Consider the following 57268-nt stretch of genomic DNA (forward strand, 5'->3'; position numbering starts at 1 on the left):
AACCGCCCGGCGTACGGGGGTGTGGCCGCGAGCATCGGCGGCTGGTAGTCCGCCGCCTGGGCTGGCGAGTCGGTGACCAGCAGGTCGGCGGCGTCCAGCAGGTCGGTGCCGAACTCGCTGCGGTCCCGCTGCTTGAAGCCGACCGCGTTGAGGTGCGTGCCGGGGCTGAGATCGGCGGCGCGGAGCACCGGGGTCGGGCTGGTGGTCGCGAGCACCACGATGTCCCGCCCGGTGACGGCCGAGCCCGGGTCGGCCACCGTGCGGGCCGGCACACCCAGCTCGGCGCGGATCCGGGCGGCGAGGGCGTCCCGCCGCGCCGCGGAGCGGCTGTGCACCACCACCTCACGGAGGGAGCGCACGGCGGCGGTCGCCCAGACCTGGGTCCAGGCCTGCCGGCCGGAGCCGATCACGCCGAGGGTGGCCGCGTCCGGACGGGCCAGGGCGTCGACCGCCAGGGCACCCAACCCTCCGGTACGACGGGAGCCCAGCTCCTCGCCCACCGCCACCGCCCGGATCGCCCCGGTGCCCGCGTCGTGCAGCACCACCACCTGCTCGCCCTGCGGGTGGCCGAAGGTGTCGTAGGAGCGAAAGCCGTACCACTCGCCGACCAGGTGCCCCGCGGTGAGCACCAGCCGCCCACCGCCCAGCGGGGCGGCGGCCCGGGGCGGGGCCACGAGGCGTCCCTCGTACGCGGCCAGGAGGGCGGCACGCATGGCGTCGACCGTGGTGGCGGCGTCCAGTGCGGCGGCGACCTTACGGTCGGCATAGATCAGCGTCATGGCGGTCATTCTGCAAGTTAGAGTCAACTTCAGGTCAATCCGGGGTGGCCGGAGTCACTGGGCCGTCGACACCCGACCCGTCCACCCCGGCGGTCGGCCGGTGCTAGCGTCGGCCTCGGTGGCCCGTGGCCACCCCGGACGAGTGGTGGGCGTACCCGGTGAGGCCAAGACGCCCCGCGACGTGCAGACCCCGACTCGTCCCGGCGCCGGCGGCCCGGGCACTCCCGTGTGAGGTGGACGATGGCCTGGCTGGTGCTGGTGATCTCTGGACTGCTGGAGACGGCCTGGGCGGTGGCCCTGGACCGCAGCGCCGGCTTCAGCCGGCTGGGCCCGTCCGTGGTGTTCGCGGTGACGTTGGCCCTGAGCATGGCCGGGCTGGCGTACGCGCTGCGCGAGATCCCGGTCGGCACCGGTTACGCGGTCTGGGTCGGCATCGGCGCGGTCGGCACCGCGCTGATCGGGATGCTGGCCCTCGGCGAGTCGGCGAGCCTGCCCCGGATCCTGTGCCTACTGCTGGTGGTCGCCGGCGTGATCGGCCTGAAAATCTTCCACTGAGGAGTCACCTCGGCAGGCGTGGTCACCACCCACAGTGGGTAGTGATCGATTCGTCACGACAGGCTCTCACCCGGAGGACGACATGGCCGACCTGCCCAGCACCGCCCGCCCCCGCGCCAACGCCGCCCGCATCCTCACCATCGTGGGCTTCGTCTTCGCGGTTCTCGCCCTGCTCATCTCCCCGATCATCTTCGGCGTGCTCGGCATCGTCGCGGGCATCGTCGGCGCGGTGCTGGGTGACAAGCCCCTGGGCTGGTACGCCGCGGCGGCCAGCGTCGTCGGCGCGATCATCGGCACCATCATCGCCGCCGCGTTGCTCAACTGAACGCTTCCCGAGTCACGGGCCCGCCGGATTCCGGCGGGCCCGCCGCGTTTCACTGGGCCCGCCGCGTTTCACTGGGCCCGCCGCGTTTCACTGGGCCCGCCGCGATTCCCCGGGTCGCGTCGTCCCGCCGGTCAGTCCACGTCGCCGCGCAGGCCGACCAGGACCTCCTCCAGCTCGTCCGGCTTGACCAGCACGTCGCGCGCCTTCGACCCCTCGGACGGCCCGACCACCCCGCGGGTCTCCATCAGGTCCATCAGGCGGCCCGCCTTCGCGAAACCGACACGCAGCTTGCGCTGGAGCATCGACGTCGAGCCGAACTGCGAGGTCACCACCAACTCCACCGCCTGCACCAACAGGTCGAGATCGTCGCCGATGTCCTCGTCGGTCTTCTTCTTGGTCTCCTGCGCGGGGGCCAGCACGTCCTTGCGGAACTCCGGCTCGCGCTGGTCCTTGCAGAACTTCACGACGTCGGCGATCTCCCGCTCGGTGACCCAGGCACCCTGGATGCGGACCGGCTTGGAGGCCCCCATCGGCAGGAAGAGCCCGTCACCGCGGCCGAGCAGCTTCTCCGCGCCCGGCTGGTCGAGGATGACCCGGGAGTCGGCGAGGGAGGAGGTGGCGAACGCCAACCGGGACGGCACGTTCGCCTTGATCAGACCGGTCACCACGTCGACCGAGGGGCGCTGGGTGGCCAGGACCAGGTGGATGCCGGCCGCGCGGGCCAACTGGGTGATCCGGACGACGGAGTCCTCCACGTCGCGGGGCGCGACCATCATGAGGTCGGCCAGCTCGTCCACGATCACCAACAGGTACGGGTACGGGCGCATCTCCCGTTCACTGCCCGGCGGTGCCTTGATCTCACCGTTGCGGACCTTGCGGTTGAAGTCGTCGATGTGCCGGACCCCGTTGGCGGCGAGGTCGTCGTAGCGCATGTCCATCTCGCGGACCACCCAGTCCAGCGACTCGGCCGCCTTCTTCGCGTTCGTCACGATCGGGGTGACCAGGTGCGGGATGCCCTCGTAGCCGGTCATCTCGACCCGCTTCGGGTCGATCAGCAGCAGGCGTACCTCGTCCGGGGTGGCCCGGGTGAGGACGGAGACCAGCAGGGTGTTGAGGCAGCTCGATTTTCCGGCGCCGGTGGCCCCGGCAATCAAAATGTGAGGCATCTTCGCGAGGTTGGCCACCACGTAGCCGCCCTCGATGTCCTTGCCGAGCGCCACCACCATCGGGTGGTGGTCACTCGTCGCCGCGCGTGAGCGCAGCACGTCGCCGAGGGCGACGTTCTCCGGGTCGGTGTTCGGGATCTCCACGCCGACCGCGCTCTTGCCCGGGATCGGGCTGAGGATCCGTACGTCCGGCGACTTCACCGCGTACGCGATGTTGCGGGAGAGCTGGGTGATCCGCTCGACCTTGACGCCGTGGCCCAGCTCGACCTCGTACCGGGTGACCGTCGGGCCACGGGTGAAGCCGGTTACCGCGGCGTCCACGTCGAACTGGTCGAACACGCCGGTCAGCGCGGCGATCACCTCGTCGTTGGCCTTGCTGCGGGTCTTCGCGGCGGCACCGGCGCTGAGCATGTTGGCCGGCGGCAGCGTGTAGTCCCCGGCCAGCCCGGTCAACGCGAGCTGCTCGGCCCGGGTCGGCGCGGGCGAGTGCTCCGGCGGCTCGACCGGCGGCCGGCGGCTCGCCGGCACCTTCGCCGGGGCCTTGCGCGGCAACACCATGGTCTCCTGGAGGTCCGCGCCGTCCAGATCCTCGAAGTCGTCCGGGTCGAGCGGCGGCGGCGTCCGCTTCGCCGGTCGCCGCCGCGCCGGCTTCGCGGCCGGAACGTCTTCTTCCTCGTCGGTCTCCGGTGCGGCGACCAGCCCACCGGCGAGCAGGCCCAGCCGCTCCGGGATCTTGTTGATCGGTGTCGCGGTCACCACCAGCAGACCGAAGAGCAGCAGCAGGACCAGCAGCGGCACCGCCACCCAGGCGGTGACCGCGCGCTCCAGCAGCCCGCCGATGCCCGCGCCGACCAGGCCACCCGCGAAGTCCCGCTGGAGCGGGTTGGCCGGGGCCTGCCCGATGTGCAGCAGCGCGGCGGTCGAGACGAGCAGTGAACTCCAGCCGATCAGGCCGCGGCCCCGGTGCTCCGGATCGGCGGGCTGACGCATCAACCGCCACGCCCCGATCATCAACAGCACCGGTACGACCACCGAGATCGCACCCAGGAACAGCCGGATCGTGTCGGCCAGTCGCGCGCCCACCGGGCCCGCTCCGGAAAGCCAGAGTGCCACGGCGGTGAGCAGGGCGAAGCCGAACATCAGCAGCCCGGCGCCGTCGCGGCGGTGCTCCGGGTCGAGGTCGCGGGCGGAGGCGGCCTGCCGACCGGCGGCCCGCACCGCCCAACCCATCCCGTGGGCCACGCCCATCCACAGTGCGCCCACCGCACGACCCACGTAGACGGCCGCGCCGGGCCGCGCCGGCGCGGTGCGACGCCGGACCGGCGCCCGGGTCTTCTTCGCCGGTTGACGGGCACGACTGTTGGTGCCACCGCGCGGCGACGCGCCGCGCCGCCGGCTCGCCTGAGAGGTACGGCCCGCCATAGAGTCACGGTAACGGTGGGGCCGGGCAGATCCCCGCTTTTCCGGGCCGTGTCCGCGCGTCGAAACACGGACCCGCCGCCGGTCGTGATATCCGCCTCAGAAGGGATGCCCCATGGCGTCGCCGGAAACCGAGGGCGATCCAGACGATCCGCTGGCCGGGCACCCGGGCGCGCTGCGCCCACTGACCGGTGAACTGGTCGCCGCGGTGCTCGCCGCCCGCGGCCGGTCCGTCGGCCTGACCGCGGCCGGCGAGTTGGTGGGCCACTTCGACGACAACACGATCTGGTTCCTCCGCCTCGGCGGGGACGGCGAGCTGCTCCAGGTCCGCACGATGGTGACTCCCACCTTCGGCATCGAGCAGGTGCCCGCCCTGTACGCGTTCTGCAACTCGTGGAACCACGACCGGCTCTGGCCCAAGGCGTTCGTGCACGTCGACGACGACGGTCGGGCCCGGGTCTACGGCGAGGTGGTCACCGACCTGGGACGCGGGGTCACCCCGCACCAACTCGACCAACTGCTCGACTGTGGCATCTCCACCGGCTGCCAGCTCGCCGTGGCCGTCCGTCGGCTGCCCGGCGCGGTGCCGTCGTGACCGGCCGGGACGAGTTCACCGGCAGTCACACCGACCGGGCCGGCGAGGCCGGCAGTCCGGCCCCCCTCCGACGGCCGCCCGTGCAGCGCGACCCGACGCTGGTGAGCGCGCTCGCCGACGCACGGGACCTGCCCGACGGGCCGGCCCGGCTGCTGGCCCTCGAACGGCTCGCCGAGCGGGCCGACGCGTCCGGGGACCTGCGGTCCGCCCTGGACGCCCGGTTCGCGCTGATCGAGGCGTACCTGTTGCACGGCGAGCGGTGGCGGCTGGTCGAGCCGGTACGCCGGTGTCGAGCCGCCGCCGACTACCGGCCCGAGCTGCTCACCGAGGACGAGGCTGCCCTGCTGCTGCGCCTACAGCGGTACGCCGTGGAGGCGCTGCTCGGCACCCCTCGGGTGGGGCTGGACCAGACCCGGTCCCTGCTGGACGACCTGGCCCACCGGATCGGGGCGGACGGCCCCGAGGCGGCGACCGTCGCGGAGCTGCGCTGCCGGATCGCCGACCACCTCGGCGACGAGCCCACCGCCCGGCACTGGTACCAGCGGTGGGCGGGCACGGTCGGCGGACCGTCCGGCGGCTGCCCCGGTTGCGCCCCGGCCCGCCGCGCCGAGCTGCTCGCCGGCTGGGGGGAATGGCGCGCCGCGCTGACCGAGCTGCGGGAGCCCACCGACGACGCGCTGGGTTGCACCGACCAGCCCGAGCGGGCGCTGGTGGCCGGGCTGCTCCCCGCACTGCGCGTCGGCGAGGCCGACCGGGCCGCGGTGGCGCACGTGCGGGCGTACCGGCGGCACCGACGCGAGCGCGGGGCCTTTCCCCACCTCGCCGCACACCTGCGGTTCTGCGCCCTCGGCGGGCACCTGGAACGCGGGCTGAGCATTCTGGCCGAGCAGCTACCCCGGTTGGACCGGCCCACCGACGACCTCGCCGCGATGGAGTTCGCCGCCGCCGGTGCGCTGGTCTGCGCGGTGGCCGTCGAGGCCGGGCTCGGCCTGCGCACGGTGCCCCGCCCGGCGTACGGTGGCCGGCCGGCCACCCACCTGGACGTGGCCACCCTCGGCGCACTGCTGCTCGCGATGGTCAACGAGCTGGCCGGCAGCTTCGACGCCCGCAACGGCACCGGCCACCACTCCGGCCGGATGGCCGCCTGGCTCGCCGAGCGCCCGCTGGCGGCTCCGGTGCCCCTGCCCGCCGACGACGAGCCCGCCGACGGCGGTATCGGGGACGTCGGATCCGGCGGTGCGGCGCGCGACTCCGAGACCGCCACCGACGAGCGAGAGCTGGTGACGCTCACCGTCGACCTCATCACGGCCGCCCTGGACCGCCGCGGGGACCGGTACGTCGTGGAGGAGGGCGACCGGGTGGTCGGCCGGTGGGACGGGGTGGTGATCCAGTTCCGCCGGGCCGGCGAACGCGGCGAGGTGCTGCACGCCCGGGCCATGGCCACCCGGCGGCTGCCGGCGACCCGCCGCGCCGAGGCGTACGCCTTCTGCAACGCCTGGAACCACGACCGGCTGCTGCCCAAGGCGTACGCGCACGATCTCGGCGGCGAGTTGGTGCTGGCCGGCGACGTGGCCACCGACCTGACCCACGGGGTGGCCCCCGCGCAGCTCACGGTGCTGGTGGACGCCGCCATCACCACCGGCGTCGCCTACGCCGAGGCGGTCACCGCGCTGCCCTGACACCCCGGGCGCGGCGACGCCGGCCCACCCCGAACGGAGTGGACCGGCGTCAGCGGGACAAACTCAGACCTCGACGACGGTGGGCACGATCATCGGGCGACGACGGTACTTGTCGTTGACCCACCGCCCCACGGTCCGGCGGACGATCTGCTGGAGCTGGTGCGGGTCGGTGATGCCGTCCGCCGCGGCCCGGTTGAGCGCCTCGGTGACAAGCGGGACCACCGGGTTGAACGCCTCCGGGTCCTCCGAGAAGCCCTTCGCGGACAACGTGGGGCCGGCGACCACCTTGCCGGTGACCGAGTCGACGACCACGGTGGTGGCGATGAAGCCGCCGTCACCGAGGATCCGCCGCTCGGTGAGCAGCGACTCGCTGACGTCACCGACGGCGAGGCCGTCCACGTAGACGTACCGGCTCTTCACGTGCCCGACCAGGCTGGCGCGGCCCTCGACCAGGTCGACGACGTCGCCGTCCTCGCAGATCACCACCCGGTCGGCGGCGACCCCGGACTCGATGCCGAGTCGGGCGTGGGCGCGCAGGTGGCGCCACTCGCCGTGCACCGGCATCAGGTTGCTGGGCCGGACCACGTTGAGCAGGTAGAGCAGCTCCCCGGCGGGGGCGTGCCCGGAGACGTGCACCTTGGCCACGTCCTTGTGCACGACGACCGCGCCCGCCCGCGCCAGGCGGTTGATCACCCGGTAGACCGAGGTCTCGTTGCCCGGCACGAGGGAGGACGCCAGCACGACTGTGTCGCCGGGCGCGATGGTGATGTGCCGGTGGTCGCCGCTGGCCATCCGGCCCAGCGCGCTCATCGGCTCACCCTGTGAGCCGGTGGACATCAGCACGATCTCGTCCGGCGGCAACGTGGTCGCCTCGTCGATGCTGACGACCAGGCCATTCGGGATGTTGAGCAGGCCGAGGTCCCGGGCGATGCCCATGTTGCGGACCATGGACCGGCCGATCAGCGCGACCTTGCGGCCGTGCTCCGCGGCGGAGTCGAACACCTGCTGTACGCGGTGCACGTGCGAGGCGAACGAGGCCACGATGATCCGGCCCTTCGCCTTCGCGAAGATCGAGTCGAGCACCGGCCCGATCTCCCGTTCCGGGGTGACGAAGCCGGGGATCTCCGCGTTCGTCGAGTCGGAGAGCAGCAGGTCGACGCCCTCGGCACCGAGCCGGGCGAAACCGGCCAGGTCGGTGATCCGGCCGTCCAGCGGGAGCTGGTCCATCTTGAAGTCGCCGGTGTGCAGCACCAGGCCGGCGGGGGTGCGGATGGCCACCGCGAGGGCGTCCGGGATCGAGTGGTTGACCGCGAAGAACTCACACTCGAACGGGCCGAGCCGCTCCCGGCCGCCCTCCCGCACGGTCAGCGTGTACGGCTGGATCCGCCGCTCGGCCAACTTCGCCTCGACGAGGGCGAGGGTGAACTGTGATCCGACCAGCGGGATGTCGGGTTTGTGGGCGAGCAGGTACGGCACCGCGCCGATGTGGTCCTCGTGGCCGTGGGTCAGCACGATCGCCTGGACGTCGGCGAGCCGGTCCAGGATCGGGCCGAAGTCGGGCAGGATCAGGTCCACGCCCGGTTGCTCGACGTCGGGGAAGAGCACCCCGCAGTCGACGATCAGCAACTTGCCGTCGTATTCGAAGACGGTCATGTTCCGACCGATGGCGCCGAGCCCGCCGAGCGGGATGATCCGCAGGCCACCTTCGGGCAGCGGCGGGGGTAGTTCCGCCTCGATGTGCGCCTCGGTCACTCGTCCACCTCATTCTGCGACGCCGTCACTCGGCGCCCATCGTGTCGTTCGATCATTCGGGCAGCTCCAGGCCCGCTGCCGCGAAGTCCGCGCGCAGCTGGGCGATCTCGTCGTTGGTGGCGTCCACCAGCGGGGGTCGCACCGGGCCGGCCGGCAGACCCAGCGACGCCAGGCCCGCCTTCACCAGGATGGTGCCCTGGGTACGGAAGATGCCGGTGAACAGCGGCAGCAGCCGCCGGTGCAGGGCAAGCGCGGCCGGCATGTCCCCCGCGTCGTACGCCTCGATCATCTGTGCGGTCAGTGCCCCGGTGAAGTGCGTCGAGGTCCCGACCACGCCCACCGAGCCGACGGCCAGCGCCGGCAGGGTGAGGGCGTCCTCGCCGCAGTAGAAGGCGAGGGCGGTCCGGCTGGTCACCCAACTGGTGGCGGTCAGGTCACCCTTGGCGTCCTTGACCGCGACGATCCGGCCGTGCTCGGCGAGCCGGACCAGCGTCTCGGTTTCGATCGGCACACCGGAGCGGTGTGGGATGTCATACACCATCACCGGCAGGCCGGTGGCGTCGGCGACGGCGGTGAAGTGCCGCAGCAGACCGCTCTGCGGTGGCTTGTTGTAGTACGGGGTGACCACCAGCAGACCCTGCGCACCCGCCTTCTCGGCGGCCGAGGACAGCTCGATGGTGTGCCGGGTGTCGTTGGTGCCCACCCCGGCGATGACCTTCGCGCGGTCTCCGACGGCCTCCACCACGGCCCGGATCAGGCGTTCCTTCTCCGCGTCGGTGGTGGTCGGCGACTCGCCGGTGGTGCCGTTGACCACCAGCGCGTCGTTGCCCTGCTCGTCGACCAGGTGGCTCGCCAGCCGGGCGGCGCCGTCGAGGTCGAGCGAGCCGTCGGGGGTGAACGGGCTCACCATGGCCGTGAGAACCCGGCCGAAGGGGCGGGACACCGGTCGGGCCGCGGCGTCGGGGTGGTCGTGCGTCATACCCTCCAACCTAGCGGACGACCAGCCGGGGCCCGCCAGGGAAGGGCTCAGGACGCCTCGTGCGGGCTGGCCGCCACCTCGGTGCCGTCCGGCAGCGTGGAGATCACGAAGTCGGCGAACACGTTCGGGGCGACACCCTGGAGCTGGCGCAGGCACTCCACGGCCAGCTCACGGATCTCCACGTCGGCGTGCTCGGTGGCCCGCATGGCGACGAAGTGCCGCCAGGCCCGGTAGTTGCCGGTGACCACGATCCGGGTCTCGGTGGCGTTGGGCAGCACCGCGCGGGCCGCCTGCCGGGCCTGCTTGCGGCGCAGCGTCGGGTTCGGCTCGTCGGAGAAGCGCTGCTCCAGGCCCTCCAGCAACTCCGTGTACGCCTGAACGCTCGCCTCGGCCGCCGCCACGAACCTCTTGTGCAGCTCCGGGTCGTCGGCGATGACCGCCGGCTCGACCATGGCCGCGTCCCGTTCCGGGACGTAGCGCTGGGACAACTGGGAGTACGAGAAGTGCCGGTGCCGGATCAACTCGTGGGTGAAGGAGCGCGACACCCCGGTGAAGTAGAACGTGACCGAGCCGTGCTCCAGCACCGACAGGTGCCCGACCTCGAGGATGTGCGCCAGGTAGCCGGCGTTGGTGGCGGTCGCCGGGTTCGGCTTCTTCCACGACTGGTAGCAGGCCCGGCCGGCGAACTCGGCGAGCGCCTGGCCACCCTCCGCGTCGGTCGACCACGGCACGTCGTCCGGGGCCGCGAACTGGGTCCACGCGATCAACTTGACCTGGGGCTGCACCATCTCCGGCATTCCAGGGACTGTAGTGGCGCGGCCCCTCCCGGCCCAACTCAGGCACGCCCCCTGCAATGTCGATCACTCCGTCAGCGACGCGGGTGTCCACCCATCCACCGGGTTGATCGACTCGACTTCCTGAAACTCGGGGTGTCCAGGTGGGGCTGTTTCCTGAAAGGCGAGTCGATCATGAGATGGTCGGGCGTGGGCGGCGGCGCGCTCAGACGTAGAGCGAGGTGAACGGTGCCCAGGGCAGGTTGCGCAGCACCGAGAAGGCCAGCCACACACCGAGGAAACCGACGATGACCTTCGAGCTGATCTGCAGCTCCGGCAGTCGCCAACCGAATGCCTGGTTGCCCGCCCAGGCCACGAAGAGGTACGCGAGGAACGGCAACGCGAAGACGAACAGGAAGTGGTGTCGGGCAGCGGCCGGCAGGTCGGCGTGCAGCACGTACCAGAGTGCGCGGGTGCCGCCGCAGCCTGGGCAGTCCAGCCCGGTGGTCAGCTTGAGCAGACAGGTGGGTGCGGCATCCGGGGCGGCGTGGGCCGGATTGCTGAGCAGCGCGTAGCCCATGCCCGCGGCGACGCAGCCGACTGCGGCCAGCGGCACCGCCCAGCGCGGTGAACGCTCGTAGAGGCGCAGCACGAACCGGGTGAGCCGATCCGGCTCCGGCGCTCGGTAACCACCGGGCGGGGTCGTCGGCCAACCAGCCGGACCCACGCTGGCCGCATCGGCCGGCACGGTGTGCACCGCCCCGGGGGCGGGCTGCGGCTGGTCGAACGGACCGGGGACGCTCGTCACGCGCTCACGGTACACCGGGCATGCCGGCCAACGCGGCGGTGAGCGGACCGGCCAGGTCGCCGGCCTGCGGCGGTGCCACCGCGTCCAGGCCGAGCCAGCCGGCGAGCCGGTGCAGCTCGGCGGCGAGGGCCGCCGCGGTCTCCCCCGGGTCGGCGCCGGGTTCGAGCCAGGCGGCCGGCACCAACAGCACCCCGGCCTTGCGGTCGGCCTTCAGGTCGACCCGGGCGGTGAACCGGTCGCCCTGGAGAAACGGCAGCACGTAGTAGCCGTAGACCCGCTGTGGCGCGGGGACGTAGATCTCGATCCGGTAGCTGAAACCGAACAGCCGCTCGGTGCGGGCACGTTCCCAGATCAGCGGGTCGAAGGGGCTGACCAGCGTGTTGCCGCGAATCCAGCGGGGCAGCCGGGCGGACGCGTGCAGCCACGCCGGCTGGCGCCAGCCCGCCACGGTGACCGGCACCAGCTCGCCGGCCTCGGCCAGCTCCGCGACGGCCTGCCGGGCACCGGCCAGCGGCAGCCGGAAGTAGTCGCGCAGCTCCGGCTCGCCGGCCACCCCGAGCGACCGCGCGGCAAGTGCCACAAGCGTGCGGTACGCCTCGGCGTCGGTCGGGGTGGGCGCGGCCAGCACCGCCGCGGGCAGCACCCGCTCGGGCAGGTCGTAGCGGCGGGCGAAGGAGGTGCTGCGTTCGGCGGCGGCCACCTCGCCGGCCCAGAAGAGGAACTCCAACGCCTGCTTGACCGCCGACCAGTTCCACCCCCAGTTGCCGGTTTCCCGGGGCGCGTCGTGCTCGATCTCGGCGGCGGTCAGCGGACCTCGGGCGGCCACCTCGGCACGGACCCACGCGACCAGCTCCGGCTGCTCCTGGGCGATCCGCCGCATGCCGCCCCAGGATTCGCTGTGCGCTCGGGCCATCCGCCAGCGCAGCATCGGATGCAGCTCGACCGGAACCAACGACGCCTCGTGACCCCAGTATTCGAACAGCTCCCGCGGGTGCCGGTAGGCGGCCTGGTCGAGCAGTGTGGTCGGGTAGGGCCCGAGCCGGCTGTAGAGCGGCAGGTAGTGCGCGCGTTGCAGCACGTTGACCGAGTCCATCTGGATCAGGTTGACCCGGTCGAGCACCCGACGCAGGTGCCGGCGGGTGGGCACGCCGGCGGGCGGCGGGTCGGCGAAGCCCTGGGCGGCGAGCGCCACCCGGCGGGCCTGGGCGAGCGAGAGTGATTCCGGTGCGGCCATCGTCGGCGACCTTAATTCATCGGTACGACGCCGGTGCGGGAAGTTGGACGGGAGGGCCACCTGGGCATAGAACGGTGCAATGCTGACCATCCGCCGGGAGGAGCCGGACGACGCCGAGGCGGTCGCCCGGGTGCACGTGCACGGCTGGCAGGCGGGCTACGCCGGCTTCATGCCCGACGAGGTGCTCCAGCGGCTGAACGTGGCGGCCTGGGCGCAGCGCCGCCGCGACGTCGGCACCGCCGATCCCGAGCATCCGTTCACCACCCTGCTCGGCGAGGTGGACGGGTTGGTCGTCGGCTTCACCACCTTCGGGCCGTACCGCCGCAACCAGGACCGGGACGACCTGGACCCGACGGTCGGCGAGGTGGTGGCGCTGTACGTGGAACCGGCCTGCTGGGGTGACGGCACCGCCGTCGCCCTCCTGTCCGCCGCCCGGGTGGGGCTCGGCGAGCGGGGCTGGACCGAATACCACGCGTGGGTGCTGGCGGACAACCGGCGGGCCCGCCGGTTCGGCGAGCGGGCCGGGCTGTCAGCGGACGGTGAGCGGTCGACCTACCATGTGCCGCTCGCCGGTGGGCAGCCCCCGGTCAGCCTTGTCGAGCTGCGCTACGCCGGACGCCTCGACACCTGACCCGCGCGGGGTCAGCCAGCGGCGGATCGGCAGGAAGGCCAGCAGCGCCAGGCTGATCCACACGTAGGCGTTGCTGCCCAGGAAGCCGCCGACGCCGGTGAAGTCCTTCTCCCAGAACCAGACGGTCCGGCTGATCAGCAGCGCGTACCCGATGGTCGCGGCGACCAGCAGGACGCGCCGGCGGCGGCCGGCCGGCGCGGCCATCGCATTGTCGACGAGCAGGATCAGCGCGGGCAGCAGCCAGACCAGGTGGTGCACCCAGGTGACCGGGCTGACCAGGCACATCACCGCACCGGTCAGCGCCAGGCCGGTCGCCTCGTCACCGGCCGCGACGGCGGCCCGGGACCGCCACGCCCACAGGGCCAGGGTGCCGAGCACGAGCAGCAGCCAGAGCAGGGTGCTCGGGTGCTGCGGGTCGAGCCGGGCGACCACCCCGCGCAACGACTGGTTGGAGACGAAGGCCAACTCGCCCACCCGCCCGGTATTCCACAGCGCCTCGGTCCAGAACTCCCGGGACGCGTCCGGGAAGAGCGCGCCGGCCAGCAGCGACACCCCGGCGGCCGTGCCGCAGGCGGTGAGAGCCGCCCGCCAGCGCCCGGTCACCAGCAGGTAGACGATGAAGACGCCCGGGGTCAGTTTGATCGCGGTGGCGAGCCCGATGCCCACCCCGGCCCACCGGTTGCCGGCCGGCAACAGCCACAGCAGGTCCACCGCCACCAGGAAGAGCAGCAACGTGTTGACCTGGCCGAAGTTGACGGTCTCCCGCATCGGTTCGAACGCGGCGGCCAGGCAGAGCGCCACAGCGAGCGCGAACCACCGGGTCCAGCCGGCCCGGCGGGCGATCGGGTCGACAAGCCACCAGATCAGCACCGTGGTGCTGACCACGCTGGCAAGCACACTCACCGCGATCGCGGCCGACCACGGCAGGTACGCCATCGGCAGCATGACCAGCGCGGCGAACGGCGGGTAGGTGAAGCCGTACTGGGTGCCCGGCTTGAGGTAGTCGTAGATTTCCCCGCCGTCGTGCACCCACCAGGTCAACGCACCGTAGTAGACCTTCAGGTCGAAGAAGCCGTGGCGTACCGCCGCGACGGCGAGGAACGCGGTGACCGCCGCGGCGAGCACCACCACCCCGGCGACCTGCGCGGTCGTCCTCCTGGCACCCTGCGCCACCGTCGCCTCCCTCGCCCTGCGTAGGCTTCCGTCCCATGGCTCTCGGGTACGTCCGCCCGGCGCGTCCTGAGGACGCCGGCGAGATCGCACGCATCCAACTCGCGACCTGGCGGGTCGCGTACCGCCGGATCCTGCCTCGGCACGTGCTCGACAACCTGGACGAGGCGTTCCTCGCCCGGCGGTGGAACGCCGCGGTGCTGGAGCCGCCCTCCGGCGCGCACCGGGTGCTGGTCGCCGTCGAACAGGCCGAGCAATCGTATCTGGTGGGGTTCGCCGCCTCCGGGCCGGCCGACGCGGAGGCGCTGGCCCCGGGCGAGCCGGCCGAGGCGCTCGGCCCGGACGTGGCCGCGGTCACCGATCTGCTGGTGGAGCCGCGCTGGGGTCGGCGTGGGCACGGCAGCCGGCTGCTCGCCGCCGCCGTCGACCTGTGGCGGGAGGACGGCCTGAGCCGGGCGGTGGCCTGGGCGTTCGAGGGCGACGAGGCGACCCGCAAGTTCCTCACCAGCACCGGCTGGGAGCTCGACGGCGCGGCCCGCGCGCTGGACGTGGACGACATGCTGGTCCCCCAGGTACGCCTACACGTGGGCGTCCCGCCCGAAAAGGTCCCAACCGAAGACTGAACCCGCCCCGCCCCCGCCCGCCCCGCCCACCCGCCCGCCCCGCCCGCCCCGCCCGTCGATCATGGAGTTGTGGTGGGCGAAAGCTCCACGTGGGCCCCTTTTGTGAGGCACCACAACTCCATGATCGACGCAGGCCACGGCAGGGAGTGCAAGATCGCGGGGGTCAGCGGGTTTGTTCGGCGATCACCTCGTCGTCGTCGAGGGCGCCGGTGGGGTGGAAGCCCAGCGCGGTGTACAGGGCGGCGGCCGGGGTGTTGTCCGGGTGGTACGAGAGGCGCACCGGGGGGTTGCCGTCCTGGGCCGCCAGCCAGGCAGCGAGGGTCCGCACCGTCGCCCGGCCGACGCCCCGGGCCTGTTCGGCGGCGTCGATCAGCATTCCGCCGATCCAGTGCGAGCCGTCGTCGTCCACGCCCCACATGACGTGGCCGACGACGGTCTCGTCGGCGTACACCGCGAGCGACGTCCACACCTCGGAACGCAGACTGAGCAGCAGGTAGCGGGCCCCCAGCGCGGCCACGAACCGGCGCTGGTCGTCGCGCGGGGCGACGTCGGCCACCGCACGCCAGTTGTCGTCGTCGACCGGCCGCAGCGTCACTCGCCTCCCGATCCGGTCCAGGTGTCCCTCATCGATCATCCGGCGGATGCTACCCGGCTCGCTCCCGCAGATCGTGGACACTTTCCGTCAGCGCCGAACGGAAACTGCCCAAGATCTGCGCTGTGCGGAGACCGGGAGGGGCGGAGGAACGGACCGGTCAGTCGAGCAGGGCGTCCAGGGCGACGGTGAGGCCCGGACGGTTGCGCACCGCGCGGACGGCCAGCAGCACGCCCGGCATGAACGACACCCGGTCGTACGAGTCGTGCCGGATGGTCAGCGTCTCGCCGGTGGTGCCGAACAGCACCTCCTGGTGGGCGACGAGGCCGGTGGCGCGCACCGCGTGCACGCGTACCCCGTCGATGTCGGCACCGCGGGCACCCGACACCTCGTCCTTGGTGGCGTCCGGCACCGGGCCGAGGCCGGCGTCGGCGCGGGCCTGGGCGATCTGCCGGGCGGTGTGGGTGGCGGTGCCGCTCGGGGCGTCCAGCTTGCGCGGGTGGTGCTGCTCGATGATCTCGACGGACTCGAAGTATCGGGCGGCCCGCACGGCGAACTGCATCATCAGCACCGCGCCGATGCCGAAGTTCGGGGCGATGACGACGCCCACCCCGGGCTTGTCGGCCAGCCAGCCGCGCACCTGCTCCAACCGCTGCTCGGTGAAGCCGGTCGTCCCGACCACCGCGTTGATGCCCTGCTCGACGCACCACCGGAGGTTGTCCATGACGACGTCCGGGGTGGTGAAGTCGACCACCACGTCGGCACCGGAGGCGGCGGAGAGGTCGTCGCCCTGGTCGATCGCCGCGACCAGTTCGAGGTCGTCGGCGGCGTCGACAGCCCTGCAGACCTCGATGCCCATCCGGCCCCGGGCACCAAACACGCCGACCCGGGTCTTCTCCTGCTCGTCAGTCACGGGGCACAACCTATCCCAATCGGGGCGCGCCCCTCTGGCCGGATCCGGTGCGCTCCACCAGCCGGGACGCCCCGACGGGGACGCCCTCGCCGCGCCGGGCGGCAGCCCTCAGACGGTGAAGTCGCCCGCGCCGAACGGGCCGACCACGGCCAGCGACATGGGCCGGCTGAGCAGCTCGGCGGCGAGGACGTTCACGTCCTGCACGGTGACCTCGTCGACCCGGCGGAGCAGCTCGTCGACAGGCATCAGGTCGCCGTAGAGCAGCTCACCCTTGGCCAGGCGGCTCATCCGGGAACCGGTGTCCTCCAGGCCGAGCACGAACGAGCCCTTGCTCATCCCCTTGCCCCGGGCCACCTCGGCCTCGGTCAACCCGTCGGCGGCCACCCGGGCCAGCTCGGCGCGGGTCAGGGCCAGCACCTCGTCCACCTTGCCCGGCGCGCAGCCGGCGTAGACGGCGAACAGGCCGGTGTCGGCGTACTGGCTGGCGTACGAGTAGACCGAGTACGCGAGGCCGCGCTGCTCGCGGATCTCCTGGAAGAGGCGGCTGGACATGCCGCCACCGAGCACGTTGTTGAGCACCCCGAGGGCGAAGCGCCGCTCGTCGAGGCGGTCGATGCCGGGGCAGCCGAGGATGATGTGCGCCTGCTCGGTCTCCTTCGGCTCCACCAGGGTGGTCGCCGGCTTGGTGCGTACCGCCGGGGTGGCCGCGCGGTGCGGCGCCGGCGTGGCCGGGTCGCTGTCCAGCGGAGTGCCCCGCACCGCCTGGCGGACCATCTTGACCACCGCGGCGTGGTCGAGGTTGCCGGCGGCGGCGATGACGATCTGCGGCGCGGTGTAGCGGCCCCGGTAGAAGCTCTGGATCTGCTTGCGGGTCATCGGCGTGACGGTCTCGGCGGTGCCGGAGATCAGCCGACCCAGCGGGTGGTCGCCGTAGACGGCCTGGACGAAGAGGTCGTGCACCTCGTCACCGGGCTCGTCGTCGTGCATGGCGATCTCTTCGAGGATCACGCCGCGCTCGGTCTCGACGTCGGCGGGCTCCAGCAGCGAGTCGGCGACCAGGTCGCACATCACGTCGACCGCGAGCGGCAGGTCCTCGTCGAGCACCCGGGCGTAGTAGCAGGTGTATTCCTTCGTGGTGAACGCGTTCGTCTCACCACCCACCGCCTCGATCTGCGAGGAGATCTCCAGTGCGGTGCGCTTGTGGGTGCCCTTGAAGAGCAGGTGCTCGAGGAAGTGCGCGGCACCGGCCTGCGGGCCGCTCTCGTCCCGCGAGCCGACCGCCACCCAGACACCGAACGAGACGCTGCGCATCGTCGGGATCGCCTCGGTGAGGACGCGCAGACCGCTGGGCAGCACGGTACGTCGTACCGTGCCACCCAGCGGGTCGTCGCTGAGCGTCCGGGTCACCGCGCGGGCGGTGCCGCCGGAGCGGCCCGCCCCATTCCCCGGGGACGCAGCCACCCCCCGTCGATCCGGTGGAAACGGTGCGCTGATGGCCCGACTCACGTCTTGCTCCCGGTTCGACGAGGGGTGGGTGATGCGATGGACGACGGTCAGCTGTGCCGGGTCCGGCGGCGCGGACGCTCGCCGCCCTCGCCACCCTCGCCGCCGCCGCCGTTGCCGCCCTCGCCGCCACGCTCCGGGCCACGGCCACCGCGGTCGCCGCCCCGGTCGCCGCCACGCTCGCGGTCACCGCGGTCACGCGGACCCCGGTCGCCCCGGTCCCGACCAGCCGGCCGGTCGCCGCCGGCGGCCTCACCGGCGGCCGGAGCCTCGGTGCCCTCCGGGCGGACCTTGTCGAGGTAGATCTTGCCGCGGGCGTCGATGTCCGCGATCTCGACCTCGACCCGGTCACCGACGTTGAGGAAGTCCTCGACGCGCTCGACCCGCTTGCCGTCGCCCACCTTGGAGATGTGCAGCAGGCCGTCACGGCCCGGCAGCAGCGAGATGAACGCACCGAACGCGGCGGTCTTGACCACCGTGCCGAGGAACCGCTCGCCCTGCTTGGGCAGGGTCGGGTTGGCGATGCCGTTGATCCGGTCGACGGCCGCCTGGGCCGACGGGCCGTTGGTGGCGCCGACGTAGATCGTGCCGTCGTCCTCGATGGAGATCTCGGCGCCGGTCTCGTCCTGGATCGCGTTGATGGTCTGACCCTTCGGGCCGATCACCATGCCGATCTTGTCCACCGGGATCTTGACGGTGGTGACCCGCGGCGCGTAGTCCGACATCTCGGCCGGAGCCTCGATCGCCGCCTTCATGACACCGAGGATGACCTGCCGGGCCTCGTTCGCCTGCTGCAGCGCGGAGGCCAGCACGTCCGACGGGATGCCGTTGAGCTTGGTGTCGAGCTGGAGCGCGGTGACGAACTCCGGGGTGCCGGCGACCTTGAAGTCCATGTCACCGAACGCGTCCTCGGCACCGAGGATGTCGGTCAGCGTCACGTACTGGGTCTTGCCGTCCACCTCGTCGGAGATGAGCCCCATCGCGATGCCGGCGACCGGCGCCTTCAGCGGGACACCCGCGGAGAGCAGGCCCAGCGTCGACGCGCAGACCGAACCCATCGAGGTGGAGCCGTTGGAGCCGAGCGCCTCCGACACCTGCCGGATGGCGTACGGGAACTCCTCGCGCGACGGCAGCACCGGGATCAGCGCACGCTCGGCGAGAGCGCCGTGGCCGATCTCGCGACGCTTCGGCGAGCCGACCCGGCCGGTCTCACCCGTCGAGTACGGCGGGAAGTTGTAGTTGTGCATGTAGCGCTTGCGGTTCTCCGGGGACAGCGTGTCCACCATCTGCTCCATCCGGAGCATGTTCAGAGTGGTGACGCCCAGGATCTGGGTCTCGCCCCGCTCGAACAGCGCCGAACCGTGCACCCGGGGCAGCACGCCGACCTCGGCGGTCAGGGCCCGGATGTCGCGCGGGCCACGCCCGTCCATACGGACCTGCTCGCGCAGTACGCGGTTGCGCACCTCGGACTTGGTCAGCGACCGGAAGGCGGCGCTGAGCTCCTTCTCCCGGCCCTCGAACCGAGCGCCCAACTCCTCGGCGACGCGGGCCTTGACCCGGTCCAGGGCCTCCTCGCGGTCGGCCTTGCCGGCGATGGTGATCGCCTCGGCGACCTCGCCACGAGCCAGGTCGGAGACGGCGTCGTACACGTCGTCCTGGTAGTCCAGGAAGACCGGGAACTCGGTGACCGGCTTGGCGGCGACCTCGGCCAGCTCGCTCTGCGCGCGGCACAGCTCACGGATCGCCGGCTTGGCGGCCTCCAGGCCGCTGGCGACGACCTCCTCGGTCGGGGCGGTGGCACCGGCCGAGATCAGGGCGACGGCGTTCGGGGTGGCCTCGGCCTCGACCATCATGATCGCGACGTCGCCGTCCTCGAGCGTGCGGCCGGCCACGACCATGTCGAAGGTGGCGCGGGCCAGCTCCTCCAGGGTCGGGAAGGCGACCCACTGGCCGTCGATGTGGGCGACGCGGGTCGCACCGATCGGGCCGGAGAACGGCAGGCCGGAGAGCTTGGTCGACATCGAGGCGGCGTTGATCGCCACGACGTCGTACGGGTGCTGCGGGTCGAGCGCGAGGATGGTCTCGACGACCTGGACCTCGTTGCGCAGGCCCTTCACGAAGGACGGGCGCAGCGGCCGGTCGATCAGCCGGCAGGTGAGGATCGCGTCCTCGCTGGGACGACCCTCGCGGCGGAAGAACGAGCCGGGGATGCGGCCCGCGGCGTACATCCGCTCCTCGACGTCGACGGTCAGCGGGAAGAAGTCGAACTGCTCCTTCGGGTGCTTACCGGCGGTGGTGGCGGAGAGAACGACCGTCTCGCCCAGCTGGGCGATGACGGAACCGGCGGCCTGGCGAGCCAGCCGGCCGGTGGAGAAGGTGATCTCGCGGGTGCCGAAGGACCCATTGTCGATCACGGCGGTGCGGGATTCGGCGCCGAGTTTGGTCTCGGTCATGTGCTGTCGTGCTCCTTCGCGTCGTGGGCCCACGACATCGGGGAGCTGCTCAGCCGGCCGGTCTTCGATCGAAGCGCCCGGGTGGCCGGCGTGATGCCGGGTTCCCGGGGGCCACTACCGGAGACCGGTACGCTGACCGGCTCCCTCTCGGGTGGTCGCGCGGCCCGTGTTTCTTCAGGTGGGACGCCGTACGGGGGAGCGGCCGAGCGGCCACTCCCCCGTCACGTCACCGGCGCAGGCCGAGCCGCTCGATGAGCGACCGGTAGCGGGCAATGTCCTTCTTCTGCACGTAGTTGAGCAGCCGACGGCGGCGGCCGACCAGCAGCAGCAGCCCACGGCGGCTGTGGTGGTCGTGCTTGTGCACCTTCAGGTGCTCGGTCAGCTCGGCGATCCGCTTGGTGAGGACCGCGACCTGGACCTCCGGCGAACCGGTGTCGCCCTCGGCGGTCGCGTACTCCGCGCGGATGCTGGCCTTGGCTTCCTGGTCGAGCGCCATGTTCTCCCTGTTTCGATGGGTTGATCAAGTAGGTGTCCGTCGTCCCGATGGACCGGGAACGGACCGGTACCTCGCACCCGCGGCGTCGAGCAGGCACGCGAGGCCCCACGCCGGTCACCCGACGTTTCGGCAAGACTACCAGCACTCGCCGGTAACACCCGGCGAAGGGCCTCGGCGGGGCCCCGTCAGCCCTCGGCGATCAGGCCAGCGCACGCCGGGTGCGCTCGACGTCCTGGTTCATCTGGGCGATCAACGGCTCGATCGAGTCGTACCGGATCTGACCGCGCAGGTGCGCCACGAAGTCCAGGGCCAACCGCTCGCCGTACAGGTCGCCGGAGAAGTCCAGCGCGTACGCCTCCACCCGCCGCTCCCGCCCGGAGAAGGTCGGGTTGGTGCCCACCGACACCGCCGCCAGCAGCGGCTCGTGCTGCCCGCGACGGATCAGCCGGGCCGCGTACACCCCGTCGGCCGGGACCGCCGCGTACCGGTGGCAGAGCAGGTTGGCGGTGGGGAAGCCCAGCTCCCGCCCCCGCTGGTCGCCGCGGACCACGACGCCCTCCACCCGGTGTGGGCGGCCGAGCGCGGCGGCGGCCGCGCCGACGTCGCCCGCGTCGACGCAGGATCGGATGTACGTGGAGGAGAAGACGGTGCCGTCCTCGGTGACCAGCGGGCTGCCCTCCACCCCGAAGCCGAAGGTCTGACCGAGCCGCTCCAGCAGCGCCACGTCGCCGGCCGCCCGGTGCCCGAACCGGAAGTTGCCGCCGACCACCACCAGCGCGCTGTGCAGGTGCTCGACAAGCACGTCGTGCACGAACTGTTCGGCGGGCAGCCGGGAGAACTCCGGGGTGAACGGCACCACACAGAGCACGTCCACGCCGAGTTGCTCGATCAGCTCGGCCTTGCGGGCCTGCTCGGTGAGCACCGCCGGATGCGAACCGGGGCGGACCACCTCGGCCGGGTGCGGGTCGAAGGTGACCACCACCGACTGCACGCCCAGCTCACGGGCTCGGGCCACGGTGTGGCCGATGGTCGCCTGGTGCCCCTTGTGCACGCCGTCGAAGACGCCGATGGTGACGACCGAGCGTCCCCACCCACCGGGCGCCGCGTCGTACCCCCGCCACCGCTGCATGCCGTTCCTCTCTGCTGTCCCGACACCGCCGGCCGGGGGCCGGCGGGCCTGCCTTGCGACCCGTCAGGCCGGGGCGAGCACGATCTCCGCGCGGGCTCGCCCGTCCCGCTCGCTGACGATAGCGATCAGACCGCCCGCCGGTCCGAAGACGGCGTACGGCCCGACGATGCCGGCCGGGTCCAGTGGCCCGCCGTGGCCGAGCACCTTCGCCTCGTCGGGCGTGGCCTCCCGGCGCGGGAAGAATCGGTCGGCCGCCGCGTCCAGTGGCAGGTTCACCACGTCCGGGGCGCGCTGCTCCAGCTCGTCGAGGGTGGCCGCCTCGGCCAGGGTGAAGCCGCCGACCGCGGTGCGCCGCAGCGCCGTCAGGTGGCCACCGACGCCGAGCGCCAGGCCCGCGTCCCGGGCGATGGCCCGGATGTACGTGCCGGAGGAGCAGGTCACGTCCACGTCCACGTCCACCACGTCCGGCTCGGTGCGGCGGATCGCCAGCACCTCCAGGCGGGAGATGGTGACCCGCCGCGCCGGCAACTCGACGATCTCCCCGTCGCGGACCCGCTTGTACGCCCGCTGCCCGTCGATCTTGATGGCGCTGACCGCGCTCGGCACCTGGTCGACCTCGCCGCTGAGCGCGGCCAGCGCCGACCGGATCGCGTCGTCGGTGACCAGGCCGGCCGGGGTGGTGGCGATGACGTCGCCCTCGGCGTCGTCGGTGACGGTGGCCTGACCGAGCCGGATGGTGCCGGCGTAGCTCTTGCCCGCGCCGATCACGTAGGTCAGCAGCCGGGTGGCCCGGCCCACACCGATCACCAGCACACCGGTGGCCATCGGGTCGAGGGTGCCACCGTGCCCGACGCGCCGCGTCTTCGCCAGCCGGCGGATCCGCGCCACCACGTCGTGCGACGTCATGCCGCCGGGCTTGTCGACCACGATCAGACCATCGGTGCTCACGTCGGCCAAGCCTGCCAGACCGCCAGTTGGCCACGGTCGTCGCGGGGTGGTTCACGGCCGGGGCGCCACACGCCGCTGGCTCGATCGCGGAGGGGACACCAGGACGTCGCGGCGAATGCGAAGATCACTCGCCCGCTCCCGTCTAGCCAGGACGACAGATGACCAGCGAAGAGCCCGACGGCCCGCCCGTCACCCCGGCCCGCCACCCGGGTGCCGCCGAACCTGAACAACTCACCGTGGCGGGCTGGCTGCGCGAGCCGGTGACCGAGCGTGCGCTGACCAGGGCGGAACGGCTGCGGCTCGGGTGGGAGCAGCACGCCGGAAAGGTGCTCGGCTGGACCGCCGCGCTGGTCACGCTGACGCTTGTCACGGTGCTGGCCTGGCAGGGCATCAACCTGGCGCGGGACGAGTCGAACTCCCGGCCGGTCGACGGGAGCGGCAACGCCCTCGGCCCATTCGCCGGCACTCCGGCGGAGACGTTCGCCGTGGGCGAGGCGGGGATCACCCTCCCGACAGCCCGGGCCGTCGCGCCGTTCACCGCCCCGCAGGTCGCGGACGCGCTGACGAAGGTCAAGCAGGCGCTGATCCACGGTCGGCTCGAGCCGTCCATGCTCGCTGGTGACCCCGCGAAGTTCATCGCCCTGCTGGCACCGGACGGTCGGCACCAGATCGACAAGCACTTCGTGGCCGGGGACAACCTGGACTACGCCACCCGCATCGACCCCGCCGCCGACCCGCGGTTCGACCCCGCGGCGGGCATCCGCGTCAGTGGCACCATGGAGTACCGGTCGGTCACCGACGACGGTGTCCGGAACCTGGAGATCACCACCCGGTTCCTGTGGGTGTACCCCTTCGCCCTGCCCCGACCGCAGGCACTATCGCCCGGCACCGCGCTCGTCACCATCCGAGACGAGGTGGTCTGGCAGGTGCCGCACCCGGACGACGTCCTGGCCACCTCGGCCGGCCTGTGGTTGACAAGCACCGACGTCAACGTGCTCAACGCGACCTGCGCCGCGATCCTCCGGGGAATGATCGACCTGGAGATCGGGTTCGAAATGGGCCTGCCAGGGGGATCGACCACAGACATCTACGACCCGAGGTGGAATCCCGACGAAGCAGAGACCTGCTGACCCCACCCCCGCTATCCGCGACCTTACAGTTGGGGTCAGCGGACGGCCCCGGGCACCGCCCAGCCGCCGGTGCGCAGGCGCAGCAGCAGGGCGACCAGCCGGATCACCACGAACACGGTGAGCCCGGCCCAGATCCCGCCCAGCCCGAGGTCGAGGGCGTACGTCAGCCAGATCGCCGGCAGGAACCCGCCGAGGGCGGCCACGATGGTGAGGTTGCGCAGGTAACGCACGTCCCCCGCGCCGATCAGCACGCCGTCGAGGGCGAACACCACCCCGGCCAGCGGCAGCATGAGCACGAACCACGGCCAGGCCGTCATGGCCTGCGCGCGTACCCCGGCATCGGAGCTGAACCACGACGGTACGACGCCGGCGCCGGCGGCCACGAGCAGCGCGAAGCCGACGCCGCAGATGCCGCCGAGCAGCCCGATCCGGCGGGCGAGCGCCCGCGCGCCCGCGTCGTCGCCGGCGCCGAGCGCGGCACCGACCAGGGACTGGGCGGCGATCGCGAGGGCGTCGAGCACCAACGCGGTGAAGAACCAGAGTTGCAGGGCGATCTGGTGGGCACCGACGGCGGCGGCACCGAACCGGGCGGCGACGGCGGTCGCGGAGAGGAAACTGGCCTGGAACGCCAGCCCACGGATCAGCAGGTCCCGGCTGAGCACCAACTGCTGGCGGATCACCCGGGGGCGGGGTCGCAGCGGCACCCGCTCGGCGGCCAGCGCCGCGGCGAAGAGCGTCCCGCAGAGCGTCTGCGCGACGACGTTCGCCACCGCCGAACCGACCAGACCCAGCCCGCCGGGATAGACCAGCAGCGGGCAGAGCAGCGCGGAGAGCAGGTTGGGGCCGAGCACGAAGAACAGCGGGCGTCGGGTGTCCTGCACGCCGCGCAGCCAGCCGTTGCCGGCGGCGGCGAGCAGCAGGCCGGGGGCGCCGAGGGCCGCGATCCGCAGCCAGTGGGCGGCGGCGTCGGCCACGTCGCCGGCACCACCGGCGAGGGTACGCGCGAGCGCGCCCCCGCCGAACTGCATGCCGATCGCGATCAGCAGGCCGACACCGAACGCCAGCCAGGACGACTGGACTCCCTCGGCCACCGCGGCGGCCCGGTCACCCGCACCGAAGCGACGGGCGGCGCGCCCGGTGGTGCCGTACGCGACAACGGTGCCGACCCAGGCGGTGAGCGTCATCACCGTGCCGCCGACGGCGAGCGCGGCGAGCGGCACCCGGCCGAGGTGGCCGACCACCGCCGTGTCGACAAGCACGTAGAGCGGCTCGGCGGCGAGCACCACGAGGGCCGGCAGGGCGAGCGCGGCGATCCGCCGCGGCGAGGCGGCTCGGTGGGTGGGGACGGCGGTCTGGTTCATCGCCGCCGATCCTGGCATGGCTGCGGTAAGGAGCACAAGGCTGCTGGTAACTTACGGGTCCACCTCGCGGCCGGCTCGGCGGACGTCGACGCGCTCCCTGTCCTCGGCATCCCGGCTTGCGGCGCTCACTACCCTGTCCGAGGCTCCCACCCGGGGGCACCACGACAGCGATAGGCCATCTGACAGTGAGCGACAGTTACCCTCCGCCCGACCCGAACCTCACCCCCTGGAGCGGCCCCCCGGCCCCACAGCAGGGTGGCTACCCGCCGTACGGACAGCCACCACCCCAGCCGCACTACGGCCCACTACTGCCGCCGGCGCCGAACAAGTCGAACAAGGGCCTGATCATCGGGCTGGTAGCCGGCGCGGTGGTCGTCATACTCGCCATCTGCGGCGCGGGAATCGGCATCCTGGTCGCCTACGGTGGCGACGAGCCCGAACGGGGCACGGCCGCCACCCCCACTCCTGGCGCCGGCAGCACTCCGGGCACGGGGGCCGTCCCCACGCCGGGGCAGGCGGATCCACCGAACAACAACTCGATGACCGCCCGCTACTCCAGCGACCTGGCGAACGTCTGCGAAGGCAGTCCGATCCTGAACGCGGCGCCCTACGGCGGCCCCGCCGGCGCCAAAGCGTACACGTTCTCGAACAACCCCGACCGACCGACGTCCTGGTCGTCGACGTACGTCCCCGCGAACAAGTCCTACTACGCCAAGAGCGCGGACTACCAGAAGGTGTCGGTGGTCGGCTGCCTGAAGTTCGTCGAGGGCAGCCAGGGCGCCCCGAAGAAGTGTCAGTACAAGGACAAGGCGGAAAAGCAGGTCAGCGTCGACTACGTCTCGTCGCGCTACACCCTGACCTTCTACGCGACCAGGACCGCCGAGAAGATCGGCGACGGCGGCACCGTGACCGCCCCGACGAACAGGTGCCCGAGTTTCATCTCGTACGACAAGACCACCATGCGGGCGTACGCGGCGCCGGACTCCGGCACCATCGAGGCGGCCCTGGACACGTTCCTGTCCTGAACGACTCGACCCCCACTGGCGGCCGGACGGTGACGCCGTCGGCGCGACGCATCGACGGCGTCACCACCGGTCGAGAAAGGTCACTGACGGGTGTCCATCGACGTCTGCAGGGCGCGGCGGGCCTGCTCGCGGGCGTCGTCCGTGGTCTCGGGCTTGGGCTTGTTCGGCATGGTGGTGGTCCTTCCAGGGCGCGGGCCACCGGCCTGCGGCAGCCCCTCACGGGCGGTCGTGCTGAGCGCCCCACGGCGGTCCGGGATTACCGGAGCGGCCGGCTGGGCAGCGTGAGCCCGGGTCGATCCGACCCTGAAGGGAGGCGGCACGAGGTGTGGCGCCACCACCCATGACCTGCGCCGCCACGCGGCACCGGCCTTCTCCCAAGTTATCGTTCAGGTTCACATGCTGCGCTCGTTTCCCGCCATTTGGACAGGCGGCGACCCGGCTCAGCGGGCCAGGAAGTGCCAGCCCAGCCACCACCAGAACCCGAACAGACCGATTCGGCCCACCGGCACCGGGCCCACCTCGTACCGCATCACGTACGCGCAGACCTCGCCCAGTGTGGGAATGCGGGAACCCTCCCGCCGGGCCATCCACTCGACCACCGCGAAGAGCACCAACGCGGTGAGGAAACCGCCGATGGCGAGCGCCCGCATCATCGCCGCACCAGCCCCCAGAAAGCGGCCAGCCAGGCGAACCACACCGCCGACCGGGTCAGCTGATCCTCCAGGAGGGGGTCGGCCAGCCGGGAGAAGGTGGGAAAGTCGTCACCGACGGCCAGCACGAAGGTCACCCCCTCGAAGACCCCGAAGACCACCACCGGCACCGCCCACCACACCGCCCCCGAGCCCAGCCGGCGCGGCGCCGGTCGACGAGGCACCCGATTGCTCAGACCGAGCCAGATCAGCACGCCACCGGTGCCAAGGGTGAACAGATTGGCCTCGGTGGAGAACGACGCGAACCGGCCGCCGACGAGCGACAGGCAGACGAGGACGGGAACGGAGACGGCGGGCCGGTCCCAGGCGCGGGGGGCCTCCACGGTGAGGTCGTGCGGCTGCTCCATCCCGCAATTCTTCCCGGTCTCACGGAGCGCGGGAAGACCAACACTCCCCGGAGCTGACCCTGATCTTCCGGACCGGGCGAGCGACGGCAGCCGTAGGAGGGCGTCAGCCGATCAACGCCGCGTCCAGTTGACCGCGGATCGACTCGACCACCTGCTCGACGGTGCCCCGACCGGTGAACCCGGCCGCGAACGTGTGACCACCACCGCCCAGCGTGACCGCGACCCGGCTGACGTCCACCGCGCCCTTGCTGCGCATCGACACCGCCCACTCGCCCGGTGTGACCTGCTTGACCACACAGCTCACATCCGCCTCGGCCGTGCACCGCACCGAGTCGATGAGCGCCTCCAGCACGTACGGACGCTGGTCGTGCCGGGCCAGGTCGTCGAGCGTGGCGAAGGTCCAGACGAAGCCTCGGCCGCCGGCAGCCGCCGGCTCCAGCCGGGCCCGGCCGAGCACCTCACCGAAGAGACGCACCGCCCCGAACGGTCGGGTGTCGAAGACCCGCCGGGAGATGTCCCCGGGCGAGATGCCGGTCGCCAACAACCGGGCGGCCATCTGGTGCACCGCCGGGGTGGTCGCCGCGAAGCGGAACGACCCGGTATCCGTGGTCAGCGCCACGTAGAGGCACTCCGCGATGGCCGGATCCACCACCACCCCGAGCCGGGCCAGCAGTTGCTCCGCCACCACCGACGTCGCCGCGGCGCCCGGGTCCACCAGGTTGACCGTGCCGAAGCCGGAGTTCGAGGCGTGGTGATCGAGCACCAGCGCCGCACCCGCCGACGACAACCGCCCGGCCAGCTCACCGAGGCGCGACTCGCTCGCCGCGTCGAAGCAGATCACCAGGTCCGGTGCCGGGTCGGCGGCGTCCGCCGGGACCAGCAGGTCCAGCCCGGGCAGCCCCCGGAACGGCTCGGGCACCTCCGGTGGCCCCGGGAAGGTCGCCTGCACCTCGCGGACCCCGAACTGCCGCAGACCCAGACCGAAGCCGAGCATGCTGCCCAGCGCGTCGCCGTCCGGGTTGACGTGGCAGATCAGCAGCACCCGGGCGGTCGACGGGAGAGCCCGCACCAGCGCCTCGGCGGCGGCCCAGTCCGTCTCGGCGGGGCCGACCCCGGCCGCCCCGGCAAGCGGGACGCTGGCGGTGCTGGTCACCGCGTTTCCCCACCCCGCGGGGCCCCCGTGACGTCGGTGGCCGCGTCGGCCTCGTCCGCCTCGTCACCCTCATCCGTCTCGTCGTCGACCCGGTACGGCTGCGCCTCGCCCGCGTACTTCGCCTGGGCGGCGAGCCGCTGCACCTCCGCGTCGGCGTTGCGCGCGGCGGCGAGCAGGTCGTCGATGTGCTTGACCTGGTCCTGCACGTCGTCGAGGACGAACGTGAGGGTCGGCGAGTGCCGCAGCCCGAGGGCCTTGCCGACAGTGCTGCGCAGCAGCCCCTTGGCACTCTCCAGCGCCGCCGCGGTGTCGGCCTGGGCCACCGCGTCACCGAGCACCGTGTAGAACACCGTCGCGTCCCGCAGGTCCGCGGTGATCCGGGCGTCGGTGATGGTGATCATCCCGAGTCGCGGGTCCTTGATCTGGCTCCGCACCACCGACGCGACCAGCTCACGCACCCGTTCCGCGTGCCGGCGTACCTTGGCCGGATCAGACATCTCGCCACCTCCACGGCGTCCTGCTCCCGGTCGACCCGGCGACCCGGGGCCGCCGGCCGACCGGCCAACATCTCGAACACTACCTTCGCGGCCGCACCGGTCGCCCGGCACAGCCGGCTCCGGGGTCAGTCGTCGTCCACGCCGTACAGCCGGCGGCGGACCGACAGCAGCTCGACCTCGGGGCGACCGGCCACCAGGCGCTCACAGGAGTCGAGCACCTCGCGGACGTGCGCCGTCTCGGCGGCCACCACGGCCACCGCCAGTTGCGCTCGACCGTGCAGGTCGAGCGCTCCCACCTCGGCGGCCGACACCTCGAAGCGGCGCAACGCCGCCACGATCGGCCGTACGTATGATCTCTTGGCCTTGAGCGACCGGGAGTCGCCCGGCAGCAGCAGGTCGAAGACCGCGGTTCCGGTAAACATCGCCCCGGACCATACCGCCAACCCACCCCGCATGATCAAGGGGTTTACGCCGAACGGCGTAAACCCCTTGATCAGCGTGTCACTGCCGGATCAGGCGCGAACCTTCTCCCGCATCTCGAAGGTCTCGATGATGTCGCCGACCTGGACGTTGTTGTAACCACCCAGGGTCAGACCACACTCGAAGCCTTCGCGGACCTCGGTGGCGTCGTCCTTGAACCGCTTGAGCGAGCTGATCGTGAGGTTGTCCGCCACGACCGCCCCGTCTCGCAGCAGGCGCGCCTTGGCGTTGCGCCGAAGGACACCGGCCCGGACGATGCAACCGGAGATGTTGCCGATCTTGGACGAGCGGAAGACGTCGCGGATCTCCGCGCTGCCCAGCTCGACCTCCTCGTACTCCGGCTTGAGTAGGCCCTTGAGCGCTGCCTCGATCTCCTCGATGGCCTGGTAGATGACGGTGTAATACCGGATCTCCACGCCCTCGCGGTCGGCCATCTCGCGGACCTTGTTGGAGGCCCGCACGTTGAAGCCGATGATCGTGACCGGCTCGGACGAGGCACTCGCGAGCATGACGTTGCTCTCGGTGATCGCGCCCACGCCCCGGTCGAGGACCTTGAGCTGAACTTCCTCGGGGATGTCGAGGTTGAACAGCGCGTCCTCCAGAGCCTCCACCGAACCGGAGACATCGCCCTTGAGGATGAGGTTGAGCGAGGTCTTCTCGCCCTCCTTGAGCTGCTCCATGAGCGTCTCGAGGGTGGCCCGACCACGGGAGTTGGCGAAGGACGCCGCCCGCCGCCGTGCCTGCCGCTGCTCGGCGATCTGTCGCACCGTGCGGTCGTCCGCCGCGGCGAGGAACGTGTCGCCCGCGCCGGGAGGCGCGGTCAGACCCAGCACCATGACCGGACGCGCCGGACCGGCCTCGGTGAGCTGGTTGCCGTTCTCGTCGAGCATGGCCCGGACCCGGCCGTGGGCCCCACCGGCGACGATCGAGTCGCCCGCCCGCAGGGTGCCCTTCTGCACCAGCACCGTCGCCACCGCACCGCGACCCTTGTCCAGGTGTGCCTCGATGGCCACACCCTGCGCCGGTCCGTCGATCGGAGCGGTCAGCTCCAGTGACGCGTCAGCGGTCAGCAGGACGGCCTCGAGCAACTCCTCGATGCCGATGCCGGGCTTGGCGGCCACGTTGACGAACATGGTGTCGCCGCCGTACTCCTCGGCGACCAGGCCGTACTCGGTCAGCTGCTGGCGGACCTTGTCCGGGTTGGCGTCCGGCTTGTCGACCTTGTTGACCGCGACCACGATCGGCACGTCGGCCGCCTTGGCGTGGTTCAACGCCTCGATGGTCTGCGGCATCACACCGTCGTCGGCCGCGACCACCAGGATCACGATGTCCGTCACCTGGGCACCACGAGCACGCATGGCGGTGAACGCCTCGTGACCCGGGGTGTCGATGAAGGTCACCGCCCGGTCCTCGCCCTCGTGCGGGACGTGGACCTGGTAGGCACCGATGTGCTGGGTGATGCCACCCGCCTCACCGGCCACGACGTTCGCCTTACGGATCGCGTCGAGCAGCTTGGTCTTACCGTGGTCGACGTGACCCATGACGGTCACCACCGGCGCACGGCTGACCAGACGCTCCTCGGCCACCTCCGCGTCGAGGTCGATGTTGAACTGCGCGAGCAGCTCGCGGTCCTCGTCCTCCGGGCTGACGATCTGGATGTCGAAGCCCAGGTGCTCACCCAGCAGGTGCAGGGTGTCGTCAGAACAGGACTGGGTCGCGGTGACCATCTCGCCCAGGTTGAACATCTCCTGGACCAGCGAACCCGGGTTGGCGTTGATCTTGTCCGCGAAGTCGGACAGCGAGGCGCCACGGGACAGCCGGACGATCTGACCCTGACCCCGGGGAGCACCCGAGCTCATGGTCGGAGCCGACAGGTTGTCGAACTCCTGTCTGCGCTGCTTCTTGGACTTGCGACCGCGCGTCGGCCGGCCACCCGGACGCCCGAAGGCACCCGCGGCACCGCCGCCACGGCCACGACCACCCGCACCCGGACGACCGCCACCACCGGAGGGAGCACCCGGGCGGAAACCGCCACCGGGAGCACCGCCACCGCCGCCGGGACCGCCACGGTAGCCACCGCCACCGCCGGCACCCGCGCCGCCACCAGGGCCGCCGCGGTAACCGCCACCGCCACCGGCGCCACCGCCGGGACCGCCACGGAAGCCACCGCCACCGCCACCGGGACGACCGGCACCGCCGCCACCACCGGGGCGACCAGCGCCACCGGGACCGGGGCGACCAGCAGCCGGACGCTGGCTCGGCATGGACGCCGGGCTGGGCCGCGGCGGCATGGAGTTGGGACTCGGCCGCGGCGGCATGCCCGCCGGGCTGTTGGGCCGGGGACCACCCGCACCGGCGGCCGGGGGCCGCTGCTGCTGGCCACCCTGGATGCCGAACGGGTTGTTACCCGCGCCACGCGCCGGCGGACGACCGCCAGGCCGGGCACCCGGACCGGGAGCCGGCGTGCTCGGACGAGCGGCCGGCGAACCGGGACGGGGTGGCATCGCGGCGGGACCCGGCCGAGGACCGGGACGGTTGCCGCCGTCGGCCGGAGGCTCCCGGCGAACGGGGTTGTCCCGCTGCTGCTGGCGGGCGGCCTGCGCGGCCTTGACCGCGGCCTCCTGCTCAGCCTTCAGCGCGGCGGCGCGCGCCTCGGCGGCCGCCACTTCGATGTCGTGGGCACTCGCCGGCTTGGCGACCGGAGCCGCGGGCTGCGGTGCAGCGGGCACCGGGCCCTTCGGCTTCGGGCCGGGCGCCGGCGCGGCCGGCCGCCGAGGCGGCATCGGCTTGGCCGAGACCCGGGGCGCGCCCGGGGTCGGGGACAGCGTCGGGGTCGGGTTGGAAGCCGGCGTCGGCGCGGGCGCCGACGGGGCGGCCGGTGCCGGAGCACCGGCGGACGCCACGAACGCGTTACGCAGCCGTCGGGCGACGGGCGCCTCGACGGTGCTGGACGCGGACTTCACGAACTCGCCCATTTCCTTCAGCTTGGCGAGAACGGTCTTACTCTCGACCCCGAGCTCTTTTGCAAGCTCGTGTACGCGGGCCTTGCCTGCCACTGCACTCCTCACTCCGAGGTCGTGCGGGCAGCACCCGCAGCGACCTCACTCGTGCACTTGAAGCCTGGTCATTTCAGGGACTTCATCGTGTGCTCATGTCGGTCGTCCTACCCTGCTAGCGACCCTCGCCCGGTCGGGCTGACCGGACGTAGTGGTTGGCGCATCGACGTGCTCCGCCAGCACACCGTGGTCGAGGACCTCGGTGCTGCGCAGCGCACGCCCGAAGGCGCGGCGGCGCACCGCCAGCGCGAAGCAGGCCGGATCCGGGTGCATGTTCGCTCCCCGACCCGGCAGCCTGCGGCGCGGATCAGGCCGGAGACTGAGACCAGCCTCGTCCCTGACCGCGATGATCCGCAGCAATTCGCTGGCCGGCGCACGTTGCCGACAACCCACACAGGTGCGTTCCGGCGTTGCGCGTCGTACCACTGGAAGAAGTCTACCCCTAGCTGCCCGAGATCGCGCCGCCCGGCTCCCGCACGTGATCAGCTGCCGCACGCGCGGCGGGGGCGGTCTGCTCCGCGTCGGACCGAATGTCGATCCGCCAACCGGTCAATCGGGCCGCGAGTCGGGCATTCTGCCCCTCCCGGCCGATCGCGAGCGAGAGCTGGAAGTCGGGAACCGTCACCCGGGCGGCCCGATTGGCCAGGTCGACCACCTCGACCCGCAGCGCCTTGGCCGGCGACAACGCGTTGCCGACGAAGGTGGCCGGGTCGTCCGACCAGTCGATAATGTCGATCTTCTCACCGTGCAACTCGCTCATCACGGCCCGCACCCGCTGGCCCATCGGGCCGATGCAGGCGCCCTTGGCGTTCACCCCGGGGGTGGTGGAGCGTACGGCGATCTTCGTGCGGTGACCTGCCTCACGGGCGATCGCGCCGATCTCCACGGTGCCGTCGGCGATCTCCGGCACCTCCAACGCGAACAGCTTCTTGACAAGCCCCGGGTGCGACCGGGACAGGGTGATCTGCGGCCCGCGCATGCCCTTGGCCACGTGCACCACGACACAGCGGACCCGCTCGCCGTGCGCGTACCGCTCGCCGGGCACCTGCTCGGACTGCGGCAGCACGCCCTCCAGCTTGCCGAGGTCGACGCTGACGATGCCCTTCTCGGTACGCGTCTCGTGCGCCTGAACCACGCCGGTGACCAGGTCACCCTCGCGGCCCACGTACTCACCGAAGTGCACCTCGTCGGTGGCCTCCCGCAGACGCTGGAGGATCACCTGCTTGGCGGTCATGGCGGCGATCCGGCCGAAGTCGTGCGGGGTGTCGTCCCACTCCCGCACCAGACTGCCGTCCGAGTCCATCTCCTGCGCGTACACCAGGGCTGCGCCCGACCTGCGGTCGATCTCCACCCGGGCGTGCGGTTCGGCTCCATCGGTGTGCCGGTAGGCGGTCAGCAACGCGGTCTCGATCGCCGCGAGAATCGTGTCGAACGGGATCTCCCGCTCGCGCTCGAGTGCGCGCAGCGCCGCGAGGTCGATGTTCACCTCTCCTCGTCCTCCACATCATCTTCGTCGTCGATGTCGTCTGAATCGTCGATCTCGTCTGAATCGTCCGCGTCGTCGAACTCTTCGTCCGGCTCGCCGAGTTCGGCGAGCCGGGTGAACTCGACCTGCACCCGGCCGGGGCCAAGCTGGGCGTACGTCCAGGAGGCGCGACCGCCGTCGGTCTCCAACTGCACGCCCTCGTCGTCGGCCGCGACCACCCGGCCGGTGAGCTGGCGGTCGCCGGCGGGCTGCTCGCCACGCTGGCCGGGCAACGCGGCCCCGCCCCGAGCGGTGACCTTGACCAGCCGGCCCACGTTGCGCCGCCAGTGGCGGGGCAGGGTGAGTGGCCGGTCGACGCCCGGCGAGCTGACCTCCAGCTGGTATTCACCGGCGACGATGTCGCCACCGGTCTCCTCGGCGGCGTCCAGGGCGGCCGAGACCGCGCGGGAGACGTCGGCCACGGCGTCCAGGTCGATCCCGCCGTCGGCGTCCACCATCACCCGCACCACGTGCCGGCGACCGGCCCGGGAAACCGTCAGGTCCTCCAGGTCGTAGCCGGCGTCGTTGACCACCGGCTCGATCACGGCCCGCAACCGCGCACGGCGCGCGGCGAGGTCACCGCCACGGGGACCCGCGCCGTCGCGGGGTCGCCCAGTCGACCTGGTGGCACGGCCACGCTGCGTCATCTCCGCACCCTCTCCCTGGTCGACGGTGATCGGTCGTCCCGACATGCCGGCACACCACCGGAGCGGACGCGCCGGTGGCTGCGCAGAGCGTAACGCGCCTGCCCGTCGGTGGGCCGGGCGGCGCACCGACGGCGGTGGCCCCCGGACCGGCGGGCATGGTGTTGACTTGCCGGGTGGGGACCGGCAGAACGACACAGCGCGACCAAGCATCCGGACATTCCCGGCGAAAGCTCTTGCGCGCCGGGGCGTTGCTGGCGCTCGGCGGCGCCGCGGTGCCGCTGACCGGCTGTGATCTTTTCGACCGTGATGACGAGCCGGCGCCACCACCGGACCCGCTGCGGCCGATGGTGGACGAGTCACTCGCGCTCGCCGCCGCGTACCAGGCGAGCGCGACCGCGCATCCCGACCTGGCCGGGCGGCTCGGCCCGATCGCCGAGGCGCACACCGCGCACGCCACCGAGCTGGCCCGGGTGATCGGCGTCGCCCTGCCGACCGCGGCCGCCACACCCACCACCGCCCCCGCCGCCGACCAGGCCGGCGCGCTCGCCGCCCTGCGCCGGCTGGAGAAGACCGCCCAGCAGTCGGCCACCGCCGCCTGTGCCGCGGCGAGCGCGGAACGGGCCGCACTGCTCGGGTCGATCGCCGCCGCCCGAGCCACGCACCAGGAGGCACTGAAGTGAGGCAGCCATCCGCCGGGGAGGCGCTCGCCTCCGCCCTGTCCGCCGAGTACGCGGCCATCTACGCCTACGGCCGGATCGGGGTCCGACTCACCGGGGCGGCGCGGGACGCCGCGCACCAGGCCGAGGCCGCGCATCGAAGCCGACGCGACGCGCTCGTGGTGCAACTGAGCGCGGCCGGCGGCGTCGTGCCGCCCGACCGCGCCGGGTACGCGCTGCCGTTCCCGGTCACCGACCGGGCCAGCGCCCTGCGGCTCGCCGCCGAGGTGGAGGAGCGCACGGCCGCGCACTGGCGGGCCGCTCTGGCGTCCACCACCGGAGCCGAGCGCAACCAGGCGCTGGCCGCCCTCGTCGAGTACGCGGTGCGGGCCACCCGGTGGCGCAGGACGGCCGGGCTGACCCCGCTGACTGTCCCATTTCCCGGTCGGCCAACCTGAACCGTTCCGTTCCGGTTGCGGTACGCATACCAGGTATGCATACTCCGTTGCCATGTCCATCCGTCACGGGTTGCTCGCCCTGCTCGAACGCGGCCAGATGTATGGCTACCAGCTGCGCGCCGCGTTCGAGGAGTCGACCGGCTCGACCTGGCCACTGAACATCGGGCAGGTCTACACCACGCTGTCCCGGTTGGAACGAGACGGTCTGGTGCGCCCGCTGCCGGAGAGCGAGGCCGGGCAGCGCCCGTACGAGATCACCGACGCCGGCCGGGCAGACCTGGCGCTGTGGTTCGCCACGCCGGTCAGCCGCAACGACAGACCCCGTGACGAGCTGGCGATCAAGCTGGCCCTGGCGTTGACCACCCCGGGGGTGGACGTCCGCTCGGTGGTGCAGGCCCAGCGCAGCGCGACGATGCGGGCTCTGCAGGAGCTGACCCGGCTGAAGTACGGCAGCGACCGACCGGAGGACCTCCCCTGGCGCCTCGTACTGGACTCGATGGTCTTCCAGGCCGAGGCGGAGGTGCGCTGGCTGGACCACTGCGAGACCAGTCTGGTGCGGCACCGGCCCAGCGGCCCGGCACCTCCCCCACCGCGCGCGGATGACGCCGATGCGCGGGACGGGACACGCTGGGCCGGCGAGGAGGCCCGACGGTGAGCGGGCCGGACGACGCGGTGCTGGAGCTCCGCGCCGTCCACCGCACCCACGGTGCCGGACCGGCGGCGGTGCACGCGTTACGCGGGGTCAGCCTGGTCGTTCGGCCCGGCGAGCTGGTCGCCGTGATGGGTCCGTCCGGCTCCGGCAAGTCGACGTTGCTGGCCCTCGCCGGTGGCCTGGACCGCCCGACTGACGGCGAGGTCCGGGTGGAGGGGCAACCGCTGGGGGCGCTGGACCGTCGCGGTCTGGCCCAACTGCGCCGCCGTCGGATCGGTTACATCTTCCAGGAGCTCAACCTGCTGGGCAGCCTGAGCGCACTGGAGAACGTGGCGCTTCCGCTGGAGCTGGACGGCACCAGTGGACGGCAGGCTCGCGGACTGGCCATGGCCGCGCTCACCGAGGTGGGTCTGCCCGCGTTGGGTGACCGCTTTCCGGACCAGCTCTCCGGCGGGCAGCAGCAGCGGGTGGCCATCGCCCGCGCGCTGGTGGGCGAACGGCGGCTGGTGCTCGCCGACGAGCCCACCGGGGCACTGGACTCGCAGACCGGTGAGGCGGTGCTGCACCTGCTCCGCCGCCGGATCGACGCGGGCGCCGCCGGGGTGCTTGTCACCCACGAGGCACGGCACGCCGGCTGGGCCGACCGGGTGGTGTTCCTGCGCGACGGCGTCCTGGTCGACACGACGGCGCCGCTGGGCAGCGTCGACCAGTTGCTGTCCGGCAGCGGCCGGTGACGATCCGCCGTCCGACGCGGGCCCCCGCTCCGGTCGACACCGCGACGGCACGGCCGGTCGCGCCCGGCGCCCCGGTCGGTCGACGGCGGTTCGCCGAGCTGACCGGCTCCTGGCGGGCGGCGCTGCGGATCGCCCGGCGGGAGTCCCGCCGGGCCCGACGTCGGACCGCCCTGGTGCTCGCGATGATCGCCCTGCCGGTGGCGGCGCTGGCCTTCCTCGCGGCGAGCTACGACATGGCCGAGCTGACCCCGGCCGAAGGGATCGACCGTCGGCTCGGCGTGGCCGACGCGGAGCTGCGCTGGATCGCCGACGCGCCGGTACGGCAGGACGAGGAGGGTGGCACCTGGTACGTCCGAAATGGCGAGCAGCAGCCGCCCAACGCCCGGGCCACCTCCGCCCAGGTGGGTGCGCTGCTGGGACCGGGCAGTCGGGTCACCGAGGTGCGCACCCGCATCCCACTGACCCTGCGCGGCCCGCGCCTCGACGAGGACGTGGAGGGGCGGGTGCTGGACCTCGGCGACCCGTTGGCCCGCGGGCTGGTGCGGTTCCGGGCGGGCCGGGCACCGCGGCAGCCCGGCGAGGTCGCGGTCAGTCCGGCGGCGCTACGCCGCCTGGACCTGCGCCTCGGCCGCGCCGTGGCCCTCGCCGACGGAAGCCGCGCTTACACCGTGGTGGGGGTGGTCGAGTTTCCCGACGATCTCGGAATGGTGGTGGCGCTGCATCCGGGTGCGGTGCCACCGACCGGTTCCAGTTCGGCGACCAACTGGCTGGCGGACGTGCCCGGCACCGTCGACGCCGCGCTGGTGTCCCGACTCAACGAGCGTGGGGTGGTGGTCACCACCCGTCCACCGGCCGACGACCGGAAGCGGACGTGGCTCGGCCCGGTCGACCCGAGCGGCACCGGCGGCCTGAGCACCGGTGTGCTCATCGCCGGCCTCGGGCTGCTGGAGGTCGTGCTGCTGGTCGGCCCGGCCTTCGCGGTCGGCATCCGTCGCCGACGGCGGGATCTGGCGCTCGTCGCGGTGGCCGGCGGGGATGCCGGCCAGCTTCGCCGGGTCGTGCTGGCCGACGGCGTGGTGCTGGGTGTGCTGGGCGCCGTCGCCGGCCTGCTGGTCGGCGTCGCCGCGGCGTTCGCCGGTCGTCCGCTGGTGGAGCAGTACGTCTTCCACGCCCGCTTCGGTGGGTACCGGTGCTGGCCGACCGCGCTGGTGCTGCTCGGTGGGGTCGCGGTGCTGGCCGGGGTGCTCGCCGCGCTGGCACCGGCCTGGACCGCCGCACGGCAGGACGTCAGCGCCGGGCTCGCCGGACGGCGTACCCCACCGGTGTCCCGGACCCGGTGGTTGGCCTTCGGTCTGTCGCTGGTGGTCGGCGGGGCGGGGTTGGCGGCGTTCGGGGCCGCCCGTATCTCCCCGGCGGTGATCCTCACCGGCCTCATCCTCGGCGAGTTGGGCCTGGTGTGCTGCACGCCCACGCTGATCGGCGCGCTCGCCCGGCTCGGCCGGATGTTGCCGTTGGCACCGCGAATCGCGCTGCGCGACGCCAGCCGCAACCGGGCGGCCGCGGCGCCCGCCATCTGCGCCGTGATGGCCGCGGTCGCCAGCAGCGTGGCGCTCGGTGGGTTCCTGGCCAGCAGCGACGCCCGGGAGTCCCGCTCCTACCGGCCGTTGGTGCCGACCGGCAACGTGCTGGTCTACGCGGGCGAACTGGCGCGGCTACCCACCCTGGCCCAGGTCGCCACCATCGCCCGGGAACAGTTGGGTGCCGACGCGATCGCCCCGATCAACTCGGTGAGTTGCGCGTCCCGGAAGGGTTACTGCGACGTCGCGCCGGCGCTCCCACCCGCGCAGGTATGCCCCTGGCAGCCGGGGGTCGATCTCTCCGCGGCGCAGCGTCGACAGGCCCGGGCCGACCCGCGTTGTCGGATTGATGCGCTGGGCTACGACGGCGGCTACGTGCAGACGGGAGTGGATGACGGGACCGCACTGCCGCTGCTCACCGGTGCGGACCCGGCGACGACCGCCGCCGCCACCGCCGTGCTGCGCGCCGGGGGCGTGGTGGTGACCGACCCGCGCTACCTGCACGACGGCCTGGTGACGGTACGGGTGAACCAGGTGGATTCCGGAACGGACGGGTCGACCACCACCGACCTGCCCGGGTACGCGCTGAGCGGGGTGGTCAGCCAACCCCAACTGCTGCTCTCCGCGTCCGCGGCCCGGCACCTCGGCCTGACCTGGTCGCCGGCCGGTTGGGTGATCGGCACCTCGACCCCGCCGGACCGGTACCAGGAGCAACGGTTCACCAGCGCACTGCGGCCCTTCGGCACCTTCATGGTGTCCGTGGAGTACGGCGGTGGTCCCCGCGACATCTCACCGTTGCTGCTGCTGCTCGCGGCGGCGGCCGGGGTGATCACGGTGGGGGCGGCGGGGATCGCCACCGCGCTCGCCGCCGCCGAGGGGCGCGCGGAGCTGACCACCCTCGCGGCCGTCGGCGCGGCGCCGGCGGTACGCCGAATGCTGGCGATCTGCCAGGCCGGAATCATCGCCGGTGTCGGTTCGGTGCTCGGCATCGTGGCCGGCCTCGGCACCGCCGCGATCGTGCTGGTCTCGGTCAACCGCGAGTACGCCAGCGACTGGCCGGCGTCCGATCCGTACCCCCTGTTGGTGCCCTGGCCCGTGCTCGGGGTCCTGGTGCTGGTGCCGGTGGTGGCGATGCTCGGGGCGGGCCTGTTCACCCGCGCCCGACTGCCGATCGAACGGCGGCTGGACTGACACCGGTGCGGTGGCCGGCCGGCTGATGATCCGGGCGCGTACGGGGGTGCCGCCGGGGCCGGGCAGGCGGCAGACTGATCGGCGTGTCAGCGCTGGGAAACATCACCCGTCGAGTCGGTCATCACCGCTGGTTCGGCGCCGCCGCACGCCTGCTGGTCCCCGCCGACCGGGTGGTCGGTCGACTCACCCGGGGGCGGGTGGTCGCGCTCGGCCTGATCCCGTCCCTGGTGATCACGACGACCGGCCGCCGCTCCGGCAAGCCCCGCAGCAATCCCCTGCTCTACGTCCCCGACGGCGACACGTACGTGGTGATCGGCTCCAACTGGGGGCAGACCCAGCACCCCGGTTGGGCGATGAACCTGCTCGCCGATCCCACCGCCGCGGTGCAGTTGAAGGGCCGGCTGATCCCGGTGCGGGCCGACCTGGCGTCCGGCGCCGAACGGGACCGGCTGTGGCAGCTGCTGGTGACCGAGTGGCCCGCGTACCGCACGTACGTGCAACGGGCCGGTGGCCGGGAGATCCACATCTTCCGGCTCGTGCCGACCGGCCCGCCGTCGGCCGGCTAGGGCGTGTGTCAAAGTCCTCGGTCGAGCCGAGGCGGAGTCCAGGCGGCGGTCCGGCAAGGCGGGAATTGGCCCGGATACCGGTGTTGTATCCGGGCCAATTCCCAACGCGGCCGGTCGTCGTCTGGGCCCGCCGCAGGCCGGCCAGGGGCTTTGACACACGCCCTAGGCCGAGCCGGCCCGCGAGCGGCCCGGGCCGCGTCAGAGCCCGCCCGGCATGCCGATCAGCGAGCCGATCAGGTAGGTGGCGCCGGCGGCCGCGGCACCCAGCAGCAGTTGCCGCAGCCCGCTGGTCCACCACGGACGTTGGGTGAAGCGGGCCACCACCGCGCCGGCGGCGAACAGCCCGAGCCCGCCGACGGCGAGGGCCAGCCACAACTCGGTGGCGCCGAACAGGTAGGTCAGGAGCGGCACCAGCGCGCCCACCGAGAAGAACAGGAACGACGAGATCGCCGCCGCCCACGGGCTGGGCTGGTCGTCGGGGTCGACGCCCAACTCCTCGCGGACGTGCACCCGCAGGGCCTCCTCCGGGTCGCGCCGCACCGCCTCGGCGACCTGGGTGGCCAGGTCGCGGGGCAGCCCCCGGGCCACCCAGGCGTCGGCCAGCTCCCGGGCCTCCGCCTCCGGGTGCCGTTCCAGCTCGCGTCGCTCCTTGGCCACCTCGGCGGCGACCTGCTCGTTGGCGGAGCGGACGCTCGTGTACTCGCCGAGCCCCATCGAGATCGCACCGGCGACCAGGCCGGCGGAGCCGGTGAGCACGATGCTGCGGGGCGACACCCCGCCGCCGCCGACGCCGGCGATCAGGGCGATGTTGGTGACCAGACCGTCCATCGCTCCGAAGACGGCCGGGCGCAGCCAACCGCCGGAGACGTCCGCGTGGTGCGCCTCGCGCAGCGCCGCTGGGGTGTCGGTCATGGCGCCTGCCCTTCGTTCGCGACTGCGGGACTCCGCTGCGCTGCGTTCCTCGCGCTCACGGCAGGGTCAGGATCTCGTGACCGTCGTCGGTCACCACGATGGTGTGCTCGAACTGGGCCGTCCACTTCCGGTCCTTCGTGACCACCGTCCACCCGTCGTCCCACATGTCGTACTGGTAGGTGCCGAGTGTGATCATCGGCTCGATGGTGAACGTCATGCCGGGCTCCATGATGTCCGTGGGGCGCGGGCTGTCGTAGTGCGGCACGTAGAGACCGCTGTGGAAGGCCTCACCGATGCCGTGGCCGGTGAAGTCGCGGACCACGCCGTAGCCGAACCGCTTGGCGTACGACTCGATGACCCGGCCCACCACGTTGATCTGCCGGCCCGGGACGACCGCGCGGATGCCGCGCATCATCGCCTCGTGGGTCCGCTCGACAAGCAGCCGGGCCTCCTCGCTGACCTCGCCGACGCAGAAGGTGGCGTCGGTGTCACCGTGCACCCCACCGATGTACGCGGTCACGTCGACGTTGATGATGTCGCCGTCGGCCAGGACCGTGGAGTCCGGGATGCCGTGGCAGATGACCTCGTTGAGGCTGGTGCAGCAGGACTTCGGGAAGCCCCGGTAGCCGAGTGTCGACGGGTACGCACCGTGGTCGCAGAGGAACTCGTGCACCACCTTGTCGATCTCGTCGGTGGTCACGCCGGGCTTGCAGTGCTCGCCGGCGAGCTGGGTCGCCTGGGCGGCGAGCCGGCTGGCGATCCGCATCTTCTCGATGGTCTCCGGCGTCTGCACGTGCGAGCCGCGCCACTGGGTCGGGCGCTCCTTGCCCACGTACTCCGGTCGGGCGATCTGGGGTGGCACCGGACGCATCGGGGACAGCGCGCCTGGCGTCAGCGGCGGACGGACGGTCATGCCATCAGCCTATCGCCGGGGCCGCTGGTGACCCGCGCCACGGGCGCCGCAGGGCGGTTGTTGCCCTGTCAGGTCGGCTGTGCCATGGTGGCAGCGTGGATCAAGGGGGAGCACCACCCGTCTTCTCCGCCAGCGCGGAGATCGACGGTGACCACCTCCAGGTGGTGGTGGCCGGTGAGGTCGACATGGCGACCGCCGAGACCATGCTCCAGACCGCGTTGCGCGAGCCCGCCCGGCGGATCACGCTCGACCTGAGCGCCGTCACCTTCTTCGACTCGGCCGCCATCCACGCCCTGGTCCGGCTCGCCCAGCAGTTTCCGGGCGTGCTCACCGTCCTGCCGTCACGGCAGGTCCGCCGGGTGTTGGAGATCTCCGGCCTGGGCGAGCAGAGCTGGCTGCGGCCGGCCTGAGCCGATCCGCGCCCTGCGGTCAGCCCCGCAGCTCCCGGCGCAGGGTCACTTCGGTGCCCTCCTCGGTGCGCCGCACCGACAGCTCACCCAACGCCCTGATCAGCGCCAGGCCACGCCCCCGGAAGCCGGAGCCTGTCGACTCACGCCACTGCCCGCTGTCGCGCACGGTGGCCGTCACCGTCCGGTCCTCGATGGCCACCGCCACGCTGATCATCGGCTCGGCCGGGTGGATCGGATGCTCGATGGCGTTGGCCGCGGCTTCGGAGACCGCCACGGTCAGGTCGAACACGTCCGTCTCGTCGACGGCGTGCGCGACGAGGAAGTCCTCCAGGCGCTTGCGCAGCACGCTCAGCCGGGTCGGGTCCGCCGGCAGCCGCAACGCGAAACGGTTCAGCTCGGCCGCCTCGAGGGCGAGGACCGCCACGTCGTCGCGGCGCGGACGCCCGTCGACCCGCTCGACGACCGCGTCGATCAGGTCGACCACGTGCTCGCTGGGGGTCGCCGCGTCGACGCGCAGTTGGGCCAGCGCCGCGTCGATGCCGAGCTGACGGTCCTCGATCAGCCCGTCGGTGTAGAGCAGCAGTCGGCTGCCGGCGGCCAACTCGCCGTCGACCGCCTCGTACGTCGCGGCGGGGATCGCGCCGATCGGTGGGCCGAGCGCACGGTCGTGCAGGAACGACACGTCACCTCCTGTGATCACCAGCGGGGACGGGTGACCGGCGCTCGCGTACCGCAGCCGGCCGGTGCGCGGGTTGAACAGCAGACAGACCACCGTGGCGAACGAGCGACCCTCGGTGGAGCCGACCAGCCGGTTGAGCCGGGTCAGCGACTCGGCCGGGTCGTAGCCCTCCAGCAGGTACGCCCGCAGCGCGTTGCGCAGTTGCCCCATCGCCGCCGCGGCCTGGACGCCCTTGCCGACCACGTCGCCGATGACCAGCACCAGGTCGTCGTCCTCGACGTCTATCGCGTCGTACCAGTCGCCGCCGACCTCGACGTCGGCGGTACCGGGCAGGTACCGGCTGGCCAACACCGCTCCCGGTAGCTGCGGCAGCGACCGGGGCAGCAGGCTGTGCTGCAGGGTGGTCGCGATGCGGTGTTCGGCTTCGTAGAGTTGGGCGTTTTCCAGGCGTACCCCGACCAGCCGGGCCAGTTGGGTCAAGGCGGCCTCGTCGGTCTGCGCGTCGTCGCCGGCCGGACGCCAGACCCGCAGCTCGCCCAGCGGTTCGCCGGCGGTGCCGGTCAGGTCGGCCACGAAGGACGGGTCGGCGGCGGTGGCGCCGCCGGTGTCCGCCTCGGACCGGGACCCGGCGGCGGTGACCACCACCCGCGCGGCCTCGGCGAGGCTCAACGCGTGCCGGGCGGCGACCTGGAGCACGTCGGCGGTGGACCGGGCGGTGTTCACCGCCACCGCCGCGTCGGCCAGCGCCCGGAGCCGACGGATGATCTGGCCGCGGAGCTGGCCCAACTCGACGTTGGCCCGGACCCGGGCGATCAGCTCCTGGCCGGAGAACGGCTTGGTGAGGTAGTCGTCGGCGCCGGCGGAGAGGCCGGCGACGGCCTCCGCGGAGCCGGCCCGCGCGGAGAGCAGCACGATCGGCACATGACGGGTACGCGGGTCCGCACGCAGCGCGCCGACCAGCCCGAACCCGTCCAGTCGGGGCATCATCACGTCGCTGAGCACCAGGTCGAACCCGCCCTCGCGGGCCAGCGGCAGAGCGGCCAGCCCGTCGCTCGCGGTGACCACCTCCCAGGTCGGGGAGAGCAGTCGGGTGACGTGCTCGCGCAGGTCCACGTTGTCGTCGACGACCAGGATCCGGCCGGCCGGTGCGACGGTCGCCGGTTGGCTGGCGAACTCGCGCGCCGGCTCGACGCCGGTCCAGAGCGCCGTCTCCGCCACGTAGAGCCGGGCCTGCTCGGGCTCGCCCGGGGGCAGCGGGTCGAAGGCCGCGACCCGGTCCGCGGGCAGGTGTGCCGACCCGAACGGGATGGTCACCGTGAAGGTGCTGCCCTCGTCGACCTGGCTGACCAGCCCGGTCACGCCGCCGTGCATCTCGACCAGCTCCCGGACCAGCGCCAGGCCGATCCCGGTGCCCTCGTGGGTGCGGGCGCGCACGCCGGGCACCCGGTGGAACCGTTCGAAGACGTGCGGCAGCTCGTCCGGCAGGATGCCGACGCCGGTGTCCGTCACCTCCAGCCGGGCCAGGCCGTCCACCGCCCGGACCCGCACCCGGATCTCGCCGTCGAAGGTGAACTTGACGGCGTTCGACACCAGGTTGAGGACGATCTTTTCCCACATGTCCCGGTCGACGAAGACCGGCGCCGGCAACGGTGGACAGTCCACCACCAGCCGCAGCCCGGCCCGGTCGGTCGCCGAGCGGAAGGTGCTGGCCAACCGGGCGGTGTAGCTGGCGAGGTCGGTGGGCTGGTAGCGGGCGGCGAGGCGACCGGACTCCAGCCGGGAGAAGTCCAGCACGGTGTTGACCAGTTTGAGCAGGCGCAACGCGTTGCGGTGCATCATGGTGAGCCGGTCGGTCTCGGCCGGGGGCAGTGCCGGATCGGCCAGCATGTCCTCCAGCGGGCCCAGCACCAGGGTCAGCGGGGTGCGGAACTCGTGGCTGACGTTGGCGAAGAAGTTGGTCTTCGCCAGGTCCAGTGCGGCCAGCTCGGCGGCGCGGGCCCGCTCCTGCTCGTAGGCCCGCTGGGTGCCGGCCGCGCGGGAGACCTGGGCGGCGATCAGCTCCAGGAAGTCGCGGTAGTCGGCGCCGAGCGGGAGCTGGCGGGCCACACCGACGACAAGCGCGCCGACCGTTTGGTTGGTCGCGGTCAGGGGCAGCACGAGGGCCTGGTCGGCGGCGTCGGCCGGCGGCGGGTCGAGCAGGTCGGCCACGTCGACGGTCGCGGGCGCGGTGTCGGCGGTCACCCGGGCCAGCAGCTCGGCGGTGTCGCCGACCGTGGCCGGGGCGGTGCCGGTGGACCCGGCCAGGGCGAGACGACCGCTGTCGTCGGCCAGGTAGATCAGGGCGAAGGGCACGTCCGCCCGATGCCGGCCGAGCACCTCGGCGACGCTCCGGCCGAGTTCGGCAGCGCTGCCCGTGTCGTTCAACTCGGCACCCAGCTCGGCAAGTGCCCGCAGCCGGCGCTCGCCGAGCACCCGGCCGGTGGTTTCGTTGACGATGCAGTAGACGCCACTGACCGAGCCGTCGGCACCCCGGATCGGGTCGTACGAGACGTTGAAGTAGGTCTGCTCGACGAAGCCGTGCCGGTCCAGCAGGAAGGGGTGGTCGTCACCGCGGTAGGAGCGCCCGGTGCTCCGCACACCGTCGAGCAGCGGGCCGAGCACCGCCCAGGTCTCCGCCCAGTGCTGCCGGGCCGGTTGGCCGAGCACCTCCGGATGTTTGCCGCCGATGGTCGGTCGGTACGCGTCGTTGTAGAAGGCGAGCTGCTCGTCGCCCCAGAACATGACGATCTGCGCACTGGAGGCGAGCATCATGCCGACCGCGTTGGAGAGCGCCGGCGGCCAGCGTGCGGGCTCGCCCAGCGGGCCGGTGGACCAGTCGAAGCCGCTGATCAGCTCGCCCATCTCGCCGCCGGCCGCGAACGCCGCCGCCAGCATCGGAGGAGCCTCCGGACCGGGCGCGACGAAGCGCCCGATGTCCGCACCCCCCTGGGCCGAGCTCATACAGCCTCCCGCTCCGGCCGGCACCCCACGACCGTTGATCTTTACCCGCCGTGCCTCGACTTGTACCCCAGCGGACCAGCAACGTAACGCAAGACGGCGGTTGGGCGCTGTTTACCTACGCGCGAGCCGTCCGGCACCGGAGGGTGTGAGCGCGCCGCGCGACGAGCGGCGGTCGCCGGGGCGCCCGACCAGTCAGAAGACCGGCAGCCCGTCGATGCTCGCCGCGTTCTTGGTGGCCCGGTAAACCGCCAGGTCATCCGCGCTACGACGGGAGTGTGAGGTGAGTAACAGGTCGCGCTCGGCGCGGAAGTCCATGAGAGGCACCGCGTAGCCGCAGGAGTCGCTGACCCGGTCCACCTCGACGGTGATCACGGCCCGGACGGCGTGCACGTCCGGCGGTGCGGGAAACTCGGCCAGCCGGTCGGCGAAGGCGTCCTCGGTGACCGCGACGCTGTGGCCCCGGCCCTGCAGTCGGACGATCTTCGGCGGCCCGTCGAAGGCGCAGAACATCAGCGTGATCCGGCCGTTGTCGCGCAGGTGGGCGATGGTCTCCGCCCCGCTGCCGTGATAGTCGAGGTAGGCCACCCGGTGCGGGCCGAGGATGACGAACGTGCCCCGCATGCCCTTCGGTGAGACGTTGACATGCCCCTCGACGTCGGACGCCGCGGTGGCCACGAAGAAGACCGGCTGGCCCGCGATGAAGTCACGTAGTCGACCGTCGATCTCCGGATAGACCTTGCCCATGCGCCGATCCTCCCACCGGCCCCACCAACCGACCGGGGCGAGCTACGTCACACCGCACGCCCGGACCAGCGCGGTGATCGGGCGGGGGTCCGGCTCGTTCTCCGGATGCCACTGCACGCCGAGCACGAACGGCAGCGCCGGATCCTCGACCGCCTCGACCACGCCGTCCTGGGCCCACCCGGTGACCGCGAGTCGACCCGGGTCGGCGACCGCCTGGTGGTGGTACGAGTTGACCCGGTCCACCCCGGCCAGCACCCGCGCGGCCAGACTCCCCGGGGCGAACCGCACCGCGTGGGTCCCGTAGACGCCGGGCGCCGGACGGTGCCCCTCGTGGCCCACCACGTCGGGCAGGTGCTGGTGCAGGGTGCCGCCGTAGGCGACGGCGAGCAACTGCATGCCCCGACACACCCCCAGCACCGGCAGTCCGGCGGCGAGCGCGGCGGCCAACAGCACCAGCTCACCGGCATCCCGGTCCGGCCGATCCTCGGTACGCGGGTCCGGCCGCTGGCCGTACCGCCCCGGACCCACGTCGGCGCCACCGGCCAGCAGCAGCCCGTCCAGGGCGGCCACCACCTCGCCGTCCACGTCATCGGGCGGCAGGACCACCGCACGGCCACCCGCCGCCGTCACCGCCCGCGCGTACGCCTCGGGCACCAGCACGGCCCGCACACCCCGCCAGGCCGCCCAGTCGACGGGTTCGACATACGAGCTGATCCCGATCAGCGGCCTCCTCACAGCGGTGTGACGTACGCGCCCGTGATGCCGCCGTCGACCACGAACTGCGCGGCGGTCATGAACGAGGCGTCGTCGCTGGCCAGGAACGCCACCGCGGCGGCGATCTCCTCGGGTTGCCCGAACCGGCCCATCGGCACGTGCACGAGCCGGCGGGCGGCCCGCTCCGGGTCGGCGGCGAACAGCTCCAGCAGCAACGGGGTGGCCACCGGGCCGGGACACAGCGCGTTGACCCGGATGCCCTCGCGGGCGAACTGCACACCCAACTCCCGGGTCATCGCCAGCACCCCGCCCTTGCTCGCGGTGTACGCGATCTGCGACGTCGCCGCGCCCATCAGCGCCACGAACGACGCCGTGTTGATGATCGAGCCCTTGCCCTGACGACGCATGTGTGGAATCGCGTACTTGCAGCAGAGGTAGACGCTCGTGGTGTTGACCCGGAGCACCCGCTCCCACGCGTCCAGGCCGGTGTCCAGGATGGAGTCGTCGTCGGGCGGGGAGATGCCGGCGTTGTTGAACGCGATGTCCACCCGCCCGTGCCGGTCGGCCACCCCGTCGAACAGGTCGCGTACCGCCGACTCGTCGGCCACGTCGGTGGCCACGAACTCGCCGCCACACTCCTGCGCGGCCCTCGTGCCGGCCTCCGCGTCGATGTCCACGCAGACCACCCGGGCCCCCTCGGCGGCGAACCGCCGCACGGTGGCCAACCCGATGCCGCTGCCCGCTCCGGTGACCACGGCCACCCGGTCCTGCAACCGACCCTGCACTGGCGTCACTCCTCTGTCGCGATGAACACGTTCTTGACGTCGGTGAAGGAATGCAGCGCGTCCGGGCCCAGCTCGCGGCCGAGCCCGGAACGCTTCATCCCGCCGAACGGGGTCCAGTAGCGCACCGAGGAGTGCGAGTTGACGCTGAGGTTGCCCGAGTCGACGGCACGGGCCAGGCGCAGCGCCCGACCCACGTCCCGGGTCCAGATCGAGCCGGAGAGGCCGTACTCGGTGTCGTTGGCGAGCCGGACGGCGTCGGCCTCGTCGTCGAACGGCAGCACCGAGACCACCGGGCCGAAGATCTCCTCCCGCCAGTGCCGGTCGGCCGGCGAGTCGGCCAGCAGCACGGTGGGCGCGTGCCAGAAGCCGGGCCCGTCGGGGCAGGAGCCGGTGAACGCGACACGTGCACCGGGCAGGAACCCGGCGACCCGGTCGCGCTGGGCGGCGGAGATCAGCGGCCCCATCTCGGCGCTCTCCCGGGACGGGTCCTCCACCCGGAAGGCGCGTACCGCCGGTTCGAGCAGTTCCAGGAACCTGTCGTACACCGTGCGCTGGACCAGGATCCGCGACCGGGCGCAGCAGTCCTGGCCGGCGTTGTCGAAGACCGCGCCCGGCGCGGTCGCGGCGGCGCGTTCCAGGTCGGCGTCGGCGAACACGATGTTCGCGCTCTTGCCGCCCAACTCCAGGGTGAGTCGCTTCACCTGGGCGGCGCAGCCGGCCATGATCCGGGTGCCGACCTCGGTGGAGCCGGTGAAGCAGATCTTGCGGACCGCCGGGTGGGTGACGAACCGCTCCCCCACCACCGCGCCCTGGCCCGGGAGCACGGTGAACACGTCGTCGGGCAGGCCCGCCTCGCGGGCCAGCTCGGCCAGCCGCAGCGCGGTGAGCGGGGTCAACTCGGCGGGCTTGAGCACCACCGTGTTGCCGGCGGCGAGGGCCGGGACGAAACCCCAGGCGGCGATCGGCATCGGGAAGTTCCACGGCACGATCACGCCGACCACGCCGAGTGGCTCGTGGAAGGTGACGTCCAACCCGCCCGGCACCGGGATCTGTCGCCCGGTCAGCCGCTCGGGCGCACCGGCGTAGTAGTCCAGGACGTCGCGGACGTTGCCGGCCTCCCACCGGGCGTTGCCGATGGTGTGACCGGAGTTGCGCACCTCCAGCAGGGCCAGCTCCTCCAGGTGCGCGTCCACGACGGCGGCGAACCGCCGCAGCAACCGAGCCCGATCCCCCGCCGCAACGGAACGCCACGTCGCAAAGGCCGAGGCGGCCCGAGAGATGACCGCGTCGACCTCCTCCCGGGAGGCAGCGGCAACCTCAAGAAAACCGGCCCCAGAAGCCGGCTCCACCAAAACCGTCACGCGCTCCCCACCCCCGCCCCTTCCTCATCCCGGTCGATCATGGACTTGTGGTGCCTGACAAAAGCCGCCGGACGGGACTTTCCACCCAGCACAACTCCATGATCGACGGGGCAACGGGCGGGGGCGGGGGCAACGGGCGGGGGTGGGGGGTTAGAGGCGTTCGAAGCCACGGGTTAGCTCCCAGTCCGTTACCGCCGCGTCGAAGGCCTTCAGCTCTACTTTTGCCTGGTTGGCGTAGTGGGCTACCACCTCGGGGCCGAACGCCTCCCGGGCTGCCGTGGAGCCCTCCCAGAGGGCCAGGGCGTCGCGCAGGGTGCTGGGGACGCGCTCGGCCTGCGGGTCGTCGTACGCGTTGCCGGTGCACTCCTCGCCCAACTCCAGCTTTCCGTCGATGCCGTGCAGCGCGCCGGCGACCAGCCCGGCGATCGCCAGGTACGGGTTGACGTCGGCGCCGGGCACCCGGTTTTCCACCCGCATGCCCTGCCCGTGCCCCACCACCCGCAGCGCGCAGGTGCGGTTGTCCACGCCCCAGCGCAGCGCGGTCGGGGCGAACGACCCGGGCTGGTAGCGCTTGTAGGAGTTGATGTTCGGGGCGAACAGCAGGCTGAACTCCCGCATGGTGGCCAGCAGCCCGGCCAGCACCCGCTGCCCGGTCGGCGACAGGTGCGCCGGCCCGTCACCGAGCATCGCCGAGCGACCGTTGCCGTCGCGCAGCGAGAAGTGGATGTGGCAGGAGTTGCCCTCCCGCTCGTTCGGCTTGGCCATGAAGGTGATCGCCATCCCCTCCTGGGCGGCGATCTCCTTGGCCCCGTTCTTGTAGATCACGTGGTGGTCGGCGCAGGCGACCGCCTCGTCGTAGCGGAAGGCGATCTCGTGCTGGCCGAGGTTGCACTCACCCTTGGCGCTCTCCGGCGTGAGCCCCGCGCCGGCCATCTCGGTGCGGATCCGGCGCAGCAGCGGCTCCACCCGGGCGGTGCCGAGCAGCGAGTAGTCCACGTTGTACTGGTTGGCCGGCGTGAGATCACGGTAGCCGCGCCGCCAGGCGTCCTCGTACGAGTCGCGGAACAGCACGAACTCCAGCTCGGTGCCCGCGTACGCGGTCAGCCCGTGCTCGGCCAACCGGGCCAGTTGCCGGCGCAGGATCTGCCGGGGCGAGGCGACCACGTCACCGGAACCGTCCAGCCAGGTCAGGTCGGCCAGCAGCAGCGCGGAGCCCGGCTGCCAGGGCATCCTGCGCAACGTGCCGAAGTCGGGCACCATCGCGAAGTCGCCGTAGCCGCGGTCCCAGCTCGACATCGCATACCCGTCGACGGTGTTCATGTCGACGTCGACGGCGAGCAGATAGTTGCAGCCCTCGCTGCCGTGCTCGACCACCTGGTCGAGGAAGAACGGCGCGTGGAACCGCTTGCCCTGCAACCGACCCTGCATGTCGACCAGGGCCAGCACCACGGTGTCGATCTCGCCGGCCTGGACGGCGACCCGCAACTCTTCCAGCGTGAACGGAGCTTTCGTCATGCGCGGGCCTCCATCACCAAGGTCTACTGGCAAACCGGATCACCGTCAATGCCCCCGATGGCGACTGTGGCAAACCCGGCGGGACGGGCGCGCCGCCCGCCCCGCCGGGCGCCGACTCAGGCCGGGCCGTCGACCGGTGCCGCCTCGTCCGCCGGTGCACGCTCCTCGACGGTACGCACGGGGCCGGTGAACCACCGACGGGCCGAGGCGTACCACCACACGGCGACCACCAGCAGCACCCCGCCCACGGCCAGCGGCGCGTAGTTCACCGCCGACCAGGTGAAGTCGTCGTTGCCGGGCACCCCGGCGGGCACGATCGGCAGCACGAAGTAGACGGCGATGATCGCGATCTCGATCACCGCGATCCAGCCGAGCGGCCGGTACTTCCGCCCGAGCGTCCACGGGCCGGGCACGAACCGGTCGCCCATCCGCAGTCGCAGCGCGATCGGGATGAGAAACGACAGGTAGAGCCCGAGAACCGCGACGGAGACCACCGCGTAGAAGGCGATCGGGATGCCGGCCGAGCTCTCGTAGAGCGCCGGCAGGGTCAGCACCAGGCCGGCCAGGGTCGCGCCGATGATCGCCTTGACCGGGGTGCCGTTGCGGTCGACTGTCGACCAGAGCCGCCACCCCGGCACCGCCCGGTCCCGGCTGAACGCGTACGCCATCCGGCTCATCGAGGTCACGCAACTCATCCCGCAGAAGAACTGGCCGATGGTGGAGATGATGATGACGATCTTGAAGAAGACCGGCGTCAACGCCGACTCGAAGATGGCTCCGGAGAAGCCGCCCGCGGCGTTGACCGCCTCGACGTCGGTGGCCGCGAAGAGGAACGCCAGCAGCAGGATCCAGCCACCGACGGCCGAATAGAAGATCGACTGCCAGAGCCCTCGGGCGGCGGCCTGCGAGGCGCCCCGGGTCTCCTCGGAGACGTGCGCGCAGGCGTCGAAGCCGGTGATCGTGTACTGGGTCAGCAGGAAACCCAGCGGCAGCACGTAGAACCAGAACGTCAGCCCACCGATGTCGCCGTCACCGAAGCCGGAGTTGTTGAACCGCTCGGTGAACACGAACTGGAAGCTCTGGTGGTTGTCCGGGACGAGGACCAGGATGGCCACCACGACGGCCGCGCCGGCCACGTGCCACCAGACCGAGACGTTCTGGAGTACGTCGATGATCCGGTGCCCGAAGATGTTGATCAGGCCGTGCAGCACCAGGATGACCACGAAGAGCAGGAAGGCCTGGCGTAGCGTGCCGGCCCAGCCGTCGAAGAGCGCCGACAGGGTGAGGTTGAGAAACGTCGCGCAGCCGTAGTCGACCGAGGCAGTGACCGCCACCAGGCCGATCAGGTTCAACCAGCCGGTGAACCAGCCGTGCACCGGGCGCCCCATGGTGGCCGCCCACCAGTAGATCCCGCCCGCGGTCGGGTACGCCGACACCAACTCGGCCATGCAGAAGCCGATGATCAGGATAAACAGCGAGATCAGCGGCCATCCCCAGGAGATGGCGACCGGCCCGCCGTTGTTCCACGCCTGGCCGAAGGTGGTGAAGCAGCCGGCCAGGATCGAGATGATCGAGAACGAGATGGCGAAGTTGGAGAAGCCACTCCACTTGCGGCGCAACTCCTGTTTGTAGCCGAGTTCGGCGAGCCGTCGGGCGTCGTCGTCCATCGGTTGCTCGGCGGTCGGCATCGGGGTCGTTGCCACTGCACACCTCCCTGAGGTGGTTCCGCGTGCGAGTGCGCAAAGTGTCGACCCGGCCGATCAAGACGGTCAATACGTCGCGGGTGGGAATCTCACCGCCGGTGGGCTAATTGCGTTGCCGTCCGGCCGCTCCGACCCGCATCCTTGACCCCGTGACCAGGCCCGATCCACGGGCCACTCGCCGGGCACTCGGACCGCCCGGCCCACGGCGCGGGGCACGCCTCTCTCTCACGTACGGCCATCCCGCCGTACCCAAAAAGTGCCCCGCGCCCCGCCCCCACCCAAGCCCGCGGGACGGGGACGGGGGGCTAGGTGAGGACGAGGCCGGTTACCCAGAGGGCTGCTACTACGAGGCCGGCCAGGAACTCCACGAGCATCGACAGGCCAGCCGCCTTCAGGGCCTGCACGGTGGACGGCCAGGCCAACTGGTTGCTGCCCAGCCGCAGCCGCTCCGCCGCCCACACCCCGGCCACGAAGCCGAGCACCAGCCCGACGACCGGCACCACGAAGAACCCGACGATGCCGAGCACCCCGCCGGCGAGCAGCGTGGACGTCGGCACACCGGTGCGCTTCAGGTTGCGACCCGGCCACGCGTACTTGATCACGGTACCGCCCGCCGCGACGACCGTGGCGGCGGCGAACACCGCCCACCCGCCCATCCCGGCACCGCCGAAGATCGCCCAGACCAGTACGCCGCCCCAGCACAGCGGCAACGCCGGCAGGCCGGGCACCACCACGCCGGCCAACCCGGCCAGGATGGCCAGCCCGGCCACCACTGTCACCGCCGTCTGCGAATCCGTCAGGTCCACGCCGCCACCCTCCCTCGCCGCCATCCGACCGGACCGAGCCGACCGGACCGCAGGTGCCCCTCGCGCACGCCGTCCGGCGGGCGGTCCACGGTGGTGCGGCCCCGCCGACCGCCGGCCACCCCAGCCCCGCTCACGTCGCACCGCCCCGCAGCCGGGCGGTGATCTCGTCGGCCGGGGCCGGGGCGCCGAAGTACCGGCCCTGCCCGGTGTCGCAGCGCAGCGCCCGCAGCCGCTCCGCCTGCACCCCGGTCTCCACCGCCTCAGCGGTGACCCACAGCTCCAGGGCGTGCGCCAACCGGACCAACGCGTCGACGATCCGTTCGTCGCGGTGGTCGGCGGCGAGGTCGGTCCCGTCGGCGCGGATGCCCTCGACGAACGGGCCGGCGAGCTTCAGGCAGTGGATCGGCAACCGTCGCAGGTACGCCAGGTTGGAGTAACCGGTGCCGAAGTCGTCGACGGCCAGCCGGACGCCGAGGGCGGCGAGCCGGTACAGGCTGCGCAGCGGCTCACCGGCGCTGCCCATCACGGCGCTCTCGGTCAGCTCCAGCTGGAGCAGCTCGGCGGGCAGCCCACTGGTGTGCAGCACGTCGGCCACCGTGTCCACGATCGCCGGGTCGTCGGCCTGCCGGGCGGCCAGGTTGACGCTGACCACCAGCCGGGCGGCGGGAAACTCCCGCCGCCACCGCTCGGCGTCCTGACAGGCCTGCCGCAGCACCCACTCGCCGAGCCGGACGATCAGGCCGGTCTCCTCGGCCAGGCCGATGAACCGGTCCGGCCCGATCAGGCCCAACTCCGGGTGCTCCCACCTGACCAGCGCCTCCACCGCCAGCATCGTGCCCTCCAGCAGCGACACGATCGGCTGGTAGTGCAGCACGAACTCGCCCCGGTCCAGGGCGGCCGGCAGCCCGGCGACGAGTGCCGACCGGGCGATGTCCCGGGCGCTGCGCTCCGGGTCGTACACCGCCCAGCGGCCCCGGCCCGCCCCCTTGGCCCAGTAGAGCGTGGTGTCCGCCGCCTTCATCAGCTCCGACGCGGTGGTCTCCGCCGCCGGGCACTGCACGATGCCCACACTGGCCGAGACGGCCAACTGGTGGTCTCCGACGTGCACCGGGGCCGCGACGGCGGCCAGCGCGGACTCCGCGACGGCCACCGCGTCGTCGATGTCGTCTCCCCCGTCGACGAGGATCACGAACTCGTCGCCACCCATCCGGGCGACCAGGTGGCCGCGGTCGGCCACGCACGCGGCCAGCCGGCGGCCGATCATCACCAGCAGTTGGTCGCCGAGGTCGTGGCCGAGGCTGTCGTTTATCGCCTTGAAGCCGTCCAGGTCGAGGAAGCACACCCCGACCCGCCGCCCGGTGCCGGCGGCGTCGAGGACCCGGTTCAACGTCTCGAAGAACAGCGTCCGGTTGGGCAGCCCGGTCAGCGGGTCGTGCAGCGCCTGGAAGCGCAGCCGCTGCTGGAGTTCGTACCGCTCGGTGATGTCCTCGATCATCGCGACGGTGAACCGCGGTCGGCCGTCGCCGTGCCGGATCAGCGAGACGGCCAGATCCGTCCAGACCACGCTGCCGTCCTTGCGGTGGTAGCGCTTCTCCACCCGGGCGGTGTCGTGTTTGCCCTCGATCAGCTCCTGGTAGAGCTCCCACATCCCGGCGGCGTCGTCGGCGTGGAACAGCGCCGCCACGTTGATCTCGCGCAACTCCTCGATCGAGTAGCCGAGCATGTCGGCGAACGCCTGGTTGACGTCGATGATCTGGCCGTCCACGCCGGCGATGCCGATCCCGATCGCGGCGCCGGTGAAGACCGCGCGGAATCGGGCCTCGCTGTCGCGCAGCGCCTGCTCGACCTGGTCACGCGCCTGCCAGGCCGACTGGGCGATCCGCTCCTGCTGGCTGAAGGTGCGGTCGCGCAACGCGCGGGCGAAGCCGGCGGCCAGCCGGCCCTGCAGCGCCGCGATCCGCTCCGCCAGGTCCGCCGGCCGCTCGGCGGCGCCGAGTACGCGCCGCGAGAAGTCCGAACCGAGTGCCCGCAGCGTCCACTCCAGGGCTCGCGGCTCGCTGAGGTGCGCCTCGACAAGCGCCCGCCCGACCTCCTCGGCAGGGCCGGAGCGGAACGGCTCGGCCCACACCGCCTCCGCCAGCCGGATCGTGTGCGTCAGCAGCAGCCGCTCGGTCTCGGCCGCGCTGAACGGCACGAACCCGAGGCGACGGACCGCGCGGGCCCAGTCTGCGGCGAACCCCTGGACGTCGGCCCGGCCGGCGTCGACCCCGACCGGGTCCGGGACGGCGGCCATGTCGATCAGCCGGCGGGCTGGTCGTACCGGGCGACGCCGCCGAAGGCGCCGAACCGCTCCGGGTGCTCGTCCACGTCGGACGGTGAGTCGGGACGCCAGAGTGGCATGTGCACCACGCCCGGGTCGAGGACCGTCCAGTCGCCGAAGAAGCCGGTGACCTGGGCACGGGAGCGCAGGGTGATCTCGGTGGCCGTCCTGGCGGAGAGCCGCTGGGCGTCCAGCATCTCCTGCGGCTGGTCCTCGAAGGTGGAGTGCGAGACGACCAGGTAGCTGCCCGGCGCGGCGGCGGCCCGCAGGGTGGCCAGGATCTCCTCCGGACGGTCGGCGTCCGGGACGAAGTGCACCACCCCGGCCAGCAGGATGCCCATCGGCCGGCTGAAGTCGATGAGCCCGAGCTGCCGGGTCTCGGTGAGGATCCGCTCCGGCTCGCGCAGGTCGGCGTGGATGACGCCGGTCAGCTCGTTGCCCGCGAGCAGTTCGCGGCTGTGCGCGACGGCCACCGGGTCGATGTCGACATACACCACGCGAGCCTTCGGGTTCACCCCCTGAGCCACCTCGTGCACATTGCCCACAGTGGGAATTCCGGAGCCGATGTCGAGAAACTGGTCGATGCCGGCGTCCAGCAACACCCGGACGGCCCGACGCAGGAACTCCCGGCCGGAGCGCATGGTGGCGGCGAGATTCGGGGTCATGCTCGCGATCTGCTCGGCCAGCCGCCTGTCGATCTCGAAGTTGTGCGCCCCACCCAGGAAATAGTCGTACACCCGGGCCGCGCTCGGCCTGGTCAGATCGATCTCGGTCGGCAGTTCGTCCGGCATCAGCGTGCTCCCCAGTTCATCGCCGCGGCGCGGGAGGGCACCGGCGTCGACGGGCGTGCGCGAGCACCGGCCGACCCGCGGGTCGTGTGGTGTGCACCACTCTAGGCGGCTGACTCCAGCATCAGCGAGATGCCTTGACCGACGCCGATACACATGGTGGCCAACGCCCGCCGTCCGCCGCGTCGGCGCAGCTCCAGGGCGGCGGTCAGCGCCAGCCGTGCGCCGCTGGCACCGAGCGGGTGCCCCAGCGCGATGGCCCCACCGTTCGGGTTGACGTGGTCGGCGTCCACGGGCAACCCCAGCTCGCGCAACACCGCCACGGACTGCG

The 57268-nt window shown here is 72.3% G+C and carries 53 protein-coding genes and 1 riboswitch (2 of these 54 running past the window's edge); of the genes, 15 read left to right on the plus strand and 38 right to left on the minus strand.

From position 1 onward, the window contains the following. Positions 1-779 carry the 5' portion of an ornithine cyclodeaminase family protein gene (locus AB0B57_RS22695; RefSeq protein WP_357073078.1) on the minus strand. It extends 145 nt beyond the left edge of the window, so only the first 779 of its 924 coding nucleotides appear in the window; the start codon lies at positions 777-779; its stop codon lies beyond the left edge, outside the window. Between the two features lie 114 nt (positions 780-893). Beyond that, a riboswitch (guanidine-III (ykkC-III) riboswitch) is annotated at positions 894-958 on the plus strand. Between the two features lie 61 nt (positions 959-1019). Between AB0B57_RS22695 and AB0B57_RS22700 the strand changes: the two genes are divergently transcribed. Together AB0B57_RS22700 and AB0B57_RS22705 are read left to right on the plus strand one after the other, a co-directional pair. Continuing rightward, complete coding sequence (locus tag AB0B57_RS22700; protein WP_357073081.1) at positions 1020-1334, plus strand: SMR family transporter; 315 nt, start codon at positions 1020-1022, stop codon at positions 1332-1334. 82 nt (positions 1335-1416) lie between these two features. Further along, positions 1417-1659 carry a hypothetical protein gene (locus AB0B57_RS22705; protein ID WP_357073084.1) on the plus strand — a complete coding sequence of 81 codons (243 nt, stop codon included), beginning with the start codon at positions 1417-1419 and terminating at the stop codon, positions 1657-1659. A gap of 131 nt (positions 1660-1790) precedes the next feature. Here the strand turns inward: AB0B57_RS22705 and AB0B57_RS22710 are convergent, their stop codons facing one another. Continuing rightward, entirely contained in the window at positions 1791-4247 is a 2457-nt protein-coding gene (locus tag AB0B57_RS22710) for a DNA translocase FtsK 4TM domain-containing protein (protein WP_357073087.1), read from the minus strand. Positions 4248-4359: 112 nt separating this feature from the next. On the opposite strand from AB0B57_RS22710, the gene AB0B57_RS22715 reads away from it, so the two are divergent. Continuing rightward, positions 4360-4839 carry a YbjN domain-containing protein gene (locus AB0B57_RS22715; RefSeq protein ID WP_357073090.1) on the plus strand — a complete coding sequence of 160 codons (480 nt, stop codon included), beginning with the start codon at positions 4360-4362 and terminating at the stop codon, positions 4837-4839. Positions 4840-4919: 80 nt separating this feature from the next. Then, positions 4920-6518 (plus strand): YbjN domain-containing protein, encoded by a 1599-nt coding sequence (locus tag AB0B57_RS22720; protein ID WP_357073276.1) that lies wholly within the window; start codon positions 4920-4922, stop codon positions 6516-6518. 63 nt (positions 6519-6581) lie between these two features. Here the strand turns inward: AB0B57_RS22720 and AB0B57_RS22725 are convergent, their stop codons facing one another. The 5 genes from AB0B57_RS22725 to AB0B57_RS22745 form a co-directional block, all read right to left on the minus strand. Continuing rightward, a complete protein-coding gene (locus tag AB0B57_RS22725; RefSeq protein ID WP_357073093.1) occupies positions 6582-8270 on the minus strand; it encodes a ribonuclease J in 1689 nt (562 codons plus the stop codon). Between the two features lie 52 nt (positions 8271-8322). Then, on the minus strand, positions 8323-9249 hold the full coding sequence (gene dapA / locus AB0B57_RS22730; protein ID WP_357073096.1) for a 4-hydroxy-tetrahydrodipicolinate synthase: 927 nt from the start codon (positions 9247-9249) through the stop codon (positions 8323-8325). A 47-nt stretch (positions 9250-9296) separates the two neighbouring features. Beyond that, positions 9297-10037, minus strand: coding sequence for an FAD-dependent thymidylate synthase (thyX, locus tag AB0B57_RS22735; protein ID WP_357073279.1), 741 nt, complete (start codon positions 10035-10037; stop codon positions 9297-9299). Positions 10038-10248: 211 nt separating this feature from the next. Next, entirely contained in the window at positions 10249-10770 is a 522-nt protein-coding gene (locus AB0B57_RS22740) for a DUF2752 domain-containing protein (protein WP_357073282.1), read from the minus strand. 64 nt (positions 10771-10834) lie between these two features. Then, entirely contained in the window at positions 10835-12064 is a 1230-nt protein-coding gene (locus AB0B57_RS22745) for a crosslink repair DNA glycosylase YcaQ family protein (protein ID WP_357073099.1), read from the minus strand. Positions 12065-12143: 79 nt separating this feature from the next. On the opposite strand from AB0B57_RS22745, the gene AB0B57_RS22750 reads away from it, so the two are divergent. Continuing rightward, positions 12144-12695, plus strand: coding sequence for a GNAT family N-acetyltransferase (locus AB0B57_RS22750; protein ID WP_357073102.1), 552 nt, complete (start codon positions 12144-12146; stop codon positions 12693-12695). Here the strand turns inward: AB0B57_RS22750 and AB0B57_RS22755 are convergent. Beyond that, the gene (locus AB0B57_RS22755; RefSeq protein WP_357073105.1) at positions 12594-13868 is read right to left on the minus strand and encodes a glycosyltransferase family 87 protein; all 1275 of its coding nucleotides are present in this window, start codon (positions 13866-13868) and stop codon (positions 12594-12596) included. The two genes, AB0B57_RS22750 and AB0B57_RS22755, sit on opposite strands and share 102 nt — an antisense overlap. A 35-nt stretch (positions 13869-13903) precedes the next feature. Here AB0B57_RS22755 and AB0B57_RS22760 point away from each other — a divergent pair, with 35 nt between their 5' ends. After that, positions 13904-14488 (plus strand): GNAT family N-acetyltransferase, encoded by a 585-nt coding sequence (locus AB0B57_RS22760; protein ID WP_357073108.1) that lies wholly within the window; start codon positions 13904-13906, stop codon positions 14486-14488. 163 nt (positions 14489-14651) lie between these two features. Here the strand turns inward: AB0B57_RS22760 and AB0B57_RS22765 are convergent, their stop codons facing one another. From AB0B57_RS22765 to truB, 7 genes are all read right to left on the minus strand, one after another. Continuing rightward, positions 14652-15122, minus strand: a complete 471-nt coding sequence (locus AB0B57_RS22765) for a GNAT family N-acetyltransferase (protein ID WP_357073111.1) — start codon at positions 15120-15122, stop codon at positions 14652-14654. Between the two features lie 118 nt (positions 15123-15240). Next, complete coding sequence (gene dapB / locus AB0B57_RS22770) at positions 15241-15993, minus strand: 4-hydroxy-tetrahydrodipicolinate reductase (protein ID WP_357073114.1); 753 nt, start codon at positions 15991-15993, stop codon at positions 15241-15243. A 108-nt stretch (positions 15994-16101) separates the two neighbouring features. Beyond that, on the minus strand, positions 16102-17499 hold the full coding sequence (locus AB0B57_RS22775; RefSeq protein ID WP_357073117.1) for a pitrilysin family protein: 1398 nt from the start codon (positions 17497-17499) through the stop codon (positions 16102-16104). Positions 17500-17546: 47 nt separating this feature from the next. Next, entirely contained in the window at positions 17547-19949 is a 2403-nt protein-coding gene (locus AB0B57_RS22780) for a polyribonucleotide nucleotidyltransferase (protein WP_357073120.1), read from the minus strand. Between the two features lie 226 nt (positions 19950-20175). After that, positions 20176-20445, minus strand: a complete 270-nt coding sequence (gene rpsO / locus AB0B57_RS22785; RefSeq protein WP_030337594.1) for a 30S ribosomal protein S15 — start codon at positions 20443-20445, stop codon at positions 20176-20178. Positions 20446-20644: 199 nt separating this feature from the next. After that, positions 20645-21574, minus strand: a complete 930-nt coding sequence (locus tag AB0B57_RS22790; RefSeq protein WP_357073123.1) for a bifunctional riboflavin kinase/FAD synthetase — start codon at positions 21572-21574, stop codon at positions 20645-20647. A gap of 63 nt (positions 21575-21637) precedes the next feature. After that, the gene (gene truB, locus AB0B57_RS22795; RefSeq protein WP_357073126.1) at positions 21638-22522 is read right to left on the minus strand and encodes a tRNA pseudouridine(55) synthase TruB; all 885 of its coding nucleotides are present in this window, start codon (positions 22520-22522) and stop codon (positions 21638-21640) included. A 158-nt stretch (positions 22523-22680) separates the two neighbouring features. Here truB and AB0B57_RS22800 point away from each other — a divergent pair, with 158 nt between their 5' ends. After that, positions 22681-23652 (plus strand): hypothetical protein, encoded by a 972-nt coding sequence (locus AB0B57_RS22800; protein ID WP_357073129.1) that lies wholly within the window; start codon positions 22681-22683, stop codon positions 23650-23652. Positions 23653-23687: 35 nt separating this feature from the next. Here AB0B57_RS22800 and AB0B57_RS22805 read toward each other — a convergent pair whose 3' ends face one another. Next, complete coding sequence (locus tag AB0B57_RS22805) at positions 23688-25013, minus strand: MATE family efflux transporter (RefSeq protein WP_357073132.1); 1326 nt, start codon at positions 25011-25013, stop codon at positions 23688-23690. Between the two features lie 185 nt (positions 25014-25198). Here AB0B57_RS22805 and AB0B57_RS22810 point away from each other — a divergent pair, with 185 nt between their 5' ends. Then, a complete protein-coding gene (locus AB0B57_RS22810; RefSeq protein ID WP_357073135.1) occupies positions 25199-26038 on the plus strand; it encodes a hypothetical protein in 840 nt (279 codons plus the stop codon). A gap of 440 nt (positions 26039-26478) precedes the next feature. Here the strand turns inward: AB0B57_RS22810 and AB0B57_RS22815 are convergent, their stop codons facing one another. The 9 genes from AB0B57_RS22815 to rimP all read right to left on the minus strand — a co-directional run bounded on the left by AB0B57_RS22815 (position 26479) and on the right by rimP (position 34453). Next, complete coding sequence (locus tag AB0B57_RS22815; protein WP_357073285.1) at positions 26479-26688, minus strand: DUF6186 family protein; 210 nt, start codon at positions 26686-26688, stop codon at positions 26479-26481. Continuing rightward, on the minus strand, positions 26688-27095 hold the full coding sequence (locus AB0B57_RS22820) for a hypothetical protein (RefSeq protein ID WP_357073138.1): 408 nt from the start codon (positions 27093-27095) through the stop codon (positions 26688-26690). The genes AB0B57_RS22815 and AB0B57_RS22820 overlap by 1 nt, the downstream gene beginning before the upstream one ends. A 103-nt stretch (positions 27096-27198) precedes the next feature. After that, positions 27199-28248: a bifunctional oligoribonuclease/PAP phosphatase NrnA gene (locus AB0B57_RS22825; protein WP_357073141.1), complete on the minus strand. Its 1050-nt coding sequence runs from the start codon at positions 28246-28248 to the stop codon at positions 27199-27201. After that, positions 28245-28745 carry a 30S ribosome-binding factor RbfA gene (gene rbfA, locus AB0B57_RS22830; protein WP_357073144.1) on the minus strand — a complete coding sequence of 167 codons (501 nt, stop codon included), beginning with the start codon at positions 28743-28745 and terminating at the stop codon, positions 28245-28247. Before rbfA ends, AB0B57_RS22825 begins: the two co-directional genes overlap by 4 nt. A gap of 125 nt (positions 28746-28870) precedes the next feature. Beyond that, a complete protein-coding gene (locus AB0B57_RS22835; RefSeq protein WP_030489481.1) occupies positions 28871-29167 on the minus strand; it encodes a DUF503 domain-containing protein in 297 nt (98 codons plus the stop codon). A 90-nt stretch (positions 29168-29257) separates the two neighbouring features. Then, positions 29258-32281 carry a translation initiation factor IF-2 gene (gene infB, locus AB0B57_RS22840; protein WP_357073148.1) on the minus strand — a complete coding sequence of 1008 codons (3024 nt, stop codon included), beginning with the start codon at positions 32279-32281 and terminating at the stop codon, positions 29258-29260. A gap of 93 nt (positions 32282-32374) precedes the next feature. Next, the gene (locus tag AB0B57_RS22845; protein ID WP_357073151.1) at positions 32375-32707 is read right to left on the minus strand and encodes a YlxR family protein; all 333 of its coding nucleotides are present in this window, start codon (positions 32705-32707) and stop codon (positions 32375-32377) included. Positions 32708-32723: 16 nt separating this feature from the next. Then, positions 32724-33767, minus strand: a complete 1044-nt coding sequence (gene nusA, locus AB0B57_RS22850) for a transcription termination factor NusA (protein ID WP_357073154.1) — start codon at positions 33765-33767, stop codon at positions 32724-32726. Further along, positions 33764-34453 (minus strand): ribosome maturation factor RimP, encoded by a 690-nt coding sequence (gene rimP, locus AB0B57_RS22855; RefSeq protein WP_357073288.1) that lies wholly within the window; start codon positions 34451-34453, stop codon positions 33764-33766. The genes nusA and rimP overlap by 4 nt, the downstream gene beginning before the upstream one ends. 155 nt (positions 34454-34608) lie before the next feature. Between rimP and AB0B57_RS22860 the strand changes: the two genes are divergently transcribed. The 6 genes from AB0B57_RS22860 (at position 34609) to AB0B57_RS22885 (ending at position 40287) form a co-directional block, all read left to right on the plus strand. Further along, positions 34609-35133 (plus strand): hypothetical protein, encoded by a 525-nt coding sequence (locus AB0B57_RS22860; protein ID WP_357073157.1) that lies wholly within the window; start codon positions 34609-34611, stop codon positions 35131-35133. After that, positions 35130-35567, plus strand: coding sequence for a ferritin-like domain-containing protein (locus AB0B57_RS22865; RefSeq protein WP_357073160.1), 438 nt, complete (start codon positions 35130-35132; stop codon positions 35565-35567). Before AB0B57_RS22860 ends, AB0B57_RS22865 begins: the two co-directional genes overlap by 4 nt. Positions 35568-35619: 52 nt before the next feature. Then, positions 35620-36222, plus strand: coding sequence for a PadR family transcriptional regulator (locus tag AB0B57_RS22870; RefSeq protein WP_357073162.1), 603 nt, complete (start codon positions 35620-35622; stop codon positions 36220-36222). Next, positions 36219-36953 carry an ABC transporter ATP-binding protein gene (locus AB0B57_RS22875; RefSeq protein ID WP_357073165.1) on the plus strand — a complete coding sequence of 245 codons (735 nt, stop codon included), beginning with the start codon at positions 36219-36221 and terminating at the stop codon, positions 36951-36953. Before AB0B57_RS22870 ends, AB0B57_RS22875 begins: the two co-directional genes overlap by 4 nt. Continuing rightward, positions 36950-39721, plus strand: a complete 2772-nt coding sequence (locus AB0B57_RS22880) for an FtsX-like permease family protein (RefSeq protein WP_357073168.1) — start codon at positions 36950-36952, stop codon at positions 39719-39721. The genes AB0B57_RS22875 and AB0B57_RS22880 overlap by 4 nt, the downstream gene beginning before the upstream one ends. 83 nt (positions 39722-39804) lie before the next feature. Next, positions 39805-40287 carry a nitroreductase family deazaflavin-dependent oxidoreductase gene (locus AB0B57_RS22885; RefSeq protein ID WP_357073171.1) on the plus strand — a complete coding sequence of 161 codons (483 nt, stop codon included), beginning with the start codon at positions 39805-39807 and terminating at the stop codon, positions 40285-40287. Between the two features lie 198 nt (positions 40288-40485). Here AB0B57_RS22885 and AB0B57_RS22890 read toward each other — a convergent pair whose 3' ends face one another. Both AB0B57_RS22890 and map read right to left on the minus strand, forming a co-directional pair. Further along, positions 40486-41199 carry a VIT1/CCC1 transporter family protein gene (locus AB0B57_RS22890; RefSeq protein ID WP_357073174.1) on the minus strand — a complete coding sequence of 238 codons (714 nt, stop codon included), beginning with the start codon at positions 41197-41199 and terminating at the stop codon, positions 40486-40488. 55 nt (positions 41200-41254) lie between these two features. Then, a complete protein-coding gene (gene map, locus AB0B57_RS22895) occupies positions 41255-42112 on the minus strand; it encodes a type I methionyl aminopeptidase (RefSeq protein ID WP_357073177.1) in 858 nt (285 codons plus the stop codon). Positions 42113-42207: 95 nt separating this feature from the next. Here map and AB0B57_RS22900 point away from each other — a divergent pair, with 95 nt between their 5' ends. Further along, on the plus strand, positions 42208-42522 hold the full coding sequence (locus AB0B57_RS22900; RefSeq protein ID WP_357073180.1) for an STAS domain-containing protein: 315 nt from the start codon (positions 42208-42210) through the stop codon (positions 42520-42522). A 19-nt stretch (positions 42523-42541) separates the two neighbouring features. Here the strand turns inward: AB0B57_RS22900 and AB0B57_RS22905 are convergent, their stop codons facing one another. The 11 genes from AB0B57_RS22905 to pcaF form a co-directional block, all read right to left on the minus strand. After that, positions 42542-46201, minus strand: coding sequence for a SpoIIE family protein phosphatase (locus tag AB0B57_RS22905; RefSeq protein WP_357073183.1), 3660 nt, complete (start codon positions 46199-46201; stop codon positions 42542-42544). A 192-nt stretch (positions 46202-46393) separates the two neighbouring features. Continuing rightward, complete coding sequence (locus tag AB0B57_RS22910; RefSeq protein WP_357073186.1) at positions 46394-46945, minus strand: pyridoxamine 5'-phosphate oxidase family protein; 552 nt, start codon at positions 46943-46945, stop codon at positions 46394-46396. Positions 46946-46987: 42 nt separating this feature from the next. Then, positions 46988-47680, minus strand: a complete 693-nt coding sequence (locus tag AB0B57_RS22915; protein ID WP_357073189.1) for a gamma-glutamyl-gamma-aminobutyrate hydrolase family protein — start codon at positions 47678-47680, stop codon at positions 46988-46990. After that, complete coding sequence (locus AB0B57_RS22920) at positions 47677-48444, minus strand: 3-oxoacyl-ACP reductase (RefSeq protein WP_357073192.1); 768 nt, start codon at positions 48442-48444, stop codon at positions 47677-47679. The genes AB0B57_RS22915 and AB0B57_RS22920 overlap by 4 nt, the downstream gene beginning before the upstream one ends. 5 nt (positions 48445-48449) lie before the next feature. Next, a complete protein-coding gene (locus tag AB0B57_RS22925; protein ID WP_357073195.1) occupies positions 48450-49805 on the minus strand; it encodes an aldehyde dehydrogenase family protein in 1356 nt (451 codons plus the stop codon). A 150-nt stretch (positions 49806-49955) separates the two neighbouring features. After that, positions 49956-51320 carry a glutamine synthetase family protein gene (locus AB0B57_RS22930; RefSeq protein ID WP_357073198.1) on the minus strand — a complete coding sequence of 455 codons (1365 nt, stop codon included), beginning with the start codon at positions 51318-51320 and terminating at the stop codon, positions 49956-49958. A gap of 116 nt (positions 51321-51436) precedes the next feature. Next, positions 51437-53023 (minus strand): amino acid permease, encoded by a 1587-nt coding sequence (locus AB0B57_RS22935; RefSeq protein WP_357073201.1) that lies wholly within the window; start codon positions 53021-53023, stop codon positions 51437-51439. A 305-nt stretch (positions 53024-53328) separates the two neighbouring features. Next, the gene (locus AB0B57_RS22940; protein ID WP_357073204.1) at positions 53329-53829 is read right to left on the minus strand and encodes a DUF456 domain-containing protein; all 501 of its coding nucleotides are present in this window, start codon (positions 53827-53829) and stop codon (positions 53329-53331) included. Between the two features lie 130 nt (positions 53830-53959). After that, a complete protein-coding gene (locus AB0B57_RS22945; protein ID WP_357073207.1) occupies positions 53960-56122 on the minus strand; it encodes an EAL domain-containing protein in 2163 nt (720 codons plus the stop codon). A 5-nt stretch (positions 56123-56127) separates the two neighbouring features. Next, entirely contained in the window at positions 56128-56940 is an 813-nt protein-coding gene (locus tag AB0B57_RS22950) for an SAM-dependent methyltransferase (protein WP_357073210.1), read from the minus strand. Between the two features lie 101 nt (positions 56941-57041). Then, on the minus strand, positions 57042-57268 hold the end of the coding sequence (pcaF, locus tag AB0B57_RS22955; RefSeq protein ID WP_357073213.1) for a 3-oxoadipyl-CoA thiolase. Its footprint extends 979 nt past the window's final position; the window shows 227 of its 1206 coding nt (coding positions 980-1206); the start codon falls outside the window, past its right edge; it ends in the stop codon at positions 57042-57044.

The sequence above is a fragment of the Micromonospora sp. NPDC049101 genome, assembly GCF_040648675.1.
In the GTDB taxonomy this organism is placed as follows: domain Bacteria; phylum Actinomycetota; class Actinomycetes; order Mycobacteriales; family Micromonosporaceae; genus Micromonospora.

What these genes read in the sequence shown, in the direction of transcription:
- AB0B57_RS22700 (WP_357073081.1), top strand. Translation starts at nt 1,020, where the DNA reads ATGGCCTGGCTGGTGCTGGTGATCTCTGGACTGCTGGAGACGGCCTGG.
- AB0B57_RS22705 (WP_357073084.1), top strand. Translation starts at nt 1,417, where the DNA reads ATGGCCGACCTGCCCAGCACCGCCCGCCCCCGCGCCAACGCCGCCCGC.
- AB0B57_RS22710 (WP_357073087.1), bottom strand. Translation starts at nt 4,247, where the DNA reads ATGGCGGGCCGTACCTCTCAGGCGAGCCGGCGGCGCGGCGCGTCGCCG.
- AB0B57_RS22715 (WP_357073090.1), top strand. Translation starts at nt 4,360, where the DNA reads ATGGCGTCGCCGGAAACCGAGGGCGATCCAGACGATCCGCTGGCCGGG.
- dapA (WP_357073096.1), bottom strand. Translation starts at nt 9,249, where the DNA reads ATGACGCACGACCACCCCGACGCCGCGGCCCGACCGGTGTCCCGCCCC.
- thyX (WP_357073279.1), bottom strand. Translation starts at nt 10,037, where the DNA reads ATGGTGCAGCCCCAGGTCAAGTTGATCGCGTGGACCCAGTTCGCGGCC.
- AB0B57_RS22745 (WP_357073099.1), bottom strand. Translation starts at nt 12,064, where the DNA reads ATGGCCGCACCGGAATCACTCTCGCTCGCCCAGGCCCGCCGGGTGGCG.
- AB0B57_RS22750 (WP_357073102.1), top strand. Translation starts at nt 12,144, where the DNA reads ATGCTGACCATCCGCCGGGAGGAGCCGGACGACGCCGAGGCGGTCGCC.
- AB0B57_RS22760 (WP_357073108.1), top strand. Translation starts at nt 13,904, where the DNA reads ATGGCTCTCGGGTACGTCCGCCCGGCGCGTCCTGAGGACGCCGGCGAG.
- AB0B57_RS22765 (WP_357073111.1), bottom strand. Translation starts at nt 15,122, where the DNA reads ATGATCGATGAGGGACACCTGGACCGGATCGGGAGGCGAGTGACGCTG.
- AB0B57_RS22780 (WP_357073120.1), bottom strand. Translation starts at nt 19,949, where the DNA reads ATGACCGAGACCAAACTCGGCGCCGAATCCCGCACCGCCGTGATCGAC.
- rpsO (WP_030337594.1), bottom strand. Translation starts at nt 20,445, where the DNA reads ATGGCGCTCGACCAGGAAGCCAAGGCCAGCATCCGCGCGGAGTACGCG.
- AB0B57_RS22790 (WP_357073123.1), bottom strand. Translation starts at nt 21,574, where the DNA reads ATGCAGCGGTGGCGGGGGTACGACGCGGCGCCCGGTGGGTGGGGACGC.
- AB0B57_RS22800 (WP_357073129.1), top strand. Translation starts at nt 22,681, where the DNA reads ATGACCAGCGAAGAGCCCGACGGCCCGCCCGTCACCCCGGCCCGCCAC.
- AB0B57_RS22805 (WP_357073132.1), bottom strand. Translation starts at nt 25,013, where the DNA reads ATGAACCAGACCGCCGTCCCCACCCACCGAGCCGCCTCGCCGCGGCGG.
- AB0B57_RS22815 (WP_357073285.1), bottom strand. Translation starts at nt 26,688, where the DNA reads ATGCGGGCGCTCGCCATCGGCGGTTTCCTCACCGCGTTGGTGCTCTTC.
- AB0B57_RS22820 (WP_357073138.1), bottom strand. Translation starts at nt 27,095, where the DNA reads ATGGAGCAGCCGCACGACCTCACCGTGGAGGCCCCCCGCGCCTGGGAC.
- rbfA (WP_357073144.1), bottom strand. Translation starts at nt 28,745, where the DNA reads ATGTCTGATCCGGCCAAGGTACGCCGGCACGCGGAACGGGTGCGTGAG.
- AB0B57_RS22835 (WP_030489481.1), bottom strand. Translation starts at nt 29,167, where the DNA reads ATGTTTACCGGAACCGCGGTCTTCGACCTGCTGCTGCCGGGCGACTCC.
- rimP (WP_357073288.1), bottom strand. Translation starts at nt 34,453, where the DNA reads ATGACGCAGCGTGGCCGTGCCACCAGGTCGACTGGGCGACCCCGCGAC.
- AB0B57_RS22860 (WP_357073157.1), top strand. Translation starts at nt 34,609, where the DNA reads ATGGTGTTGACTTGCCGGGTGGGGACCGGCAGAACGACACAGCGCGAC.
- AB0B57_RS22870 (WP_357073162.1), top strand. Translation starts at nt 35,620, where the DNA reads ATGTCCATCCGTCACGGGTTGCTCGCCCTGCTCGAACGCGGCCAGATG.
- AB0B57_RS22890 (WP_357073174.1), bottom strand. Translation starts at nt 41,199, where the DNA reads ATGACCGACACCCCAGCGGCGCTGCGCGAGGCGCACCACGCGGACGTC.
- map (WP_357073177.1), bottom strand. Translation starts at nt 42,112, where the DNA reads ATGACCGTCCGTCCGCCGCTGACGCCAGGCGCGCTGTCCCCGATGCGT.
- AB0B57_RS22905 (WP_357073183.1), bottom strand. Translation starts at nt 46,201, where the DNA reads ATGAGCTCGGCCCAGGGGGGTGCGGACATCGGGCGCTTCGTCGCGCCC.
- AB0B57_RS22910 (WP_357073186.1), bottom strand. Translation starts at nt 46,945, where the DNA reads ATGGGCAAGGTCTATCCGGAGATCGACGGTCGACTACGTGACTTCATC.
- AB0B57_RS22930 (WP_357073198.1), bottom strand. Translation starts at nt 51,320, where the DNA reads ATGACGAAAGCTCCGTTCACGCTGGAAGAGTTGCGGGTCGCCGTCCAG.
- AB0B57_RS22945 (WP_357073207.1), bottom strand. Translation starts at nt 56,122, where the DNA reads ATGGCCGCCGTCCCGGACCCGGTCGGGGTCGACGCCGGCCGGGCCGAC.
- AB0B57_RS22950 (WP_357073210.1), bottom strand. Translation starts at nt 56,940, where the DNA reads ATGCCGGACGAACTGCCGACCGAGATCGATCTGACCAGGCCGAGCGCG.